At 67.0% G+C, this 57,671-nt stretch carries 48 protein-coding genes (1 of these 48 running past the window's edge); 17 read left to right on the top strand and 31 right to left on the bottom strand.

Annotation, left to right across the window (positions count from 1 at the left end):
- Window positions 1-2,768, top strand: the 3' portion of a protein-coding gene (locus tag TV39_RS01110) for an alpha-amylase family glycosyl hydrolase (protein WP_043477147.1). The gene continues 250 nt to the left of window position 1, outside the view; only the last 2,768 of its 3,018 coding nucleotides appear in the window; its start codon lies beyond the left edge, outside the window; its stop codon occupies window positions 2,766-2,768.
- A 144-nt stretch (window positions 2,769-2,912) separates the two neighbouring features.
- On the opposite strand, the gene TV39_RS01105 is transcribed toward TV39_RS01110, so the two are convergent.
- The 3 genes from TV39_RS01105 to TV39_RS01095 all read right to left on the bottom strand — a co-directional run bounded on the left by TV39_RS01105 (window position 2,913) and on the right by TV39_RS01095 (window position 4,673).
- The gene (locus TV39_RS01105; RefSeq protein WP_043477144.1) at window positions 2,913-3,956 is read right to left on the bottom strand and encodes an NAD(P)-dependent alcohol dehydrogenase; all 1,044 of its coding nucleotides are present in this window, start codon (window positions 3,954-3,956) and stop codon (window positions 2,913-2,915) included.
- A gap of 48 nt (window positions 3,957-4,004) precedes the next feature.
- Window positions 4,005-4,214: a hypothetical protein gene (locus TV39_RS01100; RefSeq protein ID WP_200890921.1), complete on the bottom strand. Its 210-nt coding sequence runs from the start codon at window positions 4,212-4,214 to the stop codon at window positions 4,005-4,007.
- A 99-nt stretch (window positions 4,215-4,313) separates the two neighbouring features.
- The gene (locus TV39_RS01095) at window positions 4,314-4,673 is read right to left on the bottom strand and encodes a carboxymuconolactone decarboxylase family protein (protein ID WP_043477138.1); all 360 of its coding nucleotides are present in this window, start codon (window positions 4,671-4,673) and stop codon (window positions 4,314-4,316) included.
- 120 nt (window positions 4,674-4,793) lie between these two features.
- Between TV39_RS01095 and TV39_RS01090 the strand changes: the two genes are divergently transcribed.
- The 3 genes from TV39_RS01090 to TV39_RS01080 all read left to right on the top strand — a co-directional run bounded on the left by TV39_RS01090 (window position 4,794) and on the right by TV39_RS01080 (window position 8,230).
- Window positions 4,794-5,258 carry a (R)-mandelonitrile lyase gene (locus TV39_RS01090; protein ID WP_442853475.1) on the top strand — a complete coding sequence of 155 codons (465 nt, stop codon included), beginning with the start codon at window positions 4,794-4,796 and terminating at the stop codon, window positions 5,256-5,258.
- Between the two features lie 86 nt (window positions 5,259-5,344).
- Complete coding sequence (locus TV39_RS01085) at window positions 5,345-7,033, top strand: HNH endonuclease signature motif containing protein (protein ID WP_043477135.1); 1,689 nt, start codon at window positions 5,345-5,347, stop codon at window positions 7,031-7,033.
- A 129-nt stretch (window positions 7,034-7,162) separates the two neighbouring features.
- Window positions 7,163-8,230, top strand: coding sequence for a quercetin 2,3-dioxygenase (locus tag TV39_RS01080; protein WP_043477132.1), 1,068 nt, complete (start codon window positions 7,163-7,165; stop codon window positions 8,228-8,230).
- 175 nt (window positions 8,231-8,405) lie between these two features.
- Here the strand turns inward: TV39_RS01080 and TV39_RS01075 are convergent, their stop codons facing one another.
- The 13 genes from TV39_RS01075 to TV39_RS01015 form a co-directional block, all read right to left on the bottom strand.
- Entirely contained in the window at window positions 8,406-9,650 is a 1,245-nt protein-coding gene (locus TV39_RS01075; protein ID WP_043477129.1) for a DUF3500 domain-containing protein, read from the bottom strand.
- Complete coding sequence (locus TV39_RS01070) at window positions 9,628-11,490, bottom strand: FAD-dependent monooxygenase (protein WP_043477126.1); 1,863 nt, start codon at window positions 11,488-11,490, stop codon at window positions 9,628-9,630. Before TV39_RS01070 ends, TV39_RS01075 begins: the two co-directional genes overlap by 23 nt.
- A complete protein-coding gene (locus TV39_RS01065) occupies window positions 11,490-12,404 on the bottom strand; it encodes a fumarylacetoacetate hydrolase family protein (RefSeq protein WP_043477123.1) in 915 nt (304 codons plus the stop codon). The genes TV39_RS01070 and TV39_RS01065 overlap by 1 nt, the downstream gene beginning before the upstream one ends.
- 102 nt (window positions 12,405-12,506) lie before the next feature.
- Window positions 12,507-13,397, bottom strand: coding sequence for an alpha/beta hydrolase (locus TV39_RS01060; protein ID WP_043477120.1), 891 nt, complete (start codon window positions 13,395-13,397; stop codon window positions 12,507-12,509).
- A gap of 98 nt (window positions 13,398-13,495) precedes the next feature.
- The gene (locus TV39_RS01055) at window positions 13,496-14,575 is read right to left on the bottom strand and encodes an alpha/beta hydrolase fold domain-containing protein (RefSeq protein WP_043477117.1); all 1,080 of its coding nucleotides are present in this window, start codon (window positions 14,573-14,575) and stop codon (window positions 13,496-13,498) included.
- Window positions 14,572-17,199 carry a glycoside hydrolase family 78 protein gene (locus TV39_RS01050; RefSeq protein ID WP_144406264.1) on the bottom strand — a complete coding sequence of 876 codons (2,628 nt, stop codon included), beginning with the start codon at window positions 17,197-17,199 and terminating at the stop codon, window positions 14,572-14,574. Before TV39_RS01050 ends, TV39_RS01055 begins: the two co-directional genes overlap by 4 nt.
- 136 nt (window positions 17,200-17,335) lie before the next feature.
- A complete protein-coding gene (locus TV39_RS01045) occupies window positions 17,336-17,695 on the bottom strand; it encodes a VOC family protein (RefSeq protein ID WP_043477111.1) in 360 nt (119 codons plus the stop codon).
- Between the two features lie 64 nt (window positions 17,696-17,759).
- Window positions 17,760-18,722, bottom strand: coding sequence for an alpha/beta hydrolase (locus tag TV39_RS01040; RefSeq protein WP_043477108.1), 963 nt, complete (start codon window positions 18,720-18,722; stop codon window positions 17,760-17,762).
- Window positions 18,719-21,433, bottom strand: a complete 2,715-nt coding sequence (locus TV39_RS01035; RefSeq protein WP_235347232.1) for an alpha-L-rhamnosidase — start codon at window positions 21,431-21,433, stop codon at window positions 18,719-18,721. Before TV39_RS01035 ends, TV39_RS01040 begins: the two co-directional genes overlap by 4 nt.
- Before the next feature lie 10 nt (window positions 21,434-21,443).
- The gene (locus tag TV39_RS01030) at window positions 21,444-22,451 is read right to left on the bottom strand and encodes an oligopeptide/dipeptide ABC transporter ATP-binding protein (protein WP_043477095.1); all 1,008 of its coding nucleotides are present in this window, start codon (window positions 22,449-22,451) and stop codon (window positions 21,444-21,446) included.
- Window positions 22,448-24,463 carry a dipeptide/oligopeptide/nickel ABC transporter permease/ATP-binding protein gene (locus TV39_RS01025; protein WP_052500448.1) on the bottom strand — a complete coding sequence of 672 codons (2,016 nt, stop codon included), beginning with the start codon at window positions 24,461-24,463 and terminating at the stop codon, window positions 22,448-22,450. Before TV39_RS01025 ends, TV39_RS01030 begins: the two co-directional genes overlap by 4 nt.
- A complete protein-coding gene (locus TV39_RS01020) occupies window positions 24,460-25,413 on the bottom strand; it encodes an ABC transporter permease (RefSeq protein WP_043477093.1) in 954 nt (317 codons plus the stop codon). The genes TV39_RS01025 and TV39_RS01020 overlap by 4 nt, the downstream gene beginning before the upstream one ends.
- 77 nt (window positions 25,414-25,490) lie before the next feature.
- Window positions 25,491-27,044, bottom strand: coding sequence for an ABC transporter substrate-binding protein (locus TV39_RS01015; RefSeq protein WP_043477091.1), 1,554 nt, complete (start codon window positions 27,042-27,044; stop codon window positions 25,491-25,493).
- Between the two features lie 295 nt (window positions 27,045-27,339).
- On the opposite strand from TV39_RS01015, the gene TV39_RS01010 reads away from it, so the two are divergent.
- Window positions 27,340-28,638 (top strand): glycoside hydrolase family 1 protein, encoded by a 1,299-nt coding sequence (locus TV39_RS01010; RefSeq protein WP_043477089.1) that lies wholly within the window; start codon window positions 27,340-27,342, stop codon window positions 28,636-28,638.
- A 124-nt stretch (window positions 28,639-28,762) separates the two neighbouring features.
- On the opposite strand, the gene TV39_RS01005 is transcribed toward TV39_RS01010, so the two are convergent.
- The gene (locus TV39_RS01005) at window positions 28,763-29,797 is read right to left on the bottom strand and encodes a LacI family DNA-binding transcriptional regulator (RefSeq protein WP_043477087.1); all 1,035 of its coding nucleotides are present in this window, start codon (window positions 29,795-29,797) and stop codon (window positions 28,763-28,765) included.
- A 425-nt stretch (window positions 29,798-30,222) separates the two neighbouring features.
- Between TV39_RS01005 and TV39_RS01000 the strand changes: the two genes are divergently transcribed.
- From TV39_RS01000 to TV39_RS00955, 10 genes are all read left to right on the top strand, one after another.
- Window positions 30,223-31,419 carry an extracellular solute-binding protein gene (locus TV39_RS01000; protein WP_235347230.1) on the top strand — a complete coding sequence of 399 codons (1,197 nt, stop codon included), beginning with the start codon at window positions 30,223-30,225 and terminating at the stop codon, window positions 31,417-31,419.
- 6 nt (window positions 31,420-31,425) lie between these two features.
- Window positions 31,426-32,328, top strand: a complete 903-nt coding sequence (locus TV39_RS00995) for a carbohydrate ABC transporter permease (protein WP_043477085.1) — start codon at window positions 31,426-31,428, stop codon at window positions 32,326-32,328.
- Window positions 32,328-33,233 carry a carbohydrate ABC transporter permease gene (locus TV39_RS00990; RefSeq protein ID WP_043477082.1) on the top strand — a complete coding sequence of 302 codons (906 nt, stop codon included), beginning with the start codon at window positions 32,328-32,330 and terminating at the stop codon, window positions 33,231-33,233. Before TV39_RS00995 ends, TV39_RS00990 begins: the two co-directional genes overlap by 1 nt.
- 12 nt (window positions 33,234-33,245) lie before the next feature.
- Window positions 33,246-34,439 (top strand): Gfo/Idh/MocA family protein, encoded by a 1,194-nt coding sequence (locus tag TV39_RS00985; protein ID WP_043477079.1) that lies wholly within the window; start codon window positions 33,246-33,248, stop codon window positions 34,437-34,439.
- A 38-nt stretch (window positions 34,440-34,477) separates the two neighbouring features.
- The gene (locus TV39_RS00980; RefSeq protein WP_043477076.1) at window positions 34,478-35,482 is read left to right on the top strand and encodes a sugar phosphate isomerase/epimerase family protein; all 1,005 of its coding nucleotides are present in this window, start codon (window positions 34,478-34,480) and stop codon (window positions 35,480-35,482) included.
- Between the two features lie 52 nt (window positions 35,483-35,534).
- Window positions 35,535-36,233, top strand: coding sequence for a ThuA domain-containing protein (locus tag TV39_RS00975; protein ID WP_043477073.1), 699 nt, complete (start codon window positions 35,535-35,537; stop codon window positions 36,231-36,233).
- Window positions 36,218-37,345, top strand: a complete 1,128-nt coding sequence (locus tag TV39_RS00970; RefSeq protein ID WP_043477070.1) for a Gfo/Idh/MocA family protein — start codon at window positions 36,218-36,220, stop codon at window positions 37,343-37,345. Before TV39_RS00975 ends, TV39_RS00970 begins: the two co-directional genes overlap by 16 nt.
- 131 nt (window positions 37,346-37,476) lie before the next feature.
- A complete protein-coding gene (locus tag TV39_RS00965; protein WP_043477067.1) occupies window positions 37,477-38,331 on the top strand; it encodes an IclR family transcriptional regulator in 855 nt (284 codons plus the stop codon).
- A gap of 22 nt (window positions 38,332-38,353) precedes the next feature.
- Window positions 38,354-39,994, top strand: a complete 1,641-nt coding sequence (locus TV39_RS00960) for a carboxylesterase/lipase family protein (RefSeq protein ID WP_043477064.1) — start codon at window positions 38,354-38,356, stop codon at window positions 39,992-39,994.
- 58 nt (window positions 39,995-40,052) lie between these two features.
- Window positions 40,053-41,588 (top strand): glycoside hydrolase family 43 protein, encoded by a 1,536-nt coding sequence (locus tag TV39_RS00955; RefSeq protein ID WP_235347229.1) that lies wholly within the window; start codon window positions 40,053-40,055, stop codon window positions 41,586-41,588.
- 35 nt (window positions 41,589-41,623) lie between these two features.
- Here TV39_RS00955 and TV39_RS00950 read toward each other — a convergent pair whose 3' ends face one another.
- Complete coding sequence (locus tag TV39_RS00950) at window positions 41,624-43,282, bottom strand: amidohydrolase (RefSeq protein ID WP_043477061.1); 1,659 nt, start codon at window positions 43,280-43,282, stop codon at window positions 41,624-41,626.
- On the bottom strand, window positions 43,272-44,729 hold the full coding sequence (locus TV39_RS00945; RefSeq protein ID WP_043477056.1) for an APC family permease: 1,458 nt from the start codon (window positions 44,727-44,729) through the stop codon (window positions 43,272-43,274). Before TV39_RS00945 ends, TV39_RS00950 begins: the two co-directional genes overlap by 11 nt.
- A gap of 155 nt (window positions 44,730-44,884) precedes the next feature.
- Here TV39_RS00945 and TV39_RS00940 point away from each other — a divergent pair, with 155 nt between their 5' ends.
- Window positions 44,885-45,493: a TetR/AcrR family transcriptional regulator gene (locus tag TV39_RS00940; RefSeq protein WP_043477053.1), complete on the top strand. Its 609-nt coding sequence runs from the start codon at window positions 44,885-44,887 to the stop codon at window positions 45,491-45,493.
- Between the two features lie 214 nt (window positions 45,494-45,707).
- Window positions 45,708-48,356 carry a non-ribosomal peptide synthetase gene (locus tag TV39_RS00935; RefSeq protein ID WP_082049379.1) on the top strand — a complete coding sequence of 883 codons (2,649 nt, stop codon included), beginning with the start codon at window positions 45,708-45,710 and terminating at the stop codon, window positions 48,354-48,356.
- On the opposite strand, the gene TV39_RS00930 is transcribed toward TV39_RS00935, so the two are convergent.
- From TV39_RS00930 to TV39_RS00875, 12 genes are all read right to left on the bottom strand, one after another.
- The gene (locus tag TV39_RS00930) at window positions 48,286-49,794 is read right to left on the bottom strand and encodes an FAD-dependent oxidoreductase (protein ID WP_043477050.1); all 1,509 of its coding nucleotides are present in this window, start codon (window positions 49,792-49,794) and stop codon (window positions 48,286-48,288) included. The two genes, TV39_RS00935 and TV39_RS00930, sit on opposite strands and share 71 nt — an antisense overlap.
- A 76-nt stretch (window positions 49,795-49,870) precedes the next feature.
- Window positions 49,871-50,455 (bottom strand): HhH-GPD-type base excision DNA repair protein, encoded by a 585-nt coding sequence (locus TV39_RS00925; RefSeq protein WP_043477047.1) that lies wholly within the window; start codon window positions 50,453-50,455, stop codon window positions 49,871-49,873.
- Window positions 50,456-50,522: 67 nt separating this feature from the next.
- Window positions 50,523-51,575: a HoxN/HupN/NixA family nickel/cobalt transporter gene (locus TV39_RS00920; RefSeq protein WP_043477044.1), complete on the bottom strand. Its 1,053-nt coding sequence runs from the start codon at window positions 51,573-51,575 to the stop codon at window positions 50,523-50,525.
- Window positions 51,575-52,405 carry an urease accessory protein UreD gene (locus tag TV39_RS00915; protein WP_235347228.1) on the bottom strand — a complete coding sequence of 277 codons (831 nt, stop codon included), beginning with the start codon at window positions 52,403-52,405 and terminating at the stop codon, window positions 51,575-51,577. Before TV39_RS00915 ends, TV39_RS00920 begins: the two co-directional genes overlap by 1 nt.
- Before the next feature lie 59 nt (window positions 52,406-52,464).
- The gene (gene ureG / locus TV39_RS00910; protein WP_043477037.1) at window positions 52,465-53,082 is read right to left on the bottom strand and encodes an urease accessory protein UreG; all 618 of its coding nucleotides are present in this window, start codon (window positions 53,080-53,082) and stop codon (window positions 52,465-52,467) included.
- Between the two features lie 12 nt (window positions 53,083-53,094).
- Window positions 53,095-53,775: an urease accessory protein UreF gene (locus tag TV39_RS00905; protein ID WP_043477034.1), complete on the bottom strand. Its 681-nt coding sequence runs from the start codon at window positions 53,773-53,775 to the stop codon at window positions 53,095-53,097.
- Complete coding sequence (ureE, locus tag TV39_RS00900; protein ID WP_043477031.1) at window positions 53,756-54,241, bottom strand: urease accessory protein UreE; 486 nt, start codon at window positions 54,239-54,241, stop codon at window positions 53,756-53,758. The genes TV39_RS00905 and ureE overlap by 20 nt, the downstream gene beginning before the upstream one ends.
- A 22-nt stretch (window positions 54,242-54,263) precedes the next feature.
- A complete protein-coding gene (gene ureC / locus TV39_RS00895; protein WP_043477028.1) occupies window positions 54,264-56,006 on the bottom strand; it encodes an urease subunit alpha in 1,743 nt (580 codons plus the stop codon).
- Window positions 56,003-56,347: an urease subunit beta gene (locus tag TV39_RS00890; RefSeq protein WP_043477025.1), complete on the bottom strand. Its 345-nt coding sequence runs from the start codon at window positions 56,345-56,347 to the stop codon at window positions 56,003-56,005. The genes ureC and TV39_RS00890 overlap by 4 nt, the downstream gene beginning before the upstream one ends.
- A 9-nt stretch (window positions 56,348-56,356) precedes the next feature.
- Window positions 56,357-56,659: an urease subunit gamma gene (locus TV39_RS00885; protein ID WP_043477022.1), complete on the bottom strand. Its 303-nt coding sequence runs from the start codon at window positions 56,657-56,659 to the stop codon at window positions 56,357-56,359.
- 115 nt (window positions 56,660-56,774) lie between these two features.
- Window positions 56,775-57,077 (bottom strand): DUF4193 domain-containing protein, encoded by a 303-nt coding sequence (locus TV39_RS00880; RefSeq protein ID WP_011690111.1) that lies wholly within the window; start codon window positions 57,075-57,077, stop codon window positions 56,775-56,777.
- 190 nt (window positions 57,078-57,267) lie between these two features.
- The gene (locus tag TV39_RS00875) at window positions 57,268-57,582 is read right to left on the bottom strand and encodes a hypothetical protein (protein ID WP_144406263.1); all 315 of its coding nucleotides are present in this window, start codon (window positions 57,580-57,582) and stop codon (window positions 57,268-57,270) included.
- Window positions 57,583-57,671: the final 89 nt, after the last annotated feature.

Genomic DNA, 57,671 nt, shown 5'->3' with positions numbered 1-57,671 from the left:
TTAAGGGCCTGCTGGACAAGATCGACTACATCCAGGGCCTGGGCACCACCTCCATCTGGCTGACGCCCAGCTTCAAGAACAAGGCAGTCCAGCCGGAGGACAAATCGGCCGGCTACCACGGCTACTGGGTCACCGACTTCACCCAGATCGACCCCCACCTGGGCACCAACGCCGAGCTGAAGGCGCTGATCGACGAAGCCCACTCGCGCGGGATGAAGGTCTACTTCGACATCATCACCAACCACACGGCGGACGTGATCGGCTACGAGGAAGGCGCCCGCACGGCCTACAAGTCCAAGGACGCCGAACCGTACAAGACGGCCGCCGGCGAGGTGTTCGACGACCGCGACTACGCCGGCACGGACACCTTCCCGGAACTGGATCCGGCCAAGTCCTTCCCCTACACGCCAGTCCTGGAGAAAGGCGAAGAGGACCTCAAGGTTCCGTCCTGGCTTAACGACCCCACGCTGTACCACAACCGCGGCGACACCACCTTCCAGGGCGAGGACTCCTTCTACGGCGATTTCTTCGGCCTGGACGACCTTTTCACCGAGAACCCCAAAGTGGTCGAGGGAATGACGAAGGTCTACGAAGACTGGATCAAGGATTTCGGTGTGGACGGCTTCCGGATCGACACCATGAAGCACGTCAACGACGAATTCTGGCAGGAGTTCGGGCCCAAGGTCCTGCAATACGCCAAGGAACAGGGCAAGGACGAGTTCTTTATGTTCGGCGAGGTCTTTGACACCTCCAAGAGCTTCACCTCCCAGTTCACCACCCGCAACAAGATGCAGGCCGTGCTGGACTTCCCGTTCCAGAATGCCGCCCGGAACTTTGCGTCCCGCAGCCAGCCCGCCAGCCAGCTGGAGACGTTCTTCGCCGGGGACGACTGGTACACCGATGCCGACTCCAACGTCTACGAACTCCCCACCTTCCTGGGCAACCACGACATGGGCCGGATCGGCAGCTTCATTGCCGCCGACAACCCCGGTGCGGACGACGCCGAACGCGTCGCCCGGGACCGGCTGGCCCACGAGCTGATGTACTTCTCGCGCGGCAACCCGGTGGTGTACTACGGCGACGAGCAGGGCTTCACCGGCCCGGGCGGGGACCAGGATGCACGCCAGACGCTTTTCGCCAGCCAGGTGCCGGAATACCTTGACGATGTCCTGCTGGGCACCGATGCCACCCATGCCACGGACAACTTCAACACCGGCCACCCGCTGTACAGCAAGATCAGCGAACTCGCCGCACTGACCGCCGAGCACCCGGCACTGCGCAACGGCGCCCACCAGAACCGGTACGCGGCGGAGGGCCAGGGAATCTACGCGTTCTCCCGCACCGATGCGAAGGACCAGCGCGAGTACGTCGTGGCAGTGAACAACAGCGGGACCGCACAGACGGCCGCGGTGCCCACCTATATCGCCAAGCGCAACTACAGCCGGATCTACGGCGGCTCCGGCGGTTCCGCTGCCGAGTCCAAGACTGCTGACGACGGCAAGCTCACCGTCACCGTTCCGCCGCTCTCCGCGGTGGTCTACGAATCGTCAGGGCGGATTCCGCACTCCAAGGCGGCTCCCGCCGTCGCCCTCCAGGAGCCGGCCACGGCGGAAGGTGACAACGGCAGGATCCGGGTGGCGGCCGACCTCGACGGTTCATCGTTCTACGAGGTCACCTTCCAGGCACGGACAGCGGGCGGGGAATGGGAGCCGATCGGCACGGACGACACCGCTCCGTACCAGGTGTTCCATGACGTCACGGGGCTTAAGCCCGGCACCGCCGTGGAATACCGCGCGGCGGTCCTGGACAACGGCGGACACACTTCGGTCAGCCCGGCCCGCACCGGCACGGTCCCCTCCCCTGTCCTCGCCATGCAGAAACCGGCGGAGGGCAGCAGCGTGGACGGCAAGGTGGAGGTCAGCGCCACGGCCAGCCCCGAGAAAGCTGATTACACCGTCAACTTCGAACGCAGCGTGGACGGCGGCCAGTGGGCAGCGATCGGTTCGGACAGTTCCTCGCCGGCGTACACGGTCTTCGATGACCTCGCGGCCTTGGGCCTCGCCGACGGCACCGCGGTCCGCTACCGGGCAACCATGTCCGTTCCGGGCGCCGAGAGCGTGGTCAGCGACATCCGGACCGTAGTGGCCGGTGAGATCCCGCAGCCTGACTCCGTGACGGTGGCCGGAAGCCTGGATTCTGAAATGGGTTGCCCGGACGACTGGCAGCCGGCCTGCGGAGCGGCCTTCATGACGCTGGACCCGGCGGACAAAGTCTGGCGCCTGACGGTGCCGAAGCTGCCGGCGGGCACGTATGAGTTCAAGGCCGCGCTCAACGGCAAGTGGGACGAGAACTACGGCGCAGGGGGTGCCCTGAACGGTGCGAACATTCTGCTGGAGCACCCGGGCGGAGCAGTGACGTTCCGCTACGACCACACGACCCACCTGCTCAGTCCGGTCTACGCATCACAGCAGCCCGGCGCCGTGGCTGCGGCCGGCAGCATGAACCTGGAACAGGGGTGCCCGGAGGACTGGATGCCCGCCTGCGACCAGGCGCAGTTGAAGCTGGACCCGGCCGACCTGGTGTGGAAGCTGTCCGTGACCAACCTGCCCGCCGGCAACTACGAGTTCAAAGCGGCCCTGAACCGGTCCTGGGCCGAGAGCTACGGCGCCGGCGGTTCGCCGAACGGCGCCAACATCAGCCTGGTGCACGACGGCGGCCCGCTCACCATCCGGTACGACCACTTCACCCATGTGATGACTGCCGGATAGCGGCTTTGGCCTGACCGGGCAAGCAGCCCGCCGGCCGATGACAACCGAAAGCAGCGCCGCCCTCTCCTGAGGACGGCGCTGCTTTCGTGTTACTAGTTTGCCGCGGCGCGCTGCACTATGACGGCGCGCTGCTGGTGGCTTCTGCTAGCTCAGCGTCGCGGTGTCGATCACGAAGCGGTAGCGGACGTCGGAGGCGAGGACGCGCTCGTAGGCTTCGTTGATCTTCTCGGCCGGGATGACCTCGATTTCGGCGCCCAGGTGGTGCTCGGCGCAGAAGTCCAGCATTTCCTGGGTCTCGCGGATGCCGCCGATCATCGAACCGGCGAAGGAGCGGCGGCCGGCGATCAGCGCGAACGCGTTCACGGGGAGTGGCTCGGCCGGTGCGCCGACGTTCACCAGGGCACCGTCAAGGGTCAGCAGCTGCAGGTAGGAGCTGATGTCGATCGACGCGCTGACGGTGTTGATGATCAGGTCAAAGCTGCCGGCCAGGTCGCTGAAGGTGTTCTCATCGCTGGTGGCGTAGTAGTGGTCCGCGCCCAGTTTCAGGCCGTCTTCCTGCTTCTTGAGCGACTGGGACAGCACCGTGACCTCGGCGCCCATGGCGTGGGCGATCTTGACGGCCATGTGGCCCAGGCCGCCCAGTCCGACGACGGCGACCTTCTTGCCGGGGCCTGCACCCCAGTGGCGCAGCGGCGAGTAGGTGGTGATGCCGGCGCAGAGAAGCGGTGCGGCGACGTCGAGCTCGATGCCCTCCGGAATCCGCACCACGAAGTCTTCGGTCACGACGACGTGGGTGGAGTAGCCGCCCTGGGTGATGGTGCCGTCGCGGTCCACGGCGCCATAGGTGCCGATGTTGCCCTTGAGGCAGTACTGCTCCTCACCCTTCAGGCAGTTGACGCACTCGCGGCAGGAGTTGACCATGCAGCCGACGCCGACGCGGTCCCCGACGGCGTGCTTGGTGACTTCAGCACCCACTTCGGTGACGATTCCGGCGATTTCGTGCCCCGGTGCCAGCGGGTACTGCTGGGGTCCCCAGTCACCGCGCACGGTGTGGATGTCCGAGTGGCAGATGCCGGCGTACTTGATCTCGATCAGCACATCGTGCGGGCCGACGTCGCGGCGTTCGATGGTGGTGGGAACGAGGTCTCCGTCAGCGGACGGGGCGGCATATGCGTTAGCGGTAAGCAATATATTCTCCAATGTTGGGTGAGAGATTCATTTGGTTGGGTGGAGGTCTTATGGGCGGATGAGCACCTTGAGCGCTGTGCGGCCGGCCATCGCGCGGTAGCCGGCAGCGACGTCGTCGAGGGCTACAGTCTGGTCAAACACCCTGCCGGGCTGGATTGTTCCCGAGAGGATGTCCGGCATGAGTTCTTCGATGTAGGCCCGGGCCGGGGCCACGCCGCCGGTCAGGGTGATATTGCGCATCACGGTGCCGAAATTCATGGGCACATCGGTGTACTGGGCAGCTCCCACCCTACCAACGGCACCGCCGTCGCGCACGGCGGCGATCGCGGTGTTAATGGCATCCTGGGTCCCGGCTGCTTAGCCGGCGTGCGCCGTCGTCGGCTCTTCTGCCGGCTGTTCTTCTGCGAGAACCTCCTTCAGCGCCGTGGCGGCGCTCATGGCATTGGGCCATCCGGCGTAGAAGGCCAGGTGAGTGATCGTTTCCACCAGTTCGTCGGCCGTGACGCCGTTGGCGAGTGCCAAGCGCAGGTGGTACGGAAGCTGGCTTGTGCGGTACAGCGCCGTCAGCGCCGCAACGGTGATCAGGCTGCGGTCGCGGGGCGAGAGGCCGGGCCGTTCCCACACGTCGCCGAACAGCACGTCGTCGGTAAGCTGGACCAGCTTCGGGGCGACATCGCCGATCAACTGCTGGGCCGCCGAAGGGGTCTGAGTTGCCATGGTAGTGCTCCTTTAGGAAGTTTTCGCTGCCCATCCAGCAAACCGCGTCCTCTACGCGCGGGGAAGGTCCTGTTGGTACAGGTACTGGCAGGGCCTCCCTGCGGCGAAGGAACGCTCCTAGTGTTGAAGGCGAGGAATGCCGCATCCGTGCGGCACACAGCCGTCAACAGAGGAGAACAGTTGGAGATCCAGCCGAAAGCGCCAAGCAACAAGGGATCTGGGGAGATGTTCAGCGGCGACGTCTGGTTCGACGTCATCGCCAAGGGCGAGGCACCCTCCCAGCTGCGCGTGAACATGGTCCGTTTCGCCCCTGGCGCGCACACTGCGTGGCACTCGCATGCGAACGGCCAAACCCTGCACGTGACCGAGGGCCGCGGCCTGGTCCAGTCCCGCGGCGGCGAGGTCATCGAGATCCGTCCGGGCGACACCATCTACACGCCCCCGGGTGAATGGCACTGGCATGGCGCTGCACCTGAGCATTTCATGAGCCACCTGGCCATGTGGGAAGCACTGGGTGAAGGCCAGGAGGGCCCGGAAGCGACCTGGGGCGAGCACGTCACCGACGAGGCATACGGCGCCAGGTAGCTGCTCGGGGTTCCCGGGACGGGTGCCGTGTTACCTCGCCAGGGCGGCAGGGCTAAATTGTCACACCCCCGCGGCAGAGTTATCCCATGGAAGTTATGGGGGAACGTGCAGCAGGAGGGGCGTTGCGGTGGACCAGGCTGCCCGCCGCTGCTTCGCCCGCGCCAGCTGCTTCGCCCGGGTCGGTTCGCGGTTTGCGGAGTGTGCCCGCCGGGCCGCAGCCGCCTGGGGCTCTAGCGTCCGACGGCGGGGGTTCCGGTGATCTGGCCGGGTGCCGTGCGCTGCTGGTGTCTTTGAGTTCGACGGCGGTGGCGGACGCTGCGGTGATGCGCTTCCGTGAGGCTGCTGACTTCGCGGCCAACGTCGAGGAGATTTCCCGGGCCGCTGAATATTTGCAGGTGGTTGCTGCCGGGGCTGTGGACCGGACGCGGCGGGAGGCTTCCGCTGCTGCGCGGGCCGGCTCGGGGGCGGCGGTGGGCTGGACCACCGGGTGGGGCGGCGAGACGGCTGTGCATGGGCCGATTGGTTGGGCTACCGGGCAAGCCAGTCCAGCGGATGGCGGGCAGGGAACGGAGGCGGCTGCGGACTCGGGGACGAGCACCGAGACGAGCCCCGAGACGCCGAAGACCAACAATCCGGATCCGGCGGATGACGGGTGCCGGAACACCACCGAGTTCCTCCGCGCCCGGCTGCGGATCAGCGCCGCGGAAGCGCGCCGCCGCCTCGCCCTGGCCGAGGCGGTGTTGCCCCGCACCGGGATCACCGGCCACCCCGAACCTCCGGAACGGCCTGTGCTGGCCGCGGCGGTGACGTCCGGGTTGGTGGGCTCCCGTTCCGCGACCATCATCACGCTCGCCCTGGACCGGGTCCGGCACCACGCCCCCGAAGACACCATGGCCCGGATGGAACACACCCTGACCCGCACAGCCGCGGAGAACGACACCGATTTCGTCGCCAGGATTGCCCGGCAACTGGTTGACGCGATCGACCAGGACGGCACAGAACCCTCCGAGGAGGAACTGCGGCACCGGCAGGGCGCCTTCATCCGGAAGCCCCGGCGGGGTTTGTACCACGTGGAAATCTTCGCCACCCAGGACCAGTACGAGCCCCTCCTGACCGTGATGAACACCGCCACCAACCCCCGCACCCGCCCCGGAACGGCTGAAGGCAACGACGGAACCGTTAATGGCGGTGATCTGGACCTGCGGACCCGGCCCCAGCAACTCCTGGACGGCCTGGTCGGCGCCGCCAAAGTCGCCTTCGCCACCGGAAACCTCCCCGCGGCGGGCGGTCTCCGCCCTCAGGTCATGGTCACCATCGATTACCGCGACCTCCTCGAACGCCTCGGAACCCCTGGCACGGGCTCATTCACCTTCACGGGCCCCGTCACCGCCGCCACGGTCCGGAAGATCGCGTGCGACGCGGACATCATCCCGGTCCTGCTCGGCAGCGAGGGCCGCATCCTCGATATCGGCCGGACCACACGGATCTTCCCGCCCCACATCCGCAAAGCCATCACCGCCCGCGACCAGGGCTGCGCCTTCCCGAACTGCACCATCCCGGCACCCTGGTGCGAAGCCCACCACATCACCTATTGGTCACACGGCGGAACCACCAGCACAGAGAACGGCACCCTGCTCTGCTCCCATCACCACCACCTGATCCATAAAGAGCAGTGGCAGATCCAGGTCAACACCGGGATCCCCTGGTTCATCCCGCCACCCCACATCGACCCACGCCAACACCCGCGACGAAACAACTACTTCAGGCTCGAGTGATCCTGCCCTGGTCTACCGGCGTGCCGAAATGTATTTCACTCATTGGAAACCCTGACGCCTGGACTGCGGGTTTGAAGGCATGCTGGTGACCACGCCACGGCGAAGCTCCGGACTGGAAAGAAGGAACCAATGTCCCTCAGCGTTGAGGAAATGAACAAACAACTCCCGGTGGCGAACGCGCTGCCCGGCGAGGCTGTCCCCTACTACATGGCTTCCGGGGAGGGTGCCCGGTACGAAATCAACGGGCAGTTGGTCACCGTCATCGCCCGCGCGGCGGACACCGGAGGCATCTTCAGTGCCGCCTATATCTCCGGCGGCATGGGGGCCGAATCCCCCTTCGTGAGCCACAAGGTGGAGCACAAGACCCTGTACGTTTTCGACGGCATCCTGCATGTCTGGCTGCCTGGTGAGAGCCGCATCCTCACTCCAGGTGATTCCGTGGTGATCCCGCCCGGAACGCCGCACGCCTACCGGATGGCAAGCCACTACACCCGCTTCCTGAACTGGATGACCCCGGGCGGCGCCGAGGCATACTACGAACGCGTCGGCACCCCCATCGATTCGCACGTCCCGCCGGTGCGTGCGGGCCACAATCGCAGCGCCCAGCAGCAAGCCGAGGTTGGCGCGGAATTCGGCATCAGTTTTCCGGACGTGGAACGGGTGGCACCCTCCTTCCAGCAGGACGCCAGCCTTCCTGCCACGCAGAGCCCGTACTTCCTCAGCGCCGGCGAAGGTGAGCGCCTGGTGAGCTACCAGACCATGTTCACCTATCTCTCCCGGCCGGCTAACACCGGTTCGAACTACTTCGCGGTGCATACCAAGGGAGCCAAGTCCCCGTACATTCCGCTGCACTTCCACTCGGAGCACACCGAGAACTTCCTGTGCACCGAGGGCCGGATGTGGCTCTACGCCAACGGCCGCGAGGTACTCCTGACCAAGGGCGATTTCCTGCACGCCCCGGCCGGCACCGTCCACTCCTTCGCGTTCGATTCGCACAACACCCAGATGGTTGGCTTCCTGACGCCGTCGGTCTTCAACGGTTTCTTTGAGTACTTCAACAAACCCACCGAGGACTACATGTACACCGAAGGCGGCGCGCCGTACATGGACATGGAAGGGTTCGGCCGCGCCCAGGCCGAGATGGACCTCACCGTGGTTGGCCCGCCGCCGCAGCGCCGGGCGGCCCTGGATATCTGAGCCGGGCCGCACCCGGCAAACCGCCGCACCAGGCAAAACGCCCTCACCTGACAGGATAGCTACACCGGACAACACAATGGCCCGGACCTCCGAAAGGAAGTCCGGGCCATTGTCTGTGAGGTCCGAGGGCCGTCGATTGCTCCGTAGCCGCCCTTTTCGATGCCCAAAAGGGCGGTTACGGAGCAATCGATGGGAATTGGCGCACCAGTTCGCGGCCATAGTCGTTGCCGTTGGGCGTGCGCAGGACGGTGTGCATGTGGAACGGCGCAGGCTCGTCGTTGCTGAGGAAGACGCCGGTGTGGTGGTCCAGTTCCATCAGCACCACCGGGCTCTGCAGCCGGAAGTAGAAGGCCTCCTGGCCGTCCCAGCCGCCGATCCAGCTGAACCAGCTCTCACCGTAGTGCTCCTGGATCTCCCTGCGCCGCGCTGCCCTGGGCCCGTCCGGCAGGTAGGCGATGAAGTCCTCCACCAGATCATCCAGCACTGCCCGGGCCCCGGGCGGCATGGAGCTGACCGGAATGCCCTCGTAGGGAATCACCCGGTTGTCCTGGAAGCAGCCGCCCAGGTGCCGCTCGTCCCCCGGGTGGATCCGTCCTTCGGGCATGATCGGATCCACCATTGAGCCATAGACCGTGGCGGCAGCCCGGAGCCCGTCAGGCAGCGCCCCCATCAGCTGCCGGGCCAGCGCGATACGGTCCTTGAAGACTTTGACGCCCCGGTGCGGACCGGTGTCGATGACATCAGGCTCCGCTCCGAGGAACACCGGTGAGATCACCAGCTGAGTGCCCGCCACCAGGCAGTTAAGCGCCACGTGATGGCCGAAAAGCTGCCAGCCCCACGGTTCGGTCTCGGACGGATCGCCGAACAGGGCGAAGTTGTAGCTGAACTCGTTCATCAGCAGCGGCAGTTCCACCAGTTCCCCGAGGAATCCGTTGATCCGCATGAGGTTCCTGGCCAACTCGAAGCCGGCCGGGCTCAGGCTTGCCTCCACCACAGCCAGCGCGGCATCGCGGACAGGCGGATCGAGTTCATCCAGCCGCAGCCCGGTGTCATGCTGCATGAACTCCGGGTTGGCCCAGCTTTGCCACTCGTGGGCGTCCACGGCATAGCTCAACCGGGACGCCTGCTGCAGCGTGACCACCTCCAGTAGTTTTCGGCCGGCAGCCACCATTGCCGCCGTGGGCGCTTCCTCGCCGGCCCGTGCGGGCTCCAGCGGATACAGCCCCGGGCGGAGCACGCCGTCGTTCGTTACTCCTGTGAACGGTTCCGGGTAGAGCGCCTCCCAGCCTTTGATCATGGGCCCGGCAAACGAGTCGGTCTTGGCCGCTTCGGCATAGTCCCGGGCAGTGAGGCCGCGGATCCCGGCCACCCGCGGATGGTCCGGAGCGAAAAGAAAATCACGGAATGACGGCGCTGACACGGGAGTCCCTTTCGTTGTACTGCGTCTCGTTGTACTGCGTCGGGTGCTGAGAAGAAATAGCGGCTGAGCTGCCCCAGCCAGCGGCCACGCACAGCGCTGCCGCAGCTGCTTCCGGCACGCTGCCGCGCCAGGCCACGTGCTGGTCCGGACGGACCAGCACGGCGTCGGCTCCCCACAGGTCGGCCATCGGCGTCCCGTCATCGGAGGGCCCGACGGCGGTGACGGTCACGGGGATGCCCTGCCGGGCGGCGGCTTCGAGTACCGGCGCGAAAACCCGGGCTTCCGGCACCCCGCCCAGGGCGCCGGCGTCGGCCAGGGCGCCGGCGTCGGCCAACAGGGTGAAGCCCTGGCCGAGGAGGCTGTAGACGGAGGTGGAGTCATCCAGCCAGGCGTGCGGAAGCAACGCGCCCGGGCTGGCCGAGGCGACGTACCGGATGGGGTCCTCAGCGGGAACCGGCGAACCGTCCGGCACCACTACAGGTGAATCCCCGTACGCGTAGCCGAGCACCAGTCCCAGCGAATCGAACTCGCTCTGCTTCACGGCGAGCGCCTCGTGGGCCGCCTGCCGGGCCCGGCGGCCGTCGTCGCCGGCGCTGCGGAGTGCCGGATCAGCGAAATGGTAGGCGAGGGCCTCGCCGTTCGCGGCGGCGTCGCGGATGGTCCTGGCCGCCACCGGGCGTCGTTCCAGCCCGTAGCTGGCCAGGAGTTCCGGGCCGCCCCAGCCTGCGAGGCTGGCCGCGATCTTCCACGCCACGTTCGCGGCGTCGCCGATGCACGTGTTGAAGCCGTGGCCGCCCCATGGCGGATTCAGGTGCGCCGCGTCGCCCACCAGGAACACGCCGTCGCGGCCGTAGCCGGGGGCCAGGAGCATGCGGGCAGTCCAGGGGTCCGTGGCCACCACCTCGACATCCACCTCCGCGCCCACCAGTTCGCGGACCATGGCGACGGCGGCGGCGTCCGTCAACACGCTTGCTGCGGCGGCGTCCACGCCCTGGATGATGGCCCACCACGTATCGGCGAGGTCCATCCGGCCCACCATTCCGGCGGTTTCCGCACCCACCACCCAGTACTGGACGGCCGGGGGCAGGGTGATCGAGGAGCCCAGGTCCTTGGAGCGGAACATGATGCTGATGTTGGACAGCGCGGCGGAGCCGCCCTCGAGCCGGATGCCAAGGCTGCGGCGCACGGCGGACGAACCGCCGTCGGCACCGATCACAAAGCCGGCGGTGATGGTGCGGGTACGTCCGGCGCCGTCCGCCACCACGACGGCAGCTCCGGGCACAGCGGCTCCGGGCACAGCTGGTCCGACAAAAGCAGCTCCGGGCACAGCTGGTCCGGAAAGAGCAGCTTCGGGGTGAACAGCGACCTCTTCAACATGCCACCCGGTCAGCAGGGTGACCAGCGGAGCCTCGGACACCGCCGCGCGGAGGACTTCCTCCAGGACGGGCTGCGGAACCTGCTGGCCGCATTCGGGCTGCGGACCGTAGCGGCCGGGCACCAGCTGGAAGGCGTGCTTGAAGGTCCGCAGTTCATGGGCTGCCGGCCCGGTGAGGCCGGTGCAGAAAATCACGTCCTGGGCGTAGTCCACCGGAAGCGGAGCTGCGGCGCGGAGTGCGTCGGCCAGTCCCAGCCTGCGCAGGTGCGTCATGGTGCGGGCGTTGGTGGTCTTGGCGCGGGGCCGGGCCGGATCCACGGACGTCCGCGGTTCGATCACCACGCTGGGGATGCCACGGGATGCCAGGTCCAGCGACAGGAAGAGTCCGCTGGGGCCGCCGCCGGAGATCAGTACCTGCACCTCCTCCGGCAGCTTCTCAGGAGATGCGGATTGCAGGGTAACCATCAGGCACGGCCGCGGAGTGAGATGTCGCCGACCGGAGTGGTCAGCGTGCCGAGGCGGTCGATTTCCACTTCAACGGTGTCGCCGGGCTGCAGCAGCCACTGCGGGGTCCGGGCGTACCCCACGCCCTCCGGGGTTCCGGTGGCAATGACGTCCCCGGGATGGAGGGTGAGGGTCTGGCTGATCAGCGAGATGATGGCCGGCACGGAGAAGATCATGTCCCGGGTGTTGCCGTTCTGGACCTCGGTGCCGTTCACCCGGGTGCGGACCTGCAGGCCGTCCCGGAGGTCGCCTACTTCGTCGCTGCTGACCAGCGGGCCCAGGGGGCCTGTGAAGTCGCCGTTCTTTCCCAGGGTCCATTGCGAGGTGAGCTTCTGGGCGCGGCGGGCGGTCAGGTCGTTGAAGGTGGAGTAGCCGAAGACCGCTTCAGCCGCTCCGGCCTCGTCTGCCGACTCCACGCGCCGGCCGATGTAGGCCGCCACTTCGCCTTCCCAATCGAGGCCATCCTCACCGGCGGGCACCGGGACCGGCACGTTTCCCACCGACAACGAGGCCGTCCAGCGGCCGAACACCGTGGGGTGCGGGGGAAGGTCCTGGTCCTTGTAGCTGCCTTCTGCGGCGTGGGCCTTGTAGTTGAGGCCCACGCAAATGACCCGGGCCGATGCGGGCACCAGCGGCACCTCGGTGACGCTGCCGCGCTCCAGCGAACCGTCGTCGAACTGTGAGGCGCCGGACTGTGAGACGGCGGATACGGGCGCGCCGGGCTGCGAGCTGCCAGCCGTCAGCGAGACAGACTTGTCTTGCCAGCCGGCGGCGTCCGCCCAGAACTCGCCCACGGGCGCCAGCGGGAAGACGCGGGAGTCCACCAGGGCAGCTGCCCAGGATTCCCCGCGGTAGTTGATGCCGATGTACTGCATGTGGAGCCTTTCAGGTCTAGCCCGGGCACACGGAGTGCCGGTCAGGCTGGGTTCACGTCAGGAGGTGCGAAGTCAGAAGGTGCAGGGTCAGAAGGTGCAGGGTCAGGAGGCCTGGGCTTGCCTGCGGAAGAAATCGATGGTGGCGTCCAAAACCTTCTGTGCTGCGGCCGGGCTTTTGTCCGGCAGCAGCCACATGTGGTCCGAGCCCTCAATGAGGAGAAGTTCGACGTCGGCCCCGGCGGCTTCCAGCGCCGCGGCAAACGTGGTGGCCTGCGCCGGCGGGACGAACCGGTCGGCGGTCCCGTGGGCCAGGAAAAACGGCGGCGCGTGTCGGCCGACGTAGCTCAGCGGGCTCGCGGCGGCTGCCTTGTCCGGGGCCTCAGCCGGCTGCGCCCCGATAAGAAGCGCCTCCCGGGAACCGGTGTCGTCAGCCGTTGCGACGGCGTCGGGCAGGGCCTGCGCACCCATCCGTACCAGATCAGTGGGCGGGTACCAGGCGGCGACGGCGGCAACTGGCGCCGCACCGCCGGAAGGGTCGTCACCATTGCCGGAAGGGGCGCCCGAACCGTCCGCCCCCAGGCCCACCAGGCAGGCAAGGTGGCCGCCGGCGGAATCTCCCCAGGCGTAGATCCGGCCCGGATCGACGTTGAAGTCCGCCGCGTGGGCCCGGATCCAGGAGACCGCCGCCAGGGCGTCCTCCAGCTGGGCCGGAAACACGGCCTCCGAGGACAGGCGGTAGTCCGCCGACACCACGACGAATCCGGCCGCGGCCACACGCTCAAAGGGAGTCAGCGAAAAACCGTCCGTCACCGGCCCGAGGGAGGAACGCTCCCCCACCCGCCAGCCGCCGCCATGGAAATGCACAACGGCCGGCACCGTAACCCGGGAGCCGCCCTCCGGTCCGGACTCCGCCGGCAAGTAGAGGTCCAGCAGCAACGGCAACCCGCCGGGACGCGAAAACTCGATCCCCTTCAGGACTTGTCCTGCAGTCATCAACGACTCCATCCGTTGCTATGGCCGGCATCAGGATCGATCCGGCGTCTCCCCTAAGCCTGCTGGACGGAATGCCCGCTGGAAACGGGAATTTTCAATCATTGGAACGGCTTCGCGGAGCCCACTTCGTCCGCCAGGAACTGCAGGCCGCGCTGCACAACGCCCAGTCCGGCCGAGTGGTTCAGGTAGCCGTGCGTGGCGCCGGCCTCCAGCCGGCACTCCACGGGAATCCCGGCCGAGCGGAGACCGTCAACGAACAGCTCGGCGGAAACGCGCAGGTCGTCGTATTCGCAGACCAGGACGGCCGCCGGCGGCAGGCCGGCGGGGTCCGCGTACCCGGGCATGGCGTAGGAGGATGCCATCAGGAGGGGGCCGCCGATATAGTTCTCCACCATCCCGCGGCAATCGTCCGCCGTGAAGCGGAGGATCCGCGGAAGACCCCCCATGCCGGCAGGCTCCGGGTCGCCCGATGCCGGCAGCTCCGCATGCAGGAACGGGTAGGCGAGCACCAGTTTTGCGGGCAGTTGCCGGCCTGCATCCTTCAGGTACAGGGCAGCCCCGACTGCCAGGTTGCCGCCGGCGCTGGCTCCGCCCAGGCACAGGGTCAGCGGATCAGCACCCAGCTCCGCGGCGTGCTCCACGGCCCACAGCCAGGCCGCCAGGACATCCTCGTGCGGCACCGGATAATGCACGCCGTCGCGGGCGAGCCGGTAGTCCACGGACAGCACGATCCCGCCGCTCCTGGCGGCCACTTCCCGCGCCAGCTGGTCGGCTTCCCGCATGTCCAGCCCGCCCCCGGCGAAACCGCCGCCGTGCAACCATACGAGGGCGGGTGCCCCGCCTGCGCGTCCGCCGCCCCCGCCGCCCCCGGCGCCGCGTGCGGCAGCGCCGCCGTCGGACGCATCCGTAGTTGGAGAGCCTGTAATTGGAGAGCCGGTGGAAGCTTCCGGACCGAAAGCGCCCGACGCCGGCCCGCCGTAAATCCGCACCGGCACCGGGCCGTTGGGGCCGGGCACGTCCTCGCTCCGGACCGCGACGTCGGGCGCCGTATACGGGGCCGTCCCGGCGCTGAAGGCTTCCAGCCGCTGCAGGCCGGACGGATCCGCCAGGAGCTCGGCGAAGGAGCCGGCGCCGGCCACATGGTGCATGAGGCCGGCCAGCTCCGGATCCACGGTCATGGCCGTGCCGCGAGCTCGGGTGCCCTGGCGGCGCCGTCGGGCAGCGCCGCGACGCAGCTGAACGAATGCGTCCCCGAACATACGTCATGGGCCGTAGCGTCAGCGTCGGGCAGCACCACCGTGGCGGTGCAGCCCGCCGGCACGGTCACCTGCAGCGTGAAGTCCGGGCCGGCCAGGTCCCAGCGGACCGCGGCCATCCCGTAGGGGGTCTCGTGCCGGGCCTGCGCCCAGCCCAGGCCGCCGCCGGGCCGGGGACGGACCAGGAGCTTCCGGTAGCCCGGTTCAGCCGGTGCCAGTCCGGCCAGGCTGCGGTGCATCCAGTCGGCCACCGCACCCAGGGCGTAGTGGTTGAAGGACGTCATTTCGCCTTCGTTGATGCTGCCGTCCGGAAGCATGGAATCCCAGCGTTCCCAGATGGTGGTGGCGCCCATGGTCACGGGGTAGAGCCAGGACGGGCATTCCGTCTGGAGCAGCAGGCGGTAAGCCGCCGTCGTATAGCCGTGGTCGGTCAGCGCGTCGCACACCAGCGGTGTACCGACGAAGCCGGTGGCGATGCAGTAACCGTCGGCCTCCACCGCCGCAGCCAGGCCGGCGGCGGCCACAGCTTCCTCCCCGCCTTCCAGCAGTCCGAAGCTCAACGCCACAGCGTAGGCCGTCTGGGTAGGCGGCATCAGCAGCCCGCTGTCGGATATATAACGCTCCCGGAATACTTTGGCGGCCCGCTGCGAGAGCTCAGCAAGGGCGGCGGAGTCCTCCCCCAGCAGCTCGGCGGCCTCGCCGGCCACGCGGGCGGAGTACGCAAGGTAGGCCTGTGCCACGAGCTGCCAGGGCGTCCGGGCCTCACCTGGTTCGTTCGGCGGTGCTGCCGGGTCCAGCCAGTCACCGAACTGGAAGCCCTGTTCGAACCTAAGCTCCGGTCCGGCGGCCTGGGCAGCAGCCTCCAGCCACGCAGTCATTCCGGGCAGCTGCAGTCGCAGGAACTCCAGGTCACCGGTGCGCTGGTACAGCACCCACGGAACCAGCACGGCCGCGTCACCCCACGCGGCCATCACCGGGCGGACAGGGAACGGCGGCTTGTCGAACGTCACTTCGGGGACCACCAGCGGCGGGGGCCCGTCGGTTCCCTGCTCGGCGGCCAGGTCTTTCAACCAGGAGGCGGTGAACCCGGGGATCCGGTAGAGGAAGGAGGCAGTGGCCGCGAAGATCTGGAAGTCCCCGGTCCAGCCGAGCCGTTCGTTGCGCTGGGGGCAGTCCGTTGGCACGTCGACGAAGTTGCCGCGCATCCCCCAGACAACGTTGGCATGAAGCTGGTTCAGCATGGGGTCGGAACATTCGAACGTACCGGTCCGGGCCAGGTCCGAATGGACGACGACGGCGGTGAACGCCTCCGGGTCAAGGTCACCTGGCCAGCCGCTCACCTCCACATACCGGAAGCCGTGGAGGGTGAACTCGGGCTCCCAGATCTCCTCGCGGCCGCCACGCAGTATGTACCGGTCGGTCTGTTTGGCGACCCGCAGGGGCCTGGTGCCCAGTTCTCCGTGTTCCAGGACTTCGGCGTGGCGCAGGACCACCTCCGTGCCGGCTTCTCCGCTCACCCGGAGGCGTACGTGTCCCACGAGGTTCTGGCCGAAGTCCAGGATGGTCTTCCCGGACGGCGTGCCCAGCACGGCGCGCACGGGCAGCTCTTCAGTGGCCCGCACCGCCGGACCGTCCGGTGCCACCAGCACGGATGCATCGAAGTCCTCCACCGCTACGGGGTCCAGGGCGGCGTTCTCGGAACCCGCCCAGCCGCCGTCCTCCAGCCGGGCGTCGTACGTTTCGCCGTTGTAGAGATCGGCCCCGAGCACCGGACTCCTGCCCGCGAGCCAGGAGCTGTCGGTTCCGATGACCGTGATCCGGCCGCCGTCGTCGGCGATTTCCAGCTGGGCGATCGCCGCGGTGCTGTCACCGTAGGTGTTGCGCTTGTCCTGGAACCCCAGATAGCCGCGCCACCAGCCGTCGGCGAGTTCGAGCCCGATGACATTGGTGCCGGGCTGCAGGTAGTCCGTGACGTCGTGGGTCTGGTAGCGGAGCCGGTGGTGGTAGCTGGTCCAGCCCGGCGCCAGGCGGTCGCTGCCGACGCGCCGGCCGTTGATCGAAGCGACGTAAACCCCGTGGGCGCTGGCGTAGAGGCGTGCGGAGGCCACCGGGCCGGCGACTTCGAACGTCCGGCTCAGTCTGGCGGCGGGTTCCGTGTCCTCGCTCGCTTCGTCCCGGGCCGGCCGGATCATGGCCGCCTGCCAGTCCGTTGGGTTCAGGAGCCCGGCTTCGACGTAGGTGACGGGGCTCCACTCGGAGGGACGGCCGTCGTCGTTGCCCCACACGCGGACTCGGGCGGCAACGCGCTGGCGGCTATGCAGCGGCGGTGCCGGCCACGGCTGGAGGAGCTGTTCGGCAGATTCGGTCCGGCCACAGCTGGCCAAGCTGTCTTCGTCGGGGCCGAGCTCCAGCTCGTAGGCGGTCTGGACCCAGCCCGGTGCTTCGGTGGTGACCTGCCAGGAGAGCCGCGGCCGCTCCTCGCCGATGCCAAAGGGCTGCTCGTGGTGTTCAAAGCGGAGGGCGGAGGGGCGGGATGGTTGAGTCAACGTCGGCTCGATTCGTAGCGGGTGGTCTGGGAACTTCCTCCAGACTCGCCGTTCGGTCCGAAGGCCCGCTAGCGGAGTTTCATTGACTGGAAACCGTGTCCATGGACCTTTGGAACGGTCAGCCTACACAGAACCGTCAGCTCAGGCAGAGGCAGAACGGGTGGCCGGCAGGATCCAGGAAAACACGGAAGGTGGTGCCGGGCTGCGCGTCCGCCTTCGTGGCCCCGAGCTTGATGGCTTCCTTTTCGCCTTCGTCCAGGTCCGCCACCACGAGGTCAAGGTGCATCTGCTGGGGCACGTCCTGGCCCGGCCATTGAGGCGCGCGGTAGTCGTCCACCTGCTGGAAGGAAATGCAGCTGCTGCCGTCGTCGGGGCGGATCTCGGTCCAGCCGTCGTCGACCTTCGTGTTCCAGCCCAGCAGGGCAGCGTAAAAACCCGCCAGGGCACCGGCGTCGGGGCAGTCAATAACAAAGCTTGGGAAGCGTGCGATAGCCATAGCGGCATGCTACCGTCCGCCGTCGGGCCTGTCCTTAAAGCCCGCGGACTTAAAGCTCGCGGACTTAAAGCTCGCGGACGAAGAAGTCCACTGCCATGCTGAGGATTCCGTCCAGCTGGTCTTCGGCAAAGAAGAAGCAGTGGTCGCCGCCCCGGATGGTGACCAGTTCGTTGCGGACACCGGCGTCCGTCAGCGCCGCGGCCAGTAGTTCGCTCTGGGACAGCGGGACCAGGCCGTCGCTGTCACCGTGGATCAACAGGAACGGCGGCGCGCCGGCAGTGACGTGGCCCAGCGGGCTGGCCGCCGCCAGGAGGGCGGGGTCGGCGCTGCCACCCACCAGCATGGGGCCGGGCTCCATGCTCATGCCCGGCGGCACCGCTGCCACGAGGGCGCCGGACATCAGGCCGGAGGGCAGATCCATCACCGGCATGTCCGGCAGCGAGGACACACCGTAGAAATCGACGACGGCGCTCACGGCGCTGGAATGCCCCTGCACGCCCAGCCCGCCCTCAAGGTCCTCACGCGTCCCCGTGACACCCAGCAGCGCGGCGAGGTGTCCGCCGGCCGACTCGCCCCAGGCACCGATGCGGTCCGGGTCGATGCCCAGGGAACGAGCATGCTCCCGGAGGTACCGGACGGCGGCTTTCAGGTCGTGCAGCTGCGCCGGGAAGGGCGCTTCCAGGGCATGGCGGTAGTCCACGGTGGCGCACGCGATCCCGGCCTCATTCAGCAGCCGGAAGACCGAATCCCTGGCAAAGGTGGGTGGCAGTTCGCGGCGGTCACCGAGCTGGAAAGCTCCGCCGTGGATCCACACCACCACCGGGACGGGTCCGGCAGCCGTGCGCGGCAGCCAGATGTCCATGGCCAAACGCCGGAAGCCGACGGCGATCGCATAGCTGAGTTCGCGGTGCACCAGGGAGTGCTCAGACACTTCCTCGGGCGTTCCCGGGGCCTGGAAGGCCGGGAACGGAGGCGGTGCGGGCATCCTTGCCGGCGCAGCTGTGGTGGTGCCTGTTTCCTGGGTCATGGTGTGCTCCTTAGGAGATCCGGTGAGGTATCTGCGCTGCGCGCCGAAGCGGCGGCGAAGGTATGGGTTCCGGGCCCGACGGCGGTGGCCGGCTCACCGGGCAGGCGGATGTCCGCAGTGGTACCGGACGGTATGGTCGCCGTGAGCGCCAGCACGCCGTCGTCGATGGTCCAGTCCACTTCGATGAGGCCCTGCGGGCCGCAGTGCAAGGTGCTGGCGGAGGTCAGCCCGGCGCCCGGCCGCGGCTCGATGATGACCCGCTCCCAGCCCGCACTCCCGGGCGCCTGGCGCAGTCCGGCGGTGTAGCGGTGCAGGAACGAAACGACGGCACCCTTGCTGTAGTGGTTCAGTGAACCTTTGACGGAGCCGTCCGGGCCGATGCCGTTCCAGTCCTCCCAGATGGTGGTGGCGCCTCGGTCCACCATCACCAGCCAGGACGGAGCGGAGTCCTGCATGAGCAGCTCGTACGCCAGGTCCAGCTGTCCGTTGTCGGCGAGCGCCGGAAGCAGGTACGGCGTGGCAAGGAAGCCGGTCCCCAGGTGGATGCCCGCGTCCCTGACCAGGCTGGCGAGCTGATCCGTGACGGCGTCGCGGGCAGCGTCCGGCACCAGGTCGAAGGCGAGCGCCCGCACGCAGTTTGCCTGGGTGCCTCCGCGCACTGTTTGGTCAGATACTGTTCCGTCAGGCAGCAGGTATTCGTGCTGCCAGGCCCAGCGGACGTTCTCGGACAGCTCCCGCAGTTCGCGGGCTTCGGCGTCCCGGCCAAGGACGGCGGCAATCCCGGCCATGATGGCGGAGGAGTGCCGGTAGAACGCGGTGGCCACTATGCCGTTGTCCATGGACCGGGAGGCAAAAAGGTCCGGCGCCGGACCGCCCGGTTCCATCCATTCGCCGAAATGGAAGCCGGTATCCCAGAGGTACTGCTCGTGTTCCTCGGGGGTGGGGCGAAGCGCCGCCCTGGCCGGGTGCCGGTTCCCCTCGGCGGAGCTACGGATGAAGCCGAGCCACCGGTTCATCGCGTCCCAGTTCTCGTCGAGAATGCCGGTGTCCCCCGTGGCGAGATAGATCTCCCAGGGCACCATGACAATCGCGTCTCCCCACCCCGCGGACCCGTTGGTGAAGGCCATGAATTCGGCGCTGGTTACGTCGGGTCCGGGCGACGGCGAGATGTTGGCGATCACTCCGTTGTCCCACTGGTCGGCGCGGACATCGTTGAGCCACTTCCGCGAAAAGCCCGCCACGTCGTAGAGGTACGTGGCCGTGGGCACAAAGAGCTGCCAGTCGCCGGTCCAGCCCGCCTTCTCACGCTGCGGGCAGTCCGTGGGGACCTCGCAGGCGTTGCCGCGGAAACTCCAGTCCACGATTTCGTGCAGCTTGTTGAGCCGGCCGTCGCTGCAGCTGAAGGTGCCCAGGCGCTCCAGATCGGTCTGCACCAGGCAGCCGACGATGTCCTCCGGCTGCAGGGTGTCAGCCAGGCCGCGGACGGAGACGAACTGGAAGCCGTGGATGGTGTGCCGCGGTTCGAACACCTCGCCTGGCACGCCCGCGGAGACCACCGAATCCACCTGCCCGGCGTCGAGGAACTGGCCGGGGTTCTTGAAGTCGATGGGGCGGAGGTGGTCCCGGGTCACCTCGCCGTCGGCGTCGAGTGCTTCCCCGTACACCAGCGTTACTTCGGTCCCGGCGGCGCTGAGCCGGTTGAGCCGGGCCCAGCCGTTGATGTTCTGCCCCAGGTCCACGATCTGGTGGCCGCTGCCGAGGCGGCTGATGGAGACCGGGGCGAGCTCCTCCACGATCCGGGTGGGCGGCGCCACCGGACCGGTCAGGGTGCTGAAGCTGCCTTCCCGCAGAACGGCATGCCGGGCTGCTTCACCCTGGACAGCCGCCGCCCGGAGGTCCACGCGCTGGCCCGCCATCAGGTCCGCGGCGAGGATCTCCGTCGCGGAAACAAGCCACGACCCGTCGGTGCCGATGACCGTCCATCCTCCCCCGGACCCAAGTTCCAACTGCGCCAGGAAAGCAGTCTGCGTTCCGTACATGTCGGCGTCGCGCGTGAACCCGAAGGAACCGCGGAACCATCCGTCAGTAAGGACGGCACGCACGGTGTTGGAGCCGGGCCGGAGCAAAGGAGCGATATCGAACGTCTGGACCTGCAGCGTGCTGCGGTAGCTCGTGGAGCCGGGGGTGAGCTGCTGGTCCCCCACCCGCTGGCCGTTGATGAACAGCTCATAGATCCCGTGCGCCGTGGCATAGGCACGCGCGGCATCCGGCACGGCCTCCAGGACAAAGTCGCGGTGCAGGGCATAGCCCGGGCGTTGCGCCGGGGCAGGGATCACCGGCTCGTCGGGGCCGATCCACCGGGCGCTCCAGTCGCCGGGGTGCAGGAGGCCCAGCTCCACGGCCATGGGCTCGGACCAGCCGGACAGCGCCTCGGTGCCGTCCGGTCCCACGTTCCAGGTCCGGACTTTCCACTCGAAGCGGTCGCGGGAACCAAGAGCCGGCCCGCCGTAGGGCACGAAGCCGTGCACGTCCGAGTCCACGCGCCCGGTGTCCCAGCCGTTGCTTGTGCTGAGCTGGTAGGCCGTCTGCCGGACGGTGCCGTGCGGCGGCGTCCAGCTGAACCGCGGGGCGGTGTTGGTTATGCCGAAGGCTTCTGCCAGATGATTGGTCCGAAGGCGGGCGGGATTCCGGGATGCGCAGTGTCCAGTCAACATGGGTTCCTCAGGCGTAGTGGCAGGCGACGTCGGATGCGCCCACCTTGCGCAGCGCGGGCCGTTCAGAGGTGCACAGTTCCGTTGCCAGCGGGCAGCGCTGGCTGAAGGGACAGCCGCCCGGCGATACCGCCACGGCGGCGGCAGTACGCACACCTAGGGCTTCGCGCGCCGCCCGACGCTGGGCCTGTTCCGCGGGCCTCGGCACCGGTGAGGCAGCCACGAGGGCCTGCGTGAACGGGTGCTTGGGCGCCTCAGTCACTGCGGCCGCGGGTCCGCTTTCCATCACCTGGCCGCGGTACAGGACCACCACCCGCTGGGCGAGGAACTGGACCACCGAAATGTCGTGGGCGATGAACAGGTAGCTCAGGCCGCGCTCGTCCCGGAGGTCGGCAAGCAGGTTCAGCACCTGCGCCTGGGTGGAAAGGTCCAGGGCGCTGACCGCCTCGTCACACACCACCAGCCGGGGGTCGCAAATCAGGGCACGCGCCACCGCGATGCGCTGGCGCTGGCCGCCGGAGAACTGGCTGGGATAGCGGTCCACGGCTTCGCGGGGCAGGCCCACGCGTTCCAGCATGGCTTCGGACTTCTCCCGCGCCTCCGCGGCAGTAACTCCGCGGAGCCGGAGCGGTTCCGCCAGCGAAGCACCGACGGTCTGCCGCGGATTCAGCGAGGAGTTGGGGTCCTGGAAGACGGCCCGCAGTTCGCCGCCCAGGGCACGGCGCTTGGCAGCACCGGCGTGGGTGATGTCCTCGCCCTGGTAGGCGATGGTGCCGCCTGCACTCTTCTGGAGGCCGAGGATCGCCTTGCCGATGGTGGACTTTCCTGAACCGGACTCCCCCACCAGGCCGACGGTCTCGCCGGGGAGGATGCTGAAACTCACCCCGTCCACTGCTGCCGGCACGGCCGCAGCCTTCCGCCCGCGGCCATAGCGGACCACCAGGTCCTTGACTTCCAGCATGGGCTGCTCCGGCGCAACTGCCGCCGTGTCCTGCCGTTCCGCCGTCTCGATGCTCATGCCAGGTCCTTTTCAACGATTTTCAGTACTCGGTGCGTGGGCACTTCGGTGGCAAGCCACTCCAGGCCTTCCACGGCCAGTTCGTCGGCCTTGACGCAGCGGACCAGTCCCTCCTCGGAGCCGGAGGCCAGCAGCGGCACCGGGGTGGCGCAGGCCGATCCGGCGAACTGGCAGCGGGCCGCAAAGCGGCAGCCGGCGGGCCAGTCCTTGGGCTGCGGGACCTGGCCGCTGATGGTGGCCAGCCGTTCAGGCATGTCAGCCGCGGAGTTGGCGTGCGGGTCCGCGGCAAGGAGGGCCAGCGTGTAGGGGTGGCGGGGGTTGTCCAGGATGTTGGCGGTCCGGCCGCTTTCCACCACCTGGCCGGCGTACATCACGGCGACGTTGTCGCAGATATCCGCCACGACGCCGAGGTCGTGCGTCACCATCACCACAGACATGCCGGTGTCCTTCACCAGCGAGCGGAGCAGGGACAGGATTTCAGCCTGGACCGTCACATCCAGCGCGGTGGTGGGTTCATCGGCCACCAGCAGCCGCGGCCGGCCCGAGAGGGCCAGGGCGATGGCCACGCGCTGGGCCATGCCGCCGCTGATCTGGTGCGGGTAGGTCTTGAGGATCCGTTCGGCATCCACAATTCCCACCTTTTCCAGCAGGCTGAGGGCTTCATTCCGGGCCTCTGCCTTACCCGTTTTCCGGAGCCGCCGGATGGCGGCGGTGAGCTGGTAGCCCACGGTGAACATCGGGTCCAGGGCCCGCATGGGTTCCTGGGAGATCAGCGCGATGTCCCGGCCACGAATGCCTTCCATGTCGCGTTCCGTGGCGGCAGCCAGGTTCTTGCCGTTCCACAGGATCTGCCCGCCCGTTACCGAGACGCCGGAGGGCAGCAGTCCGAGGAGGGACAGCGCGGTCATGGTCTTGCCGCAACCGGACTCGCCAACGAGCCCCAACACGGTCCCCTGCTCGACGTCGAACGAGACGTCCGTGACCAGCGGAGTTCCGCCGTCGACCCCTATACAGAGTCCGCGGACGCTCAACTGGCCCTTGGCCGCTGCGTCGTGGGTCCCCGCGGCAGCCACGGGGGCGGCTCCGACTGCAGCCACAACACTGGCGCGCCGGCGGCGGGCCGCCGCTGACGGCAGGTGGGAGGAGGTGGCGTTGGGCGTTTTGCCCAGGGCGTTGCCGATCGCGTTGGCGGCCAGGACAGTCAACGCCAGCACGGCTCCGGTGGGGACCATCAGCCACGGGGCATCGTAGACGTGCTGGGACGCGCCCTGGATCATGCCGCCCCAGCTGGGCTGCGGGATGGGCGGGCCGAAGCCGATGAACGCCAGACCGGCCTGGATGAGCATGCCGACGGCGAAGATGAGGGCGGACTGCACCACGATGGTGTTGGTCAGTCCGGGCAGGATGTGACGGAGGCTGATGCCCGGCGTGCTGACGCCGTCAACCTTGGCGGCGTCCACGTAGAGCTGGGACTGGAGGGACTTCGCCTGGCCGAGCATCACGCGGTAGATGCCGGCGGAGATGAGGACGCCCAGGATGGCCATGATCAGCGGAATGTTGGTCCCCACTGCGCCGATGACGGCCAGGATGATCACCGTGCCGGGCAGGGACATCATGATTTCGGTGACGCGGCTGATGACCGCCTCAACGCGTTCGCCGGCGGCGGCCGCCAGCATCGCCAGGACCGTTCCAAGCCCGACGCCGACAATCACGGTGATCAGTGAGGTTCCGAGGGTGCCCGCGGCGGCAGCGAAAATACGGCTCAGGAGGTCCCGGCCGAGTTCGTCCGTGCCGAGCCAGTGGGCCGCGGTGGGGCCGGACAGCACGGCGGTGAAGTCCTGGTCTTCGGTCTTGTACGGCAGCCACCACTGGGCTGTCAGCGATGCGGCCACGATGGCCGCCAGCCAGATGACGCCTGCCACGCCGCCCGGGGAGGCGAAGAGGCGGTGGGCGGAGAACCGGGCGAGGGCGTTCTTGCGCTGGAGCGGGGCGGGAGCGACGGAGGGGATCATGAGGCACGCAACTTCGGGTCGAGGAACTTGGTGGCGAGTTCCAGCACCAGGTTCACAGCCACCACCACAACAGTGGCGATGACCACCACGCCCTGGACGGACGGGGCGTCGTGGGTGCTTACGGAGTTCTGGACTGCCTGGCCCAGGCCCGGCATGGCGAACAGCTGCTCCGCGATGACCGAGCCGCCGAACAAACCGATGAACTGCAGGGCGATGCCGGCCACGATGGGGAGGCTGGCGTAGCGGAGGGCGTGGACGTAGAGGATCTTCCAAGCGGGCGTGGCTGTGGCACGGAGCGTACGGATATGTTCCTGCTGCAGCGCCTCAAGCATGGAAGCCCTGGTTTGACGGGCGATGAACGCCGCACCGCCCACGGCCAGGGTGATCACCGGCAGCGCCAGGGACATGGCCCAGTCCTGCGGGGAAACCTCGAAGGGAACGTAGCCGGTGGCTGGAAAGACCGAGGACTGGACGGCGAAAAGGTACACGAAGATGATGCCGATCCAGAAGGACGGCAGGGCTACTGCCAGACCGCAGATCCCGCCAACGATCCGGTCCACAATGCCTCCCCGGACTGCGGCGGTCACGCCGAGGACGATCCCCAGCGCAGCGCTCAGCCCTGTCGCTCCGGCTGCCAGCGACGCGGTCACCGGGAGCCGGTTGGCCAGGTCAGCGGACACGGAGCGGCCGTCGATGAGGGAGATCCCGAGATCGCCCTGGACCGCACCACCCAGCCAGCCGAAGAACTGGACCAGCAGTGGATCATTCCAGCCGAGGCGCTGGTTGACCTCGTCGATGGCCTCCTGGGACGCGCCGGCTCCGAGCGAAACAGCTCCGGGGCTGCCTGGCATTGCGTGCACCAGCAGGAATGCCAGCACCGCAACCACCAGCACGGTGGCGAGCGCCATCAGCAGGCGCTTGGAAATGAATAGTGCCATGGTGACCTCCATCGGTCAGGACCTGCCGGGGCTGCCCTCCGTTGCATGGAGGGCAGCCCCGGCAGGGCCGGTGAGTAGCTGGCCGGGTATTAGCTGGCCGGCTTGTAGGACGAGAGCAGCGGGTAGGCGTTGGTACCGGCGAACTCCACCTGCTTGATCTTCTTGGTGTTGTAGCCCTGGTTGGTGAGTGACTCGTAGAGCGGGATCATCCAGCCGGATTCCACCAGGCGGGTGTTGAGCTTGGTGAGGGCGGTCTTCTTCGCGGCGTCGTCCTTAGCGGCTGCGGCCTCGCCGGTAGCGGCCGTCAGCTGCTCATCGGTGGCTTTCTGCACATTGGTGAAACCGTTCAGGACCACGCCGTACATCAGGCCAACCGGGTTGTCCCAGCCGAGCGCGGCGTAGCCGAGGGGTGTGGTGGCGACTGCCGCGAAGGCTTCATCCGTTGAGGCGGCCATCTTGACGTTCATTTTGATCCCGACGGCGGCCAGGTCCTTCTGGACGGCCTGCAGGTCCGTCTGCGTTTCAGCGCTGCCAACAATGGTGAACTCAAAGCCGTCGCTGTAGCCGGCCTCGGCCAGGAGGCTCTTGGCCTTCGCCGGATCATAGGCGAACTTGGTGTTCAGCTCTTCGGTGAAGCCGGCGGAATCCTTGGGCAGGGCGTTCCAAGCGGGGATGTCACCCTTGTGCAGGGCGTCCACCAGTGACTGGCGGTTGATGGCGTACTGGAACGCCTGGCGGACTTTCTCGCTGGCGAAGGCCGGGGCGGTCTTTCCGGTCTTGTCGAAGGAGACCATGGTGTGCAGGGTTCCACCGATCTGGGAGACGCCGAGGCCCTTGGACTTTGCGAAGTCCACCGTGGGGGAGGTGAGCATGGCGACGTCGGCCTGGCCGGAGACGAGGGCGTTGGCACGCGCCTGGGGATCCTGGATGACGCTGAAGGTGACCTTGCTGAAGGCGTATTTTGAAGCGTCCGGGCTCTTGTCGTTCTTGACCAGAACGTACTTGTTGCCCTTCACCGTGGAGGGATCCAGGGTGTACGGGCCGGAGCCGTCCGGGGTGGCGGCCAGGCCGGCGGTGTCCGCGACGCCGGTCTTGCCGACGATCATGCCCATGGTGGCAGTGAGGTTCTTTTCAAAACCCGGCTGGGGCTTCGCAAACGTGAGGGAGACCTGGGTGGGACTGACGACGTCAACCGAGGTGATTTCCTGGGCGCCGCCCTTGGCGACCGCCGAGTAGGCACTCAGCGCCGGATCCGTGCGGCGGTCAAAGTTGGCCTTGACCAGGGCTGCGTCCAGGGTGGACCCGTCCGTAAAGGTGACTCCCTCCTTGAGGGTAAGCGTCAGGACGGTGTTGTCCGCGTTGTAGCTGAACTCCTTGGCCAGGCCTGGACCGGCGGATCCGTCCGGCTGCAGGGTCATGAGGTTGTCGTAAAGGCCTTCAAAGAACTGCCGCTGGGCGTCGGCAACACGCAGCGGATCAAACCCGAACGAGGCAGAATCGCTATCGATGGCGAGCGTCAGGTTGCTGGTGTCCGCTTTGGCAGTCGCCTGGCTGGAGCCGCCGCAGGCGGTCAATGATCCCAGGAGGAGCGCTCCGGCCAGTACGGCGGAGCTCCCGCGTGCGGTGGAGTTCAGAAGTTTCATGTAGTGCGCCTTTGCATTCTGATGTGACAACGGAGGGAAGCAGTTGTGGGGGCCAGGCGTGTGGCCGCCGGCTCCCCTCAAGCATCAGTGGCGGCTGTTTGCTGGAGACACGAGGATTTCATTGGTTGAAATACTTCTGTGGTGGCCGTCACGGAGGAGGCGCTTGGCGGACCAGGTGCTTCGGCGAGGAGTCTTCCAACTAATGAAAGTGCCGGTCCCGCCGACCGGCTCGACCGCCGAGGATGGACAGTCAGCCCATGCACAGCCGCTTGGCGCTTGCATCGAAAGGAACCAGATGACCGACTCTTTTGCCTTCCCGCAGGATTTCCTCTGGGGCGTCGCCACGGCAGCCCACCAGGTCGAAGGAAACAACGTCAACAGTGACTGCTGGTTCCTGGAAAGGCTCCCCGGCACGATCTTCGCCGAACCGTCCGGGGACGCTGTGGATCATTACCACCGGTACCGCGAGGACATCGCCCTGATCGCCGGCCTGGGGTTCACCAGCTACCGCTTCTCGCTGGAGTGGGCACGCATCGAGCCCGAAGAAGGCTGTTTCTCGGTGGCGGAGCTCGACCACTACCGCCGCGTGCTGGAGGCCTGCCACGAGCACGGGCTTACCCCGGTGGTCACATTCCATCACTTCACGTCGCCCCGGTGGCTCCTGGCGGCCGGCGGCTGGGAGGATTCGCGGACGCCCGGACTGTTCGCCCGCTACTGCGACCGCGCCATGAGGCACCTCGGCGACCTGATCGGTGTGGCCTGCACCCTCAACGAAGCCAACCTCCCGTGGCTGCTGAAGGAACTCGGCCTGGGCGGGGAGGCCGCCGAGCAACGTGGAGAAGTGCCGATGTGGGCGGCCGCGGCAGACCGGCTCGGGATCGATCCGAGCCGCGTGGCACCGTTCCAGTTCACGGTTTCCGAGGCAGGCTTCGATATCAAGCTCGCAGCACACCGCGAGGGCACGGCCGCCATCAAGGCAATCCGTCCGGAACTCCAGGTCGGCTGGACCCTGGCCAACACTGACATCCAGGCAGCCGATGGCGGACAGGACCGGGCGGACCGGATCCGTCGTGAGGTCAACGAACGCTTCCTGGTGGCTTCCCGCGGCGACGACTTCGTGGGGATCCAGACGTACGGCCGGACGGTGTTCGGGCCGGACGGCGTTGTACCCGCTCCCGAGGGGGCCGAGACCAACCAGATGGGCGAGGAAATCTACCCTGAGGCCCTCGAAGCGACCATCCGCGAGGCAGCCCGAATCGCCGGGATTCCTGTCATGGTCACGGAGAACGGCCTGTCCACTGACGACGACGCCCAGCGCGTGGCCTACCTCCGCACAGCGGTAGCCGGCGTGGCGTCCTGCCTGGCTGACGGCTTAGACGTGCGCGGCTACATCGCCTGGACGGCCTTCGACAACTTCGAGTGGATCTTCGGCTACGGTCCGAAGTTCGGCCTCATCGCGGTGGACCGGACCACGCAGGAACGGACCCCAAAGGAAAGCGCGCACTGGCTCGGCAGGCAGGCACAGGCGCACGCGCACGCGCAGGCGGCGCAGCGTGAGGTGACGCCGGCCAGCAAGACAGTGCAGCCTGCCTGACCGGATCGGCGCACCCGCCCGGCCCCTGGTCCGACGCCATTTTGGTTGACGGCCAGGGGTCCGCTCCGCGGGTTCTTCCCTTTCGAGAAGACTCCGCGGGTTCTTCCCTTTTGAGAAGGTGAACTCAGGCCGCCGGCGGAGCCGTGGAGTCACGGACAATCACCTGCGTGGCCAGTTCGACGCGCCGGGAGTCCAGAACCTCCCCGCGCGCCTGGCGGAGCAATGCCCGCAATGCAGCCCGCCCCATTTCCTCCAGCGGCTGGGCCACGGAGGTTAGGGCCGGGACAGACTCCTCACCCTGGGTTGTCCCATCGAAGCCAATGAGGCTCATGTCTTCCGGAATCCTGATACCCTGACGGGCTGCTTCACTCAAGACGCCCAGTGCGATGCTGTCGCTTGCGGCAAAGATGGCTGTGGGCCGTTGATCAAGTTTGAGCAGTGCCTTCAGCCCGGCCGTTCCGCTGTCTCGCCGGAACCTGCCGCCGGAAATGACGTACCGGGGGTCGACCGGTACGCCGTGAGCCGCCAGCGCGGCCATGTAGCCGTGCAGCCTTGCCTGGTTGCACTCGGCCCGCTCTATGCCGCCAATGTAGGCGATCCTCCGGTGCCCCAACTCCAACAGGTGCTCCGTTGCCGCCTTGCCGCCTGCCCAGTTCGTCGCTCCTACGCTGACCACGTCCGCCGGGGGCGGATTGAGCGGGTCGATCACGACGACGGGAACCTGGCGGCGCCGGAACGCGTGCAGTTGAGCCTCACTGAAGGCTGATGTCACCACTATCATTCCCGCCCGGCCCTCGTCTATGATTCGCTGGGCGCGGCGCTCCGGGTTGCTCTGCCTTGAGGTTGCCGGACCGGTGGCGCTCACCAGGATTTCAACATCGGCTCCAGCGGCGAACTGCAATATCCCGTTCAGGACCTCCACCGTGTAGGCCGCGGTGAGCACGTCGACAACCACCTCAACCACCGTGCCGGCCTTGGTGGCGGAGCGGCGCTGCAGTGGCGACTGGTACCCCGCCTGCTCCAGAGCGGCAAGAACGCGGGCGCGCGTTTCCGGCGCCACGTCCTCACGGCCATTCACCACCTTGGAGACCGTGGGGGTTGAGACCCCGACCTGCAAGGCGACAGCTGCGAGGGTCGTCTTTTCCACACGCGCGTTCATGACCAAGGAATAATCCCGTCTTATCGAAACATTTCGCTTGCTCTTATCTTGACTTCCGATTTGGGCATCGTCAACCAGGCGGGGTGGATAAGCAGCAAAACCGAGCAAGAAATTCCTTGACTGTGATCCGGGCCACCGTTAGATTTGCTTCACCGGTCGCAAGGTTTCGAAATGTTTCGAAGATTGTCAGTGCGACCACGGACCAATTGATCAGGGCACTCCGCCTCGAAGCAGAGAACGGCTGGCCCTCGTCACACGTTACCGGGACCCAGCGTTGAGCCCGGACGATGAACGGAAACGAAATGAAAATTCGAAAGTTGCGCTCGGTAGCCTTGGCAGTTTCCGCCGCCGGAGTGGCACTAAGCCTCGCCGCTTGCGGTTCTTCTGGTCCTGCCGGGTCAAACGCCAGCAGTGACTCTGCCAGCATGTGGGGCCTTACCGGCGGTAACCAGCCGGTACTGCAGAAGTCGGTGGACGACTGGAACCAGGCGAATCCGGACAAGTCGATCAAACTGGACTTCTTTGCCAATGATGCTTACAAAACCAAGGTCCGAACCGCCGTCGGCGCCGGCGAAGGTCCCACGTTCATCTATGGCTGGGGCGGCGGAGTGTTGAAGTCCTATGTGGATGCCGGTCAGGTGGAGGACCTGTCCAGCTTCGTCAAGGACAACCCGGGAGTGAAGGACCGTTACCTTCCGTCCGTGCTGAAGAACGGCGAAGTGGATGGCAAGACCTACGCCCTGCCGAACAACAACGTCCAGCCGGTAGTCCTCTACTTCAATAAGGAAGTATTCGACAAGGTCGGTGCGCAGCCGCCCAAGACCTGGGAGGAGCTGATGGCCCTCGTGCCGAAGTTCAAGGAAGCAGGCGTCGCGCCGTTTTCGCTCGGCGGACAGTCGAAGTGGCCGGATCTGATGTGGCTTGAGTACCTCGTTGAGCGTATTGGCGGCCCCGACGTCTTCGCAAACATCGCAGCCGACAAGCCCGGAGCCTGGTCCGATCCTGCCGTGAAAGAGTCGCTGACCAAAATCCAGGAACTGGTGGACGCCGGCGGGTTCATTAACGGCTTCTCGTCCGTTGCCGCTGACAGCAACGCCGACCAGGCACTGATGTATACCGGCAAGGCAGCCATGATCCTTCAGGGCGGCTGGATCTACCAGGGCATGAAGAAGGACGCCGCCGACTTCGTCAAGAGCGGCAAGCTCGGCTACACCACCTTCCCCACCGTTTCCGGCGGCAAGGGGGACCCGGCCAACGTCGTGGGCAACCCTTCCAACTTCTGGTCCATCTCGGCTAAAGCCACCGACGCGCAGAAGAAGGCCGCCCTGGACTACGTCAAGGACGGCATGTTCACTGGCGCCAACACCGACGCTTTGATCAGCTCGGGAGCCGTGCCGGTGGTCACAGGTATCGAAAGCAAACTCGAAGCTTCCCCGGACAAGGACTTCCTGACCTTCGTCTACGGCATGGCCAAGAACGCGCCCAACTTCACGCTCTCCTGGGACCAGGCCCTCAGCCCGGCACAGGGCGATGCGATGCTGTCGAACCTGGACCAGATCTTCCTGAAGAAGATCAGCCCGGACCAGTTCATCACCACCATGAACGCCACGATCGGGAAGTAAGAGACCGTGACATCTCTTGGTTCTGCTAACCGGGGGGTCCGCGACGCGGGCCCCTCGGGGTGGCTCGCGGCCCCCGCACTGTTCTTCTTCCTCGCGTTTGCGGTCGTCCCGCTGATCGGCGTCGTCTTCCTCAGCTTCACGAGCTGGAACGGGCTGGGCGAGATCAAGCTGGAAGGCCTGTCCAGCTGGACCACGGTCCTGACGGATCCGGTAACGGGCAACGCCCTGGTGGTGACCGCCAAGGTCATGTTCTTCTCATTTATTGTCCAGGCACCGGTCAGCCTGCTGCTGGGCGTCTTCACCGCGGGCGGCCAGAAATACCGTGCCGCCCTGGCCGTCCTCTACTTCCTTCCGCTGTTGCTGTCCTCTGCCGCGGTAGCGATTGCCTTCAAAGCACTGCTCGACCCCAACTTCGGCCTGGGTCCCGGATTTCATCTGCCAATCCTTGCCCAGGACTGGCTCGGGAATTCCGATCTGGTGCTGTTCGTGGTGGTCTTCGTGATCGCGTGGCAGTTTGTTCCTTTCCACACGCTGATCTACCAGGGCGGCGTTCGACAGATTCCCACGTCGCTGTACGAGGCGGCGGAAATTGATGGCGCAGGACGCTTCCGCCAGTTCTGGAACATCACCCTGCCCCAGCTGAAGTACACCGTCATCACATCCTCCACCTTGATGGTGGTGGGAAGCCTGGCCTACTTCGACCTCATCTTCGTGCTCACCGGCGGCGGACCGGGCTACAGCACCCGGCTCCTCCCGCTGCATATGTACCTGACGGGCTTCAAAGCCAATGACATGGGAGCGGCCAGCGCACTGGGTGTCATGCTCATCGTCATCGGCCTGGGACTGGCGCTCCTGTTGCAGCGCCTGGGCGGCAAGAACCGCAACGCTAGCCAACTGGAAGGTGCCTGATGGCGTCCACGACTCAACTCCCGGTTCCTCCTTCCTCGGCCACGGGCAGTGTCGCTGAAAAGCCTGTCACCCGCACCAAGGGCCCGGGACGGCTGCGGCCAAACCTTTTGGGCGGCCTGGGCGGGTGGCTCTGGCTGGCAATCATCATCGTCCCGATCTACTACGTGGTGATTACCAGCTTCAAGAACCAGGCCGGATTCTTTACCTCCAATCCGATGCTCCCGGCCACGGAGCCAACCCTGGACAACTACAAGCTGGTGCTGGAAAACAACTTCGTCACGTACTTCACCAACAGCCTCATCGTCACCCTCGGTACGGTGCTCCCTGCCCTGCTGGTGTCCTTCATGGCTGCGTACGCCATCGTCCGGGGCAAGGGACGGTTCCTGAGCCTGACGAACAACCTGTTCCTCCTTGGCCTCGCCATCCCGCTTCACGCCACCATCATTCCGATCTACTGGATGATCACCAGGGCCCACCTCTATGACACACTGCTGGCACTGATCCTGCCGTCCGTGGCTTTTGCCATCCCGGTCAGCGTCCTCATCCTGTCCAATTTCATGCGGGATGTGCCAAACGAACTGTTCGAGTCGATGCGGCTGGACGGCTGCTCCGACTGGGCCATGATGTGGCGCCTTGCCCTTCCCATGACCAAGCCGGCTGTCATCACGGTGGGCATCTATAACGCCCTGCACGTCTGGAACGGCTTCCTCTTTCCGCTGATCCTGACCCAGAGCCCCGCGACCAGGGTCCTGCCGCTGTCGCTCTGGACGTTCCAGGGAGAGTTCAGTGTGAACATCCCGGCCATTCTGGCCTCCGTCGTGCTGGCGACCCTCCCCCTCCTGGTGATTTACGTCGTCGCCCGCCGCCAGCTGCTCAGCGGCCTCACCGCCGGCTTCAGCAAGTAGAAAGGAACTCCGGTGACGAATCACAAACCCCTGCGGGTCGGCATGGTGGGCTACGCGTTCATGGGTGCAGCCCACTCCCACGCCTGGCGCACGGCGCCCCGGTTCTTCGACCTCCCGCTGCAGCCCCGGCTCACCGCCGTTGCCGGCCGGAACGCCGACGGCGTGCGGGCCGCTGCAGACAAGCTGGGCTGGGAATCGGTTGAGACGGACTGGCGGCGCCTGATCGAACGCGACGACATCGACCTGATCGACATCTGCACACCCGGCGACACCCATGCCGAGATTGCGATCGCCGCCCTTGAGGCCGGCAAGCACGTGCTGTGCGAGAAGCCGCTGGCAAATTCCGTCGAGGAAGCGGAAAGGATGACTCTCGCGGCGGAGACTGCTGCCAAGCAGGGCATCCTCTCGATGTGCGGCTTCAGCTACCGCCGGACTCCCGCCCTGGCACTGGCGAAACGGTTCGTCGAACAAGGCAGGCTCGGCGACCTCCGGCACATCCGTGCCCAGTATCTGCAGGACTGGCTCTCCGACGAGAACGCCCCCATGACCTGGCGGCTGGACAAGGCCAAGTCCGGGTCCGGCTCCCTGGGAGACATCGGGGCGCACAGCATCGACGCTGCCCAGTGGGTCACCGGACAGAACATCACCGGCGTCTCGGCATTGCTGGAGACATTCGTCCCGGAACGCCCCCTTGCCGGGGACCTTGTGGGCCTGGGCGGACACGGCGACCTCAGCAGCGACGCACCCCGGGGACGTGTCACCGTGGACGACGCGGCGATCTTCAGCGCAAGGTTCGACGGCGGAGCTACTTCCGCGGGTGCGGTCGGCGTCTTCGAGGCCACCCGTTACGCGCTGGGCCGGAAGAACGCCATGCGCCTGGAACTCAACGGAACCCGGGGCTCACTTGCTTTCGACTTCGAGGAAATGAACGTCCTGTCCTTCTACGACGCAGCCGAATCCCCCGACGCCGGATTCCGCCGGATTATTGTCACCGAGCCGGAGCACCCGTACGTCGGGAACTGGTGGCCCACCGGCCACGGACTGGGGTACGAACACGGCTTCACCCACCAGGTAGTGGACCTCGTCACCGCGATCGGTGAAGGCCGCCAGCCGGTACCCTCTTTCGCCGACGCGTTGCAGGTCCAGCGGGTCCTGGCGGCGGTGGAGTCCAGTGCGGCCAACTCCAGCCAGTGGCAGAAAGTCTGAGCCGGCCCGCCCGGAGACAGCACAACCAAGGAAACCTGATGACACGACCAATAACGCTTTTTACCGGCCAGTGGGCCGACCTGCCGTTTGAAGAGGTGGCCCGGCTCGCCGGCGAATGGGGCTTTGATGGACTTGAGATTGCCTGCTGGGGCGACCACCTGGACCCGCGCCGCGCAGCGGAGGACGATAACTACCTCCAAGGCCGGCTGGACATCCTGGAGAAGAACAACCTGCAGGTCTTCGCAATCGCCAACCACCTCACCGGCCAGGCCGTATGCGACGACCCCATCGACGAACGCCACCAGGGCATCCTGTCCGCGGAAATCTGGGGAAACGGCGAAGCTGAAGGGGTGCGCCGCCGGGCCGCGGAGTCGATGAAAGACACCGCACGGGCAGCGGCCCGACTCGGCGTGAAAACCGTGACAGGGTTCACCGGATCCTCCATCTGGAAGGCGGTGGCGATGTTTCCCCCTGTCTCTGAGGCAATGATCGACGCCGGCTACCAGGACTTCGCGGACCGCTGGAACCCCATCCTGGACGTCTTCGACGAGGTGGGGGTCCGTTTCGCCCTGGAGGTCCACCCGTCCGAAATCGCTTACGACTACTGGACCGCCAAGCGCACCCTGGAGGCGATCGGGCACCGCAAGGGCTTCGGCCTGAACTTCGACCCGTCCCACTTCATCTGGCAGGACCTGGACCCCGTCATGTTCCTGCAGGACTTCGCGGACCACATCTTCCACGTACACGTCAAGGAATCGGTCCGCCAGCTTGACGGGCGCAACGGGCGCCTCGGCTCCCACCTGGCCTGGGCAGATCCCCGTCGCGGCTGGGACTTCGTCACCGCCGGGCACGGCGACGTCCGGTGGAACCGGATCTTCCGGACCCTGAACGCCATCGGCTACGACGGGCCCACCAGCATCGAGTGGGAGGACGCGGGCATGGACCGGCTTGTCGGCGCACCACAGGCGCTGGCCATGGTCAAGGAACTCGCCCGGATCGCCCCGCCGGCAGCCGCTTTCGACGCCGCATTCTCCAGCCGCTGACCCAGACTTTCCGGCCCCCACCGGCCGGCAGCCAAACAAAAGGAACCCCGACATGACAGAACGCAAGAACGCCCTGGTGGTCCGCGGCGGCTGGGACGGCCACCAGCCGTACGAGGCCACGGAGCTCTTTATCCCCTTCCTCACGGACAACGGCTACGACGTCCGCGTGGAGGAATCCCCCAAGGTGTACGCCGATGCCGATTACATGGCAGGGGTGGACCTGATCATGCAGTGCATGACCATGACCACCATCGAAAAGGACGAGTTCGCCGGGCTGCGCGCCGCCGTCGAAAACGGCAGCGGCCTGGCCGGCTGGCACGGCGGGATCGCCGATTCCTACCGGAACAACTCCGACTACCTTCACCTGATCGGCGGCCAGTTCGCCTGCCACCCCGGCAAGCACGCTGACGAGTGCATCGGGGAGCAGTCGGACAACTACGTGCCCTACACGGTCACCATGCTCCCCGCAGCGGCGGAGCACCCCATCACCAAGGGGATCAAGGACTTCGACCTCGTCACCGAACAATACTGGGTGCTCTCGGACGACTACATCGACGTACTCGCCACCACCACCCAGAAAGTCCGCGAGTGGGACCCATGGAACCGTGAAGTCACCTCCCCGGCCATCTGGACGCGGCAATGGGGCACGGGCCGGATCTTCGTCGCCACCCCCGGACACCGTGTCGAAATCCTCCAGGACGCCAACGTCCGCACCATCATCGAAAGGGGCCTGCTGTGGGCAAGCCGTTGAAAGTAGGAATCGTCGGCTGCGGCGCCATCATCGCGCAGTACCTCACTAATTTCCGCACGCTCAAGGACATCGAGCTGGTGGCCGTCGCGGACCTGGATCCGGCGCGCGCCCAGGCGGTGGCAGAACAGTATGAGGGTGTTCGGGCCGTATCCGTTGACGAGCTCCTCGCAGCGGACGACGTCGAACTTGTCCTGAACCTGACCATCCCGGCCGCGCACGCCGAGGTGGCCCTGAAGGCCATCGCGGCGGGCAAAGGCGTGTACGGCGAGAAGCCGCTTGCCGCCACCACTGCGGAGGCACGCCAGGTGCTGGACGCAGCACGCGAGGCAGGCGTGGCGGTCGGCTGCGCTCCCGACACCGTCCTCGGCACGGGCATACAGACCGCCCGCAAAGCGATCGATGACGGACTGATCGGCGCACCCATCTCCGCTTCTGCCACCATGGTGACACCCGGCCACGAGCGCTGGCACCCGAATCCGGACTTCTACTACCAGCCCGGCGGCGGTCCCCTCCTGGACATGGGCCCCTACTACGTGACCGCCTTGGTAACCCTGCTGGGTCCCGTCGTCTCCGTGGTGGGCGCCGCGAGCCACACCCGCAATGAACGCACCATCGGCTCCGGGCCGCGCCAAGGCGAAAAGGTCCCCGTAGACATCGACTCCCACGTCACCGGCGTCCTGGTCCATGCCTCCGGCGCGCTGTCCACCCTCTTTATGAGCTTCGACGCCGTGAAGTCCAAGTCGCCGAACATCGAGATCCATGGGGAACGCGGGTCGCTTGTGGTGCCGGACCCCAACCACTTTGATGGCGAGGTCCACCTGTTTTCCCTGGGCGCGGACGCCTGGGAGACCCTTCCGGTGTCCGCCGGGTACGTGGACTCCGGCCGCGGTTTTGGCATTGCGGACCTGGCTTCCACCCCGGAGGGAGCCGAACCCCGGGCGGGCGGGACCCTGGCCTACCACGTCCTTGAAGTCATGGAATCAGTACTCGAATCCGCCCACAATGGCTCGGCAGTACGCATCAACAGCACCGTGGAGCGGCCGGACAGCGTCGAGTTGACCATCCTGGCGGACGGGATGGACAGGCTCCAGGCGCAGGAGGCCGCTTCCTAGCAGTTTGCTGGTCAATGCCGGGCAGGTTCGCGGAGGACGCTACCTGCCCGGCATTGTGCTGACTACTGGTTTCATTGGTCGAAACACTAAGGTGGTGGGGGTCACTGTCGACGACGAAGGAACGGTGTGACATGACAGCAGTCCCGAACGGGGATCCGAACGGCACCGGACAGGTCATCACCGCTCCTGCGCGCGGCAAGAGGCCCAAGCAGGGCGAACCGGTGATCGACCGCGCGTTGAGCCTGCTGGCCGTGTTTACGGACCGGCGCCGGGCCCTCACGCTGTCCGAGATGGCCCGGTACGCGGACATGCCGGCGCCAACGGCGCTGCGGCTGATCGCCCGGCTGGTGGCCTGGGGTGCGCTGGAAAGGCTCGACGACGGGCGGTACGTGGTGGGCGTGCGGCTCTGGGAAGTTGCGTCCCTGTCACCCCGCGGACACGGCGTGCGCGAAATCGCCCTGCCGTACCTCGAGGATCTCTTCGAAGTAACGCGCCACCACGTGCTGCTGGCCGTGCGCGACGGGAACGAGGCCGTGCTCATCGAGCGGCTGTCCTCCAAGGAGGCGACGGAGGTGGCCTACCGGGTGGGCGGACGCGCGCCGCTCCGGTCTACCGCCGTCGGACTGGTCTTGCTGGCCGGCGCGGACACGGCGTTCCAGGACGCCGTCATCCGGCAGCCGGCCGACGTGGAAGCCGGCGTGGACGCCATGCCGGAGGGGCAGCTCAGGCGCACCCTCTCCGATGTGCGCCGCACGGGCGTGGCCATGATCAGAAGGTCAGCACCTTCCCGGACGGTATCCGTGGCCTCGCCGATTTTCGACGCCCAGGGCGCCGTCGCGGCCGCGCTTTCGATTGTGGTTCCGGACGGCGCCACTCCCCCGAACGTGCTGGCGCCGGCGGTCCAGGCCACGGCAAGGGCAGTGTCCCGAAACCTCGGGTTCAAGGCCGAGGCCAGCGGCGGCGTGCGGCACCAGGCGCAGCCGTGACCTCGCCAGGGGTGACGTTGCTGTGAGCCTTGCCATCACTCCCGACGGCCGGATTCTCGGCAGGGCCGATACTGTGGACGGCCGGACGCTGCACCGCTTCCTGGGAATCCCCTACTCGGAATCCCCTTCCGGGCAGCAACGCTTCCTGCCGCCCGTGCCGGTGCGCCCTTGGGATGGCATCCGTGACTGCACGGCGCCGGGCGCCATGGCGCCGCAGAACCCGGACCCGTTCCTGCCGCCGTCGGACGGTTTCGCGGAACTGTGGGACGAGGACAGCTGCCTCAACCTCAATGTGTGGACCCCCGGCGCGGACGGCGCCGCCCGGCCGGTGATGGTGTGGGTCCACGGCGGCGGGTACGTCACCGGTTCCAACAACGGCGGACTGCACGACGGCGGCAGGCTGGCTGCCGCGCTGGGCGTGGTGGTGGTCGCCGTCAATTACCGGCTAGGAGCACTGGGCTTCCTGCATCTTCCGGAACTCCTGGGTCCGGAGTATGCGGACTCCTCCAATTCGGGGCTCCTGGACATCCTGGAGGCGCTGGGCTGGGTCCGCCGCAACATCGCGGCGTTCGGGGGCGATGCCGCCAACGTGACCCTTTTCGGCGAGTCCGCAGGTGCGGCGGCCGTGGGCACGCTGCTGGGCATGCCGGCGTCGGAAGGACTGTTCCGGCGCGCCATCATGCAAAGCGGCACCGCCGAGCGGGTCCGGACTCCGGAGGCGTCCCACCGAATCACGGAGGAATTTCTGGGGCACTGCGGGCTGGACGCCTCCAGCGCCGCAGAACTGCTGACCCTGCCGGTGGACCGGCTGCTGGCAGCGCAGGAGGCGTTGGGCAAGGCGGCGGCCGCTGAAACCTTTGGTGTTCCCCTGCCGTTCCAGCCCGCCACCGGCACGCCGGCGGTTCCTGAGCCGCCGCTGGACGCAATCCGCCGGGGGCTCAACTCGGGGGTGGACCTATTGGCCGGCACGAACCTCAACGAGGGTTCCTTCGCCGTGGAACTCCGGCCCGCGTCACCGTCGGATCCGGCCGAGCTCGCTGACCGGGTGGAACAGATGATGGCGGAACGCAGCGGCGATCCGGGCGGGGATCGGGCCCGCTATGGGGAAGCACTCGCTGAAACCCTGGGCACAGCGCCCACCGGGAAACAGCTCCTGGAGGCCTACCTGTCCGACGTGCAATACCGGCAGCCCACCACCAGGCTCCTCGACGCCCGCAGCGAGTCGACGGGGAGGAACTTCAGCTACCTCTTCACGTGGAGGAGTCCGGCCATGGGCGGCAAGCTGGGCTCGTGCCATGCACTGGAGATTCCCTTCGTGTTCCGGCAATTGGACTCGGCGGAGGCTGCGTACCTGACCCGGGGGAAGGCGCCCGAAGAGCTGGGCGGGTCCATGAGTGCGGCCTGGGCGGCCTTTGCCGGGTCCGGTACACCTGCGGCACCGGGGCTGCCGCCCTGGCCCGAATACCGGGATCACACCGGGGCCCGGGATCACACGGGGGCGCGGGATCACCGCGGAGTCCGGCCGACGATGGTCCTCGACGCCGAGCCGCGGGTGGAGTCCGATCCCCGGGGCAGGCTCCGCGAGTTCTGGGCAAGCCACGGCGCTGGTCTTCCAACCATTGACAAACCCGGTTCGGCTGCGGACACCGGGGACGTAGCGTAGGGACTCCCCGCCTAACGAGGACGGGAAGTGAACACGTTGCTACGGACGGAGCTTTGGTTTGGTTGACAGTGCAGTCGAACTGGCGCGGCCAGCCACATCCCCGGCCGCCGCCACACCGGTCATTCCGGGCTTCTACCCGGACCCCACCGTCTGCCGCGTGGGCGGGGACTACTTCCTGGCAACATCCAGCTTCGAATACTTTCCCGGAGCGCCGGTCTTTCACAGCCGGGACCTTGTCACGTGGGAGCAGATCGGGAACATCCTCACCCGGCGGAGCCAGTTCGCTGCAGGCGACCGGCGCCCGTCAGGAGGCATCTTCGGGTCCACCCTCCGGCACCACAGCAACAGGTTCTGGTTTGTCACCACGAACATGAGCGATTTCGGCGGCGGCCACTTGCTCATGCATGCCAGCAGCGCGGCGGGGCCGTGGAGTGATCCGGTCCAGATACCCGGGACGCTGGGCATCGACCCGGACATGGCGTGGGACGTGGACGGCAACTGCTACCTCACCTGGGTGGGCTTCGGCCCCGGCGAGAACGAGTCGGGGATCGTCCAGGCGCGGCTGGATCCCCTGGCGGGACAGCTGCTGGAACCTCCCCGAAAGGTGTGGCAGGGAACCGGGCTCGCCTTCCCCGAGGGCCCGCATCTTTATGAGCGCGGCAACTGGTGGTATCTGGTCCTGGCCGAGGGCGGTACGGAACGGGGCCATGCCGTATCCGTCAGCCGGAGCAGCTCGCCGTCCGGTCCCTTTGAGCCCTTTCCGGACAACCCCGTCTTCAGCCACCGCAGCACCGCTGCCACGGTACAGAATGTAGGGCACGCCGACCTCGTCGAAACGGCCGACGGCGGTTGGGCGGCGGTCTATCTGGGCGTCCGTCCCCGGGGCGTGGTTCCGGGCTTTCACGTCCTGGGGCGGGAAACCTTCGTCGCCGGCATCACCTGGGACCAGGACTGGCCACGCTTCGACGAGGACCGGTACCGGGTGCCCGCTGGCGTCACATCCTTTTCCGACGACTTCTCCGCGAAACGGCTCCACCTGCGGTGGGTCTCGCCCGGAAATGACCCCGCGTCGTTCACTTCCCCCGCTGCCGACGGACTGCTCATCAGCAGAGGCGAACCCGGTAAGGCACCCGTGCTGGCCACCAGGGTGAGGGACCTTGCGTGGACCACCCGCGCAACGTTCCGCCTTTCGCCAGGCGCGGTGGTGAGGCTCGTCCTCAGGATCGACGACTCCCACTGGTACGCGGTTGAAGCCTCCGAACACGAAGTCCGGGCCGTGGCGCGGATCGGACCCCTGCACCAGGTGCTGGAAACGGTCCCGCGGAATCCGTCCGGCTCGGCCTCGACGGGCACCGTGCAGTTGGAGATTGCCTGCACGGACGCGCCGTTTGCCGGCCAGCCCGGCAAGAACACCGGTCCGGACGAAATCCTCCTCCGCTTTCGGCAGGACGGCCGTGCGGTGACGCTGGCGCGGCTGGACGGACGGTACGTGTCCACCGAAGTCGCCGGCGGTTTCACCGGACGCGTCGTCGGAGTGTCCGCGCCCAACGGGAGCGCAGTCGTCGAGCGGTTTGACTACGACACGGCCCCGTAAGGGCGGGCGGCGTCCGCCGTCGCCGCGGCCGCGTCCTACCGGGCTGACCCCACCGCCAGGTGCTGCACACGTCCGTCCACGAACGTGGCCAGAACCTGAGCGGCAGCCAGGTCATCCGGGGCAACCGACAGCGGATCTACGTCGAACACTGTGAAGTCCGCGCGCTTGCCCACGGTGACGGACCCGGAGACCGCCCACTCCCCCGCAGCCTTGGCAGCATGCGAGGTGTAGCCTTCGAGCGCCTGCAAGGCAGTGAGTGCCTGGCCCGGAACGACCGGCTGCTCGCCCGGCTTGCCGGCCCGCCGTCGTAATTGCGCGTCCGCCAGGATGGGCAGCGGCTCGAACGGCGCGATCGGCCAGTCGGAGCCGAGCGCCAGGGTGGTGCCCGCCGCGCGGAGGTCCGCGCACCGCCAGCCGTTGTTCGCGCGCTCCGTGCCCAGCCGCGTGGACCAGTTGTCCGACTGGTCGGCGCGGGAATAGTGGGTGCAGTGCGACGGCTGCATGCTCGCCACCAAACCCGCCCGGGAGAACCTCTCAATCAGGGCGTCCGGGACAGTTTCGAGGTGTTCGACCCGGTGCACGGCTTCCGGCCCAACCGACCGCACCGCGGGAGGCAGCGACTCGAAGGCATCCAGGACCGCGGCCACTCCGGCGTCGCCGATCGCGTGTGTGGCCGTGGGGATCCCGCGGCCGGCGAAGAAGCGCACCGCCGCCGCGTACTCCTCGGGGCGCGGCCAGAACGGGGCCACGGACTCCCCGTAGAGATCGGGTTCAAACAGCCACGCGGTGCCGTTGTCCACCGTGCCGTCAACGAACAGCTTGATGCCGGCCACCTCCCAGCGCTTTCCGCCCACCCCGATCTGCTCCGCGAGCCGGCGCCAGTCTTCCTCGCCGCTGCCGGGCATGCACCACGGTGAGATCCGCAGGCGCAGCGGGAGACCGCCATACAGGTCATCTTCGAGCGCCTCATCTTCGAGCGCCCGGAAGAGCTCCAGTGAGCCCTCCCCGCAGTCCATCACGTGCGCCCCCGTCAGCCCGGACCGGGAGAACTGCATGAAGAATTCCGCCAGCCTCGCCTTCCGCTCGTCAAAGGACTCCGCTGGCATCAGCTGCGCCACCAGCTCGATGGCGGCGGCCTCCAGCAGGAGCCCCGTGGGCCTGCCGCCGGGGTCGCAGACAACTTCCGAGGCCTGGTCGAACTTCCGTGGTCCGGTGACCCCCGCCAGTTCGAGTGCCCTGGAGCTGGCCAGTGCGGAATGCCCGTCGAAAAGGCGGATGAGGCACGGCAGCCCGGAGACGACGTCGTCAATCAGCTCGCGGTGGGGGGCGGCGGATCCGAACACATTGGGGTCCAGGCCCCAGCCCCGCACCCAGTCCCCCGGGGTAGCTGCCTCCGCTTCGGTGCGCAACAGTGCGCGCACCCCGGCAAGATCCGTGGCGCCGGAAAGGTCGCAGCCGCGCGTCAGTTCCAGGCCGAAGACAGGGTGGATGTGGCAGTCCACCAGGCCGGGAGTCAGCACGGCGGCGCCGAAGTCGATGACCTCCGCTGCCGGCCAGCTCTCGGCATCCGAACGGCTTCCGACGGCGGCAATCATGCCGCCCTGGACGGCCACCGCCTGCGGCGCGGGACTTTGGGCGGGCCTGCCATCCATCGTGTGGATGGTGCCGGCGAGGATGATCACGTCAGGATTCATGGGTTTCGAAGCTTCCAATCTGTGCAAAGGTCGCGGGACGGTGGCGGCGCACCCAGCGGGCGGCCAGGAGCCCGGCGATGAAGACGAGGGGCGTCACCAGGATGAGGATGGTGTTGGTCAGCGCGTCGGCGAAGGTGAGCAGCTCGATGTTCAGGCCGATCAGCAGCACCACGCCGAAGAGCAGGATGGCCGAGGCCAGGCTGAGCGGCACCATGAGTTTGTGCGTCGCCGCGGCGGGATTCCGGCGCAGGTAGAGGAAGGCTGCGACTGACACCAGGCCCTGGAGCCCGACAATGCCGAAGATCCCCGGCGTGTTCACCCAGATCAGCAGCTGCTGGTAGGGGTCGGCGTTGAGCAGGGCGCAGATGGCGATGACCACGGCGGCGAGGATGGTCTGCAACTGGCCTGCGCGGTGCGGGGATTGGAACCTGGCGTGGGTTCGGCCGAGGAAAGCGGGCAGGACGCCGTCGCGCGCCAGCATGTAGACGTAGCGGTTGATCGCGTTGTGGAAGGCGAGCTGCGAGGCGTAGACACTGGTGACGATCAGGACGTACATCACCACTTCGGCCCACGGCCCCACATAGCGGTTGATGGTCTGGAAGAACATCCCGCCGGCCATTTCACCCGCGGCTTCGGCGGCGCGGTCTTCCCCGTAGGCCTGGACCACGGTCCAGACGATGAAGGCGTAGAACACGGACATAAAGCCGACGGCGATGTACATGGCCCGCGGCACGGATGTGTCCGGGTTGCGGGCCTCGGAACGGTACAGCACGGTGGACTCGAAGCCCATGAAAGCGGCGAAGCAGATGCCAAGGATTGCCAGGACGCCAGGACCGAACGCGTTCTCCGGGCTGAAGGACCCCACGCTGATCCCGTGGGCTCCGCCGCTGCCGAGGATGCCCGCTCCCATCACGGCCAGGATGCCCGTCTCGGCCACCAGGAGCACGCCGAGCACCTTCGCGCCGACGTCGATCCCCCGGTAGCCGAGGAACCATACGGCTGCGACGGCGGCGAGCGCGATGGCCGGCCAGGGCACCTCGAGCCCGAACAGCACCTTGAACATGTCGTGGGTCTGGACGGCGAAGAGACCGTAGACGCCGATCTGGAGGCAGTTGTAGGAGACGATCGCCAGGATGGCGGAGGCCAGTCCCACGGTCTTGCCCATGGCAAGTGAGATGTACGTGTAGAAGCCGCCGGATGCCTTGACGTGGCGGGTCATGGCCATGAAGCCGATCGCGAAGAGGGTGAGCACGATGCCCGCGAGAAGGTAGCCGGCCGGGGCTCCGATGCCGCCCACGCCGATGGCCACGGGTGCCACGCCTGCCATGACGGTCAGCGGGGCTGCTGCGGAGATGACGAGGAAGGCGATGCCGCCCGTTCCCAGGGCATTGCGCTTGAGGGAGCCGTCCGCGGACGACGTCGGTGGTCTGGTTTGGGTATCCGGCACTAGTCCGTCCTTTCTTGGGAGCCCTGCTAAACGAAAGGCTTTCGTTTATTATGGAGGCGTGTGGCGCAGAGCACAATAGTTTTCCGAAAACGACGCCGCCGGGGGCCGCCGACTAGGCTGGGCTTGACCTTCAAGAGCTGCAGTCAGGAGAACCCATGGGGCGCCCGCTCCTCCCGCTGATATCCGTGGAGGCCCTCACCACGGCCGCCCTCGAGCTGGTCGATGAGAGCGGCGACTTCAGCTTCCCGAAACTGGCGAAGAAGATCGGCGTCAGCCAGTCCTCCATCTACAACCACGTCAGCGGCAGGGACGAGATCCTGGAGCTCCTGCGCCACCGGATCATCACCGAAGAGCCGTATCCGCCGGTGGACCACGGCGACTGGGAAGCGGCCCTGCGGGTCCTGATCCGCGCCTACCGGGACGCGTTCGTGCGCCACCCGCGGCTGGCACCGCTCCTGGTCCTGCAAACGATCACCGATCCGGACGTCATCGGACTTTACGAGGACCTGGCGCTGGCCCTTGAGGCGGCAGGATTTCGGGGACGGGACGTGGTGGCGGCCATCTCCACGATCGACAGCTTTGCCCTGGGAGCCGCATTGGACCTCGCGGCTCCGGAAGTTGTCTGGGACCCGCCGGCGGAGGGCTACCCCACGCTCAAGCGCGCACTCGGCAATGCCGGCCCATCCGAGGAACGGGGCGGGCACGCCTTCGACTTCGGCTTGGATGTAATTATCGGCGGACTCCGGGCGAAGCTGGCTGGGTAACGCCGACGGAAGGCGCGTGAACGGCTGGTTACGCGGCTCGGGCCGGCGGCTGCGCTCAGCTGAGGCCCGCCGGGGGGCTGGCCACATAGATGTCGATGACTTGCGGGTTAGAAAAACGGCTGGAGAAATAGGACACATAAAGTTTTCTTAATTCCGGCAATTACCGGTACTGTTTCGTGGTTAGGCCAGCCTAAGTACGGATTTGAGGACCACGATGATTCCTGCCCCGCCCCTCGCAGGCCCTGGCACAGGGCAGGACCTCTGCCCGGCAACCTTCGCTGGCAGTCTCGCCCGGCACGGCGATCTCCCTGCCGTCTTGACGGGGGCGGCGTCCCTCTCCTACCGGGAACTGGCCGACTTGGTCGATGCCGCTGCGGGCCGTCTGGGTCCCGTGCGGCGCCTCGTGTTGCTGGCCGCTCAGAACGACCTGGATTCGCTGGTTGCCTACCTGGCAGCCCTTTCCTCCGGCCACCCGCTCATCCTGGTTCCCGCGAACAAACCGGGTTCCGTTGACTCCATCGCAGCTGCCTACAGACCCGACGTCATCCTCCGGTCCGGAGGCGGCGCCGGCAGCCCGGCCGTCGAAGAAGTGCGGCCCGGCACATCGCACGAACTCCATCCCGACCTCGCCCTGCTCCTGAGCACCTCGGGATCCACCGGCTCGCCAAAACTCGTGCGCCTCTCGCACGCCAATCTGCAATCGAACGCGGAGTCCATCGCCGAATACCTGGGCATCCGCTCGGAGGACCGTGCGGCCACGACCCTGCCGATGTCCTACTGCTACGGGCTTTCCGTCATCAACAGCCACCTTGCACGCGGTGCCGCGCTGGTGCTCACGGATCTGTCCGTCGTCGACCCGTGCTTCTGGGGCCTTTTTGCCGCCCACGGTGCGACGTCCTTTGCAGCAGTCCCCTACACCTTTGAGCTTTTGGACCGCGTCGGTTTCACCGGGATGGATTTGCCGCACCTGCGCTATGTGACGCAGGCCGGCGGGAGGCTTGCCCCTGAGCGAGTGCGCGAGTTCTCACGGCTGGGCCGGCGGCGGGGTTGGGATCTGTTTGTGATGTACGGGGCCACTGAAGCAACGGCCCGGATGGCCTATCTGCCCCCTGAACTGGCGGAAACGTCGCCGGAAACCATCGGCATCCCCGTGCCGGGCGGCTCCTTCCGGATAGACCCGGTCCCGGGATTGGACGACGGCGAGCTCGTTTATTCCGGCCCGAATGTGATGCTGGGCTATGCCGAGAGCCCGGACGACCTCTCGACGGGCCGAACTATTGCGGAACTTCGTACGGGAGACCTGGCCAGGCAGCATCCCGCCGGCATCTACGAGATCGTGGGACGGAGGAGCCGGTTCGTCAAGGTGGTCGGGTTGCGCGTGGATCTCGGGCAGGTGGAGCAGGTCCTCTCCGGGCTGGGCGTCGCCGGGGCCTGCGCGGGATCCGACGATGGCCTGGTTGTTGCCGTGGAAGGCGACCATGATGAACGGCTGCTGGGCAAGGTCCTCGCGCAGAGCCTTGGCCTGCCGCGCCCGTCCGTCGACGTGCACGCCGTCGAGCACCTTCCGCGGCTGGGGAGCGGGAAGGTGGACTACCAGGCCATCCTGGAGCTCGCCGCCACGAGGGCGGCCCCCGCACCCACATTCGATGCGCCCGCCACCGCCCCTGACGAGGGACCGGCGGACGTCCGGAAGATCTTCGAGGAACAGCTGGAGCACGACGACGTCACGGACGACAGCACCTTCGTCACCCTCGGTGGAGACTCGCTGTCCTACGTGGCCGTCTCCGTCCGGCTGGAAAAAGCCCTCGGCAACCTCCCGCCGGACTGGCATGTGCGCACGGTCCGCGAACTCATGAACCCCGGGAAGCCCCCGCGGCAAAGGCGCAGGCGGTTCTTTGCCCCGCTGGAGACGGGGATTGTCCTGAGGGCGCTTGCGATCGTGTTCATCGTCAGCACCCACGTTGGGCTTTTCAGCTGGCAGGGCACCGCGCACGTTCTAATGGCCCTCGCCGGGTTCAACTTTGCCCGCTTCCAGCTCGCCGGCGAACGGCTGCCCCGCCTTCGCCGCCAACTGCGCAGCCTCGGCAGGGTCGTTGTTCCCAGCGTCCTCTTCATTGGCGCGGCCTACCTGCTCACTGACCGGTACAGCCTCGCCAACGTCCTGCTCCTCAACGCCATCATCGGTCCGGAAGAGGTGACCACACAGTGGCACTTCTGGTTTGTGGAGGTGTTGGTGTACATCCTTGCTGCGGCAGCCGCCTTGCTGGCCGTTCCCTGGGCGGATCGCGCGGAGCGACGCTTCCCTTGGGCTTTCCCCCTGGTGCTGACAGGAATGGGGCTGCTGGAACGCTTTGAACTGGTGGACCCCGAGGTGCCCAACACCGGACCGGTACTGTGGCTGTTCGCACTCGGCTGGGCGGTGGCGCGTTCGCAAGGCCTGGCCCAGCGGCTCGCTGTCACGACCATCACTGTGCTCACCGTTCCGGGCTTCTTCGACAACCCGGAACGTGAAGCGACACTCGTTGCCGGAATCCTCCTGCTCATCTGGCTCCCCAGCATCCCGGTGCCCGCCCGCCTGCACCGCTTCGTGGGCCTGCTGGCTGCGTCCTCCCTATACGCCTACCTCACACATTGGCTGGCTTATCCGATGCTGGTCGACATCAGCCCTGCCCTGGCCGTGGCCGCTTCGCTTGCCGCCGGAGTTGCGTACTGGGCGCTGTCCATGCGTGTGATGGCGGCGTTGCGTCGTTGGAAGAGGGCCCGGCCCGGGGAAAGGCGCCAGGATGATTGTCCTAGGCAGGCGCCTGGCCGGGATCGAGGTTCCTGGTGGCCGGGCCTTGGATTACCGTCCCGTCGGTGCTGAACCGGGAGCCGTGGCACGGGCAGTCCCAGGTCACGTCGGCCGGGTTGAACTCCACGGTGCAGCCCAGGTGCGTGCAAACCGCCGAGACGGCGCTGACCTCCCCCGCGGGGCTGAGGTAGACGGCGGTCTTGACCCCGCCTACGTCCATGACTCTTCCTTCTCCGGGAACGAGGTCCGGCCGGACCGGAACGGAGCCGGCCTGCCCGGCGGGAGGCGCCGGCGCTTCCTCTGTCGCAGCCGGCATCGTATCCTCCTCGCGGACGGCCCGAGTGCTGTCAAACAAGGCCGCCCCCGGGTTGTGCGTCCCGCAGAGGGTGTCCCGGAGGATCAGCGCAGCAGCCGTTCCGTTGGTCAGGCCCCATTTGCGCAGGCCCGTGACCACGTGGACGTGCCGGAAGTCCGGCGACAGGCGGCCGACGAAGGGCAGCCCGTCGGCGGGCATGGCGTCCTGGGTGGACCAGCGGAAGGCGATCTCCCCGGCACCCAGGCGGTCCCGGGCAAAAGCGTCGAGCCTGCGGTACCGTTCGGCGGAGTCAACCTGCTCCGAGGCGGGGTGTCCCTCACCGCCGGCAAGGACATAGCTGACGCCCTCCACGTTGACGGTCAGGATGGAGCGCATCGGCTCGTCAACGCTGACGAAGGTGGCGTCCTGCGGCGGCAGGCCGGAGCGGGCAGCAACGATATAGGAGCGGTGCGGGTAGCACCGCCCGGCGAAGATTCCGTTGTCCCCGAACGGCATATTCGTGGCCACGATGATTTCCTTCGCCCGGACCGAGCCTCGCCCCGTGTCGACGACGGCCGGCGATCCGTCCCGGAAGCCGGTGGCTGGCGACTCTTCGAAGACAAAGCTGCCATCGCCGTCCACTGCGCGGGCCAGGCCTTGCACGTACCTGAGTGCGTGGATCTGCGCCTGGTTGTCGAAGCGCACCGCCCCGCGGACGTCGAACGGCAGCGGCACCTCGGTGGTAAAGGACGCCGGAAGCCCGAGCCTCCCGGCGAGCGCAGCCTCCTCCCGGACCAGCGCAAGGGCAGGGTCCGATTCGGCGTAGGTGTAGTTGGAGACCCGCCGGAAGCCGCAGTCGATCCCTTCGTCCGCCACAGTGCCGGCGACGTGCTCGATCGCGGCCTCGTTGGCCTGCCCGTAGAGGCGGGCTGCCGCGTAGCCGTGATGTGCGGCAAGTTCGGTGTAGGCCAGCCGGTGCAGCGACGTGACCTTGCCTGTGGTGTTCCCGGTGACTCCGGCGCCCACCCTGGCGGCCTCCAGCACGGCCACCGTCTGGCCGGCACGCTTCAGTGCCAGTGCGGCGGTGAGGCCCGCGATGCCGCCACCGATCACGGCTACATCGACGTCGATGCCCTCCCGGAGCGCGGCGTAGCCGGTCGGTGCGCTGCTGGCCACCCACAGGGAACCCGGCCTGCCTGCGAGGTGCTCAGTCACTGATGGTCCCGCCTTCCACGTAGTCGGCTTCCCCAACTAGTACGCTTCCCGACGCCGGGCGGTCAATGCCGGCCGGTCAGTCCCCGGCGGTTTTCGCGGCCTTGGCAGCGGCCTTGGCTGCCTGCTTGCTGGCCCGCACCTTGACCAGGGACTCCGGATCCACAATGTCGGCCACGGACAGGTAGGCGTCCTCCTGGCCGTAGTGGCCGGCCGCTTCGCGCCACCCTTCGGCTTTGAGGCCGCACTGCTTCCCGAGCAGGGCGAGGAAGATCTTAGCCTTTTGCTCGCCGAATCCCGGCAGGGCCTTCAGCCGGCGAAGCACTTCCTTGCCGTCGGGGTCGCCCTGCGTCCAGATGGCTGTGGCGTCCCCGTTCCACTCCTGGTGAACGGTCTCCGCGAGCGCCTGGACGCGTCCGGCCATGGAGCCGGGGAAGCGGTGCACGGCCGGGCGCTCCTTGAACATCTCGACGAATTCCTGCGGATCGTACCCGGCGATCGCCGCAGGGTCCATGGAACCGATGCGCGTCCGGATCTTCTCGGGACCGGCAAACGCCGACTCCATGGTCACCTGCTGGTCAAGCAGCATTCCGGTGAGCAGTGCAAACGCGTCGTCGCTGAGTAGTTTGTCGGCAGCCGGGTCCCCGGTGATGTGCAGTTCCATGCGTCCTATCCTGCCATCCGCTCCGGCCTGCGTCATGGGGCTCCCGCGGGATCGGTCGCCGATCATGCTAGACGGCCTGTGAGCGGCCCTTCCACCGCTCCCGCCACGCCGCAGCGCCCCACACGGCCAGCAGTACCGCCACCAGCAGCAGTCCGGCCTCGCCCAGGTCCACCGCGCCCAGCCAGGTGGTCAGGGGATCCTCCAAACCAAACGCCGCATTGAAGAATCCGCCCAGCGTGATGGCTGAAATGAACAGCGCGGACACGGCCGAGATCCCGGTGATCAGGGCGTTGAAGCCAAGTTTCCGTTGCGGATTATGGATGGCCGACAGGTAGATGCGCATCATGGCCACACCGTTCGTGGTGTCGCAGAGCGTCATGGCCGCGGTGAACGCCAGCGGCAGCGCCAGCAACGCGAGCGGGGAGACTCCGGCGAGGGAGGCCGCCGTCGTCATCACCAAAAGCCCGATGGTGGTGGCCGTATCGAAACCCAGCCCGAAAAGGAAGCCGATCACGTAGATGTTCCGCGGCCGCTGGACCTTGGACAGCGGCCTGGCCAGCAGGCGTGCCACGAAACCCTTCGCCTCGAGGTCTTCGTCCCGCACTGCCCCGCCGCCCTGTACGTTGCGGTATGCCTGCGCGGCCCGGACGAACGCCGAGCCGTTGAACAGGCCCATGGCCAGCAGGAACAACCCGGAAACCCCGCTGCCGATCAGTCCAAGCACCACGTTCCCGGCGGTCCCTTCGGTCATGAACCGGCCCACCATCGCGGCGCCGCCCACCACCAGGACACCGGCCAGGACCACCACCGAGCTGTGGCCCAGGCTGAACGCGAACCCCACGCTCACCGGGTCCCTGTGCTGGGCCACGAACTTCCGCGTCGAATTGTCGATCGCGGCGAGGTGGTCCCAGTCGTAGCTGTGCTTGACGCCGGCCAGGTAGGCGGTGAGCACCAGCCCCAGCGCCAACGGTTGCGCGGCACCCGCCGAACCGGCCAGCAAAAGTACGACGGCGGCAAGATGGAGTGCTCCCACGGCACCGAAGGCGAAGAACAGGCGGGTCCGGAGCGGCAACTGCTCCCGTTCCCGGTACATCGCGGCGAACCCTGCCAGCGTCGTCATCAGTACTTCCTCAGGTTCAGGGGCGCCTGCCCGTGCCAGCGGTCCCGCAGCAGGGCGGTGCACGCGCCCAGCAGCCGGTTGAGTTCCTCCGTGGAATTGGAGAGCGACCGCAGCACCAGGCCGGTGGTTCCGCCGACGGATGCGGTCAAGGACACCCCTGTGCATGCGTCGTGCCCGGCCGTCAGCGCGTGGAACTCATCGGCGAGCGCCTGGTCCACGCGGGCGTCCACCACCACCAGCGAACCCAGATGGCTGTAGCCCTCCATGAACCCCATGCCGGTGACATCGTTGAGGGGCGGCCGGATCAGCAGGTTGTCCAGCGCCAGCAGACCGGCGCCCTCCGGCGTCTCCACTCGGATTTCGTTGCGGAGCCGCAGTTCCTCGTACCGGAACGACGCCCTGTCGGGGGACCACCCCGGCGTGACCACTTCAGCCATCACCAGGCTCGACGACGGCCGCACGGTAATGCGCGTGTCCTGCCGGTAGCTGGCCTCCCGGTACGCGATCAGCTGGTCCGGAGCCAACTCCAGCTGCGCCCCCTCCCCCAGCCGCAGGGTCATCCGCTGCTCGGCAAAGGAGCCGGGAGTCCGGTAGATCTTCGTGGCCGACTGCGTGGTCAGCAGGAGCCTCGCCCCGTCCGCCACCTCCACGTCAATGACGTAAAGGTCAGCCCCCAAATAGGCCCCGCCCGGATTCACCATGACATAACAAACCTGCCCGGAGTCATCCAGGTAATGCGGCCGCAATATCCTCAAGGCGCCCCGATGGTACTGATGCGCGGCCACCGACTTGCCACCCCGAGCAGCGACGACAAGCTCCAGCTCCCCCATCGGGGTTTCAAGAGGCTCAACCGCCGGTGCTTGAGCCTGTCGAAATCCCGCCGTCGTGCTCATTGCGCCAGGTCGAGCATCAGGACGTCGCGCCGCACCCATTCGATGACGGCGTCCAGCCCTTCGTCCGTTTTCAGGTTGGTGAAGCAGAACGGCTTGTTGCCCCTGAATTCCTTTGAATCCCGCTCCATGACGGCGAGGTCGGCGCCGACGTGCGGGGCAAGGTCCGTTTTGTTGATGATGAAGAGGTCGGACTTGATCATGCCCTGGCCGGCCTTGCGCGGGATCTTCTCGCCCTGGGCCACGTCGATGATGTAGATCGAGAAATCGACGAGCTCGGGGCTGAACGTGGCAGAGAGGTTGTCGCCGCCGGATTCCACGAAGATGACCTGCAGGTCCGGGTGGCGCTTCTTGAGTTCCTCGATGGCCGCGGTGTTCATGGACGTGTCTTCGCGGATGGCGGTGTGCGGGCAGCCGCCGGTTTCGACGCCGATGATCCGGTCCTCGGGCAGGATGCCGTTGGCGGCCAGGATCTTGGCGTCCTCGATGGTGTAGATGTCGTTGGTGATGGCGGCCATGGAGATTCCGCGGCTCATGTGCCGGGTCAGCCGCTCCACGAGCTGCGTCTTGCCGGCGCCTACCGGTCCGCCGATGCCGATCTTGATGGGTTCAGACATGGTGTCCTCCTGCTAGCTCATGAACATGCGGGCACGTTGACGTTCGTGCCGCATCTGCGAAATTTCCAGTCCGGGGCTGACGGCCCCGAAGTCGTCCGGCGCCAGGCGGCCGATCCGTTCGACGGCGGCAGCGACGCCGTCGGACGCTGTCCGCAGCAGCCGCTGGCCGGCGTTCTGCCCCAGCGGAATGGCGCGGACGGCGTTCTGGGTCAGTGAGGTGGCCGCGGCGAAAAGGTACGCGGCCAGCGCCTCTGTGCGCGGCACGCCCAGGGAACGGGCGACGACGGCGAACGCCAGCGGCTGGTGGCCGGCGGCGCGGCCGGCGGTCACCAGCTCCCGGTACTCCGCCAGCTCCGGGGAAGGGAAGACCTCGGAGCCGATCTCGAGCAGCCGGGTGCCCATCTTGGTGCTCGCCTCCCGCAGCTGCCGCGGGAGGAGCTGCGCGGTGAGCAGCGAGTCCAGCTCCGACACGGGAACGTCCTCATAGAGGAACCGGATGGCCAGCCCGTCGGAGTAGGTGAGCTGCTGCCCGATGAACGCGGAAAGCCACACCCCGAAGCTCGCCTCGTCGTGGACCAGCCCGCGCTCAATGTAGGTCTCAAAGCCGAGGGAGTGCGCAAAAGCCCCGGTGGGCAGGGCGGAGTCCGTCAGCTGCTGCAGCGCGAGCTGGTAGCTAGTGGCTGTGTTCGGCATGGCGGAAGGGTACGGGCATGACGCGTTCCTGGCGGTCGTAGGGCACGCCGACGTATTTGAGGTAGTCCTCCACGGTGTGGTCGTAGGCGCACACCATCACCTCGGCGCCGTACTCCGAGGACGCATCGAAGAACTGGGCCTGCAGGTGCCGGTTGCCCAGAGAGTGCGCCACCACGCCCATCTCGTGGATGGTCCGGGGCGCCACCACCAGGACGTCGGTGGGCAGCACGGACACCACGATCATGTTGGATTCGGCCACGTGCAGGATGTCGCCGTCGCGGAGGTCACCGGATCCGGACGGCAGCCGGATGCCGATCTCCTGGCCGTGGTCTGTGGTGACGCGCTGGATGCGCTTCACCAGCTGGGTGCTGGGCAGCACCACCTTCTCCTGGTGCAGCCCGGCGAAGGCGGCGGTTTCAGCGGCAGGGAGGTCGTGCAGGTTGCCGAGGATCTTATCGATAATCACGGGTGCTCCGGTGCTCGGGAGGTTAGAAGAGGAAGTAGCGCTGGGCCATGGGCAGCACGTCCGACGGCTCACAGGTGACATCCTCGCCGTCCACGGTCACCTGGTACGTTTCCGGGTCCACCTGGATGTCCGGGGTGGCGTCGTTGAACTTGAGGTCGGCCTTGGACAGCGAGCGGATCCCGGACACGGGCCGGATGACCTTCTGCAGGCCCAGCTCCTCGGGCACGCCGGCGTCGATGGCGGCCTGGGACAGGAAGGTGATGGAGCACTGCTGAACCGCTTTGCCGAACGCGGCAAACATCGGGCGCATGGTCCGCGGCTGCGGAGTGGGGATGGAGGCGTTGGCGTCGCCCATCAGTGCGTAGGCGATCTGGCCGCCCTTGAGCACCAGTTCGGGCTTCACTCCGAAGAACGCGGGGTCCCAGAGCACCAGGTCCGCGAACTTGCCCTCCTCCACCGAGCCGATGGAATCCGCCATGCCCTGCGCGATCGCGGCGTTGATGGTGTACTTCGCCACGTAGCGCTTGATCCGGAAGTTGTCGCTGTCTTCGGATCCATGGGCAGCGGCCGCGCTCTCCCCCCGGGGGTCCTTCAGCACGCCGCGCTGCTTCTTCATCTTGTCCGCAACCTGCCAGGTGCGGGTGATCACCTCGCCCACCCGGCCCATGGCCTGGGAGTCGGAAGAGGTGATGGCGAAGATGCCCATATCCTGCAGGACGTCCTCCGCGGCGATGGTTTCGGCGCGGATGCGGGAATCGGCGAAGGCCACGTCTTCCGGGATGTCCGGGTTGAGGTGGTGGCACACCATCAGCATGTCCAGGTGCTCTTCGATGGTGTTGCGCGTGTAAGGCAGCGTGGGGTTGGTGGAGGCGGGCAGGACGTTGGGCAGCCCTGCGATCTTGATGATGTCCGGGGCGTGGCCGCCGCCGGCGCCCTCGGTGTGGAAGGTGTGGATCACCCGGCCTGCAATGGCCCGGATGGTGTCCTCCACGAAGCCGCACTCGTTGAGGGTGTCCGTGTGGATGGCCACCTGGACGTCGTATTCGTCCGCCACCTTCAAGGAGTTGTCGATCGAGGACGTGGTGGAACCCCAGTCCTCGTGCACCTTGAGCCCGATGGCGCCGGCCCGGATCTGTTCGGCCAGCGGTTCGACGGCGGAGGCGTGGCCCTTACCGAACAGCCCGATGTTGATGGGCATCCCCTCGGTGGCCTGCAGCATCCGCTGGATGTGCCATTTGCCGGGCGTGACGGTGGTGGCCTTGGTGCCTTCCGCCGGCCCGGTTCCGCCGCCCACCATGGTGGTCACGCCGCTGGTGAGTGCGGTGGGGACCTGGTCCGGGGAGATGAAGTGGATGTGTGTGTCCACGCCGCCGGCGGTGAGGATCTTCCGCTCTCCGGCGATGATTTCGGTGCTGGCGCCGATCACGATGTCCACGCCGTCGGTGATCTGCGGGTTGCCGGCCTTGCCGATCTTGAAGATGTGGCCGTCCCTGATGGCCACGTCCGCCTTGTAGATGCCGGTGTAGTCCAGGATGACGGCGTTGGTGATGACGGTGTCCGGCACGTCTTCTTCCCGGGTCACCTGGCCGTTCTGGCCCATGCCGTCGCGGATTACCTTTCCGCCGCCGAACACCACTTCCTCGCCGTACACGGTGAGGTCCTTTTCGATCTCAAGGAACAACTCGGTGTCCGCGAGGCGGATGGAGTCACCCGTCGTCGGGCCGTAAAGGTCTGCGTACTGCCTGCGGGTCAGTTCGAAGCTCACTTGGCACCCTCCGTCCTTCCGGATTGTCCGGCCGTTGCCAGCGGGCCGTTGACGGCGTTGCTGAGGCCGAACACCTCGCGGCTGCCCGCCAGTTCGATCAGCCGGACGGTCTTGCTGTCCCCCGGCTCAAACCGGGCCGCGGTGCCGGCCGGTATGTCCAGCCGGCGGCCGTAGGCAGCCGTGCGGTCGAACTCAAGGGCGGCGTTCGCTTCAGCGAAGTGGTAGTGCGAGCCCACCTGCACGGGCCGGTCACCGGTGTTAACGACGACGACGTCGATCGCCTCGCGTCCGGCGTTAACCAGCACGGGCGCGGACCCGAGAATGTACTCTCCTGGAATCATCGCCTGCCCCTAGCGGATCGGATCGTGGACAGTGACGAGCTTGGTGCCGTCCGGGAACGTTGCTTCGATCTGGACGTCGTGGATCATTTCAGGCACGCCCTCCATCACGTCGTCGCGGGTCAGCAGCGTGGTGCCGTAGCTCATGAGTTCCGCCACCGTGCGGCCGTCCCGGGCACCCTCGATCAGTTCGTAGCTGATGATCGCCACGGATTCAGGGAAGTTCAGCTTCAGGCCGCGGGCCTGACGGCGGCGGGCAAGGTCTGCGGCGACCACGATCATGAGCTTTTCCTGCTCACGGGGCATCAGATGCATCGGAAATCCCTTCAACGTACTGCTTATGTAACCACAGTAGGCCGGTCACATTTCCGTGAGATTTCCGGGGCCCTTCTCCCGTTTTCAGGGACGGCTGGAGACGACGGGGAGGCCCTTAGCCTTCACATTCAACGCAATAGGCGTGACCGTTCTTTTCGCGGGCGATCTGGGACCGGTGCCGGACCAGGAAACAGGAATAGCAGGTGAATTCATCCTGTGCCTGCGGGATGACCTGGACTACCAGTTCCTCGGCGACGAACTCCCCGCCGGGGACCATGCCGTCATCGAGGGCGTCGGTCTCATCCAGTTCCCGGACGACGCTTCGCGCATCGGGGGCGTTGGCGGACTGGAGCGCCTCCAGGGAGTTCTCCTGGGATTCCTTGACGTCGGATCGTACTTCGTCGTAATCGGTTGCCACTGGGGTGTTTCTCTTTTCTGATGTTCTTGTCTGACGGGAATGCAACCTACACCATCGCACCCTTATTCCCGCTCCACCACCACGAACTAAGTCGAAGTGGTGTAATGTGCGGCACGCTGTGCGAAAAATCAGGCCGCGGGCGCTGCCGTGGAGTCCCTGACCACCAGCGGGTAGCCAATTCTACGCGTGTTTATTCCAGGGTTTCGCCGTTGGCCGCAAGCGCGAACAGCTGGCGCGCGCCGGCGACGCCGAAGTAGCGCTGGAAATGAGCGGCCACACTGTAGTCCGGATTCGCCGAGATGTTGTTGGCACGCAGCGAGGCGGCAGAGGGCCAGCCGGAGGGCCAGGAATGCCGCCGCCTGCGGCAACAACGGCGGTGCCGGCCCTTGCGGCTGCGGTTCCGGGGCAACTCTGAAGCCGCGTTTTGAGGCCGCTTTATTGTCGGTGCCTGCTGGCATGCTGTGGGTATGGAGGGCAGGGTGGTTGCGGAGACGTTGGAGGCCATGGAGGCTTCCCTTGCCGTGTTGGCTGCATGTGCCGGTCACGGGGCCGGGAACGTGGCCGGGGCCGGGGCCGGGAGCGTGGGCGGGGCCG

The sequence above is a fragment of the Arthrobacter sp. SPG23 genome (assembly GCF_000876655.1).
In the GTDB taxonomy this organism is placed as follows: Bacteria; Actinomycetota; Actinomycetes; order Actinomycetales; family Micrococcaceae; genus Arthrobacter.
Note: the sequence above shows the minus strand (reverse complement) of the source record. Positions and strands in the feature narration are given on the sequence as shown.

Bases quoted from the DNA above. Each gene is read 5' to 3' on its own strand.
- TV39_RS00925 (WP_043477047.1), bottom strand. From the start codon at position 50,455: ATGGAACTGCACATCACCGGGGACCCGGCTGCCGACAAACTACTCAGC.
- TV39_RS00920 (WP_043477044.1), bottom strand. From the start codon at position 51,575: ATGACGACGCTGGCAGGGTTCGCCGCGATGTACCGGGAACGGGAGCAG.
- TV39_RS01070 (WP_043477126.1), bottom strand. From the start codon at position 11,490: ATGGTTACCCTGCAATCCGCATCTCCTGAGAAGCTGCCGGAGGAGGTG.
- TV39_RS00890 (WP_043477025.1), bottom strand. From the start codon at position 56,347: ATGATTCCAGGAGAGTACATTCTCGGGTCCGCGCCCGTGCTGGTTAAC.
- TV39_RS01060 (WP_043477120.1), bottom strand. From the start codon at position 13,397: ATGACTGCAGGACAAGTCCTGAAGGGGATCGAGTTTTCGCGTCCCGGC.
- TV39_RS01015 (WP_043477091.1), bottom strand. From the start codon at position 27,044: ATGAAACTTCTGAACTCCACCGCACGCGGGAGCTCCGCCGTACTGGCC.
- TV39_RS01030 (WP_043477095.1), bottom strand. From the start codon at position 22,451: ATGAGCATCGAGACGGCGGAACGGCAGGACACGGCGGCAGTTGCGCCG.
- TV39_RS00965 (WP_043477067.1), top strand. From the start codon at position 37,477: ATGACAGCAGTCCCGAACGGGGATCCGAACGGCACCGGACAGGTCATC.
- TV39_RS00915 (WP_235347228.1), bottom strand. From the start codon at position 52,405: ATGGGGGAGCTGGAGCTTGTCGTCGCTGCTCGGGGTGGCAAGTCGGTG.
- TV39_RS00990 (WP_043477082.1), top strand. From the start codon at position 32,328: ATGGCGTCCACGACTCAACTCCCGGTTCCTCCTTCCTCGGCCACGGGC.
- TV39_RS00885 (WP_043477022.1), bottom strand. From the start codon at position 56,659: ATGCATCTGATGCCCCGTGAGCAGGAAAAGCTCATGATCGTGGTCGCC.
- TV39_RS00975 (WP_043477073.1), top strand. From the start codon at position 35,535: ATGACAGAACGCAAGAACGCCCTGGTGGTCCGCGGCGGCTGGGACGGC.
- TV39_RS01100 (WP_200890921.1), bottom strand. From the start codon at position 4,214: ATGAATTTCGGCACCGTGATGCGCAATATCACCCTGACCGGCGGCGTG.
- TV39_RS01065 (WP_043477123.1), bottom strand. From the start codon at position 12,404: ATGCAGTACATCGGCATCAACTACCGCGGGGAATCCTGGGCAGCTGCC.
- TV39_RS01020 (WP_043477093.1), bottom strand. From the start codon at position 25,413: ATGGAGGTCACCATGGCACTATTCATTTCCAAGCGCCTGCTGATGGCG.
- TV39_RS00935 (WP_082049379.1), top strand. From the start codon at position 45,708: ATGATTCCTGCCCCGCCCCTCGCAGGCCCTGGCACAGGGCAGGACCTC.
- TV39_RS00980 (WP_043477076.1), top strand. From the start codon at position 34,478: ATGACACGACCAATAACGCTTTTTACCGGCCAGTGGGCCGACCTGCCG.
- TV39_RS00950 (WP_043477061.1), bottom strand. From the start codon at position 43,282: ATGAATCCTGACGTGATCATCCTCGCCGGCACCATCCACACGATGGAT.
- TV39_RS01040 (WP_043477108.1), bottom strand. From the start codon at position 18,722: ATGACCCAGGAAACAGGCACCACCACAGCTGCGCCGGCAAGGATGCCC.
- TV39_RS00905 (WP_043477034.1), bottom strand. From the start codon at position 53,775: ATGCCGAACACAGCCACTAGCTACCAGCTCGCGCTGCAGCAGCTGACG.
- TV39_RS01045 (WP_043477111.1), bottom strand. From the start codon at position 17,695: ATGGCTATCGCACGCTTCCCAAGCTTTGTTATTGACTGCCCCGACGCC.
- TV39_RS01080 (WP_043477132.1), top strand. From the start codon at position 7,163: ATGTCCCTCAGCGTTGAGGAAATGAACAAACAACTCCCGGTGGCGAAC.
- TV39_RS01095 (WP_043477138.1), bottom strand. From the start codon at position 4,673: ATGGCAACTCAGACCCCTTCGGCGGCCCAGCAGTTGATCGGCGATGTC.
- TV39_RS01005 (WP_043477087.1), bottom strand. From the start codon at position 29,797: ATGAACGCGCGTGTGGAAAAGACGACCCTCGCAGCTGTCGCCTTGCAG.
- ureG (WP_043477037.1), bottom strand. From the start codon at position 53,082: ATGTCTGAACCCATCAAGATCGGCATCGGCGGACCGGTAGGCGCCGGC.
- TV39_RS01025 (WP_052500448.1), bottom strand. From the start codon at position 24,463: ATGATCCCCTCCGTCGCTCCCGCCCCGCTCCAGCGCAAGAACGCCCTC.
- TV39_RS00940 (WP_043477053.1), top strand. From the start codon at position 44,885: ATGGGGCGCCCGCTCCTCCCGCTGATATCCGTGGAGGCCCTCACCACG.
- TV39_RS01010 (WP_043477089.1), top strand. From the start codon at position 27,340: ATGACCGACTCTTTTGCCTTCCCGCAGGATTTCCTCTGGGGCGTCGCC.
- TV39_RS01085 (WP_043477135.1), top strand. From the start codon at position 5,345: ATGGAAGTTATGGGGGAACGTGCAGCAGGAGGGGCGTTGCGGTGGACC.
- TV39_RS00875 (WP_144406263.1), bottom strand. From the start codon at position 57,582: ATGGCCTCCAACGTCTCCGCAACCACCCTGCCCTCCATACCCACAGCA.
- TV39_RS01000 (WP_235347230.1), top strand. From the start codon at position 30,223: ATGTGGGGCCTTACCGGCGGTAACCAGCCGGTACTGCAGAAGTCGGTG.
- TV39_RS01055 (WP_043477117.1), bottom strand. From the start codon at position 14,575: ATGACCGTGGATCCGGAGCTGGCCGGCCTCATGCACCATGTGGCCGGC.